Origin of the sequence: Mucilaginibacter frigoritolerans (genome assembly GCF_007830615.1) — a bacterium.
GTDB lineage: Bacteria > Bacteroidota > Bacteroidia > Sphingobacteriales > Sphingobacteriaceae > Mucilaginibacter > Mucilaginibacter frigoritolerans.
The window spans coordinates 1-57,671 of sequence record NZ_VLLI01000020.1 but is presented as its reverse complement, the minus strand read 5'-3'; the positions used below and the strand labels follow the sequence as shown (position 1 = coordinate 57,671).

General features: G+C 39.0%; 58 protein-coding genes and 2 tRNA genes (1 of these 60 running past the window's edge). 24 read left to right on the top strand and 36 right to left on the bottom strand.

The window, feature by feature from the left end:
- Both JN11_RS23470 and rfaE1 read right to left on the bottom strand, forming a co-directional pair.
- The coding region annotated (locus JN11_RS23470; protein ID WP_211360895.1) for a polysaccharide biosynthesis/export family protein crosses the window boundary (this coding region is incomplete at its 3' end): on the bottom strand, nt 1–505 show 505 of its 806 nt. Its footprint begins 301 nt before the window's first position.
- 364 nt (nt 506–869) lie between these two features.
- Nucleotides 870–1,880 carry a D-glycero-beta-D-manno-heptose-7-phosphate kinase gene (gene rfaE1, locus JN11_RS23465; protein WP_262713307.1) on the bottom strand — a complete coding sequence of 337 codons (1,011 nt, stop codon included), beginning with the start codon at nt 1,878–1,880 and terminating at the stop codon, nt 870–872.
- Nucleotides 1,881–2,339: 459 nt separating this feature from the next.
- Between rfaE1 and JN11_RS23460 the strand changes: the two genes are divergently transcribed.
- Nucleotides 2,340–2,966 carry an HAD family hydrolase gene (locus JN11_RS23460; RefSeq protein WP_144916652.1) on the top strand — a complete coding sequence of 209 codons (627 nt, stop codon included), beginning with the start codon at nt 2,340–2,342 and terminating at the stop codon, nt 2,964–2,966.
- A gap of 16 nt (nt 2,967–2,982) precedes the next feature.
- On the opposite strand, the gene JN11_RS23455 is transcribed toward JN11_RS23460, so the two are convergent.
- Entirely contained in the window at nt 2,983–4,167 is a 1,185-nt protein-coding gene (locus JN11_RS23455; RefSeq protein WP_144916650.1) for a proline dehydrogenase family protein, read from the bottom strand.
- A gap of 139 nt (nt 4,168–4,306) precedes the next feature.
- Between JN11_RS23455 and JN11_RS23450 the strand changes: the two genes are divergently transcribed.
- Genes JN11_RS23450 through JN11_RS23440 form a run of 3 tightly spaced genes read left to right on the top strand, consistent with a single transcriptional unit; the run spans nt 4,307 to nt 6,472 of the window.
- On the top strand, nt 4,307–4,513 hold the full coding sequence (locus JN11_RS23450) for an RNA-binding S4 domain-containing protein (protein WP_144916648.1): 207 nt from the start codon (nt 4,307–4,309) through the stop codon (nt 4,511–4,513).
- Nucleotides 4,514–4,515: 2 nt separating this feature from the next.
- Nucleotides 4,516–5,574 carry a 3-dehydroquinate synthase gene (aroB, locus tag JN11_RS23445; RefSeq protein WP_144916647.1) on the top strand — a complete coding sequence of 353 codons (1,059 nt, stop codon included), beginning with the start codon at nt 4,516–4,518 and terminating at the stop codon, nt 5,572–5,574.
- 1 nt (nt 5,575) lies between these two features.
- On the top strand, nt 5,576–6,472 hold the full coding sequence (locus JN11_RS23440) for a sterol desaturase family protein (RefSeq protein ID WP_144916645.1): 897 nt from the start codon (nt 5,576–5,578) through the stop codon (nt 6,470–6,472).
- A 20-nt stretch (nt 6,473–6,492) separates the two neighbouring features.
- Here JN11_RS23440 and JN11_RS23435 read toward each other — a convergent pair whose 3' ends face one another.
- Entirely contained in the window at nt 6,493–6,936 is a 444-nt protein-coding gene (locus JN11_RS23435; RefSeq protein WP_144916644.1) for a DUF2147 domain-containing protein, read from the bottom strand.
- A 126-nt stretch (nt 6,937–7,062) separates the two neighbouring features.
- Here JN11_RS23435 and JN11_RS23430 point away from each other — a divergent pair, with 126 nt between their 5' ends.
- Together JN11_RS23430 and JN11_RS23425 are read left to right on the top strand one after the other, a co-directional pair.
- Nucleotides 7,063–7,575 (top strand): EXPERA domain-containing protein, encoded by a 513-nt coding sequence (locus tag JN11_RS23430; RefSeq protein ID WP_144916642.1) that lies wholly within the window; start codon nt 7,063–7,065, stop codon nt 7,573–7,575.
- Nucleotides 7,576–7,577: 2 nt separating this feature from the next.
- Nucleotides 7,578–8,381: an SDR family NAD(P)-dependent oxidoreductase gene (locus JN11_RS23425; RefSeq protein ID WP_144916641.1), complete on the top strand. Its 804-nt coding sequence runs from the start codon at nt 7,578–7,580 to the stop codon at nt 8,379–8,381.
- 8 nt (nt 8,382–8,389) lie between these two features.
- Here JN11_RS23425 and JN11_RS23420 read toward each other — a convergent pair whose 3' ends face one another.
- The gene (locus JN11_RS23420) at nt 8,390–9,409 is read right to left on the bottom strand and encodes an ABC transporter permease (RefSeq protein ID WP_246139086.1); all 1,020 of its coding nucleotides are present in this window, start codon (nt 9,407–9,409) and stop codon (nt 8,390–8,392) included.
- On the opposite strand from JN11_RS23420, the gene JN11_RS24900 reads away from it, so the two are divergent.
- Nucleotides 9,360–9,491, top strand: coding sequence for a hypothetical protein (locus JN11_RS24900; protein ID WP_262713308.1), 132 nt, complete (start codon nt 9,360–9,362; stop codon nt 9,489–9,491). The genes JN11_RS23420 and JN11_RS24900 overlap by 50 nt on opposite strands.
- Nucleotides 9,492–9,571: 80 nt before the next feature.
- On the opposite strand, the gene JN11_RS23415 is transcribed toward JN11_RS24900, so the two are convergent.
- The 10 genes from JN11_RS23415 to JN11_RS23370 form a co-directional block, all read right to left on the bottom strand.
- Entirely contained in the window at nt 9,572–10,906 is a 1,335-nt protein-coding gene (locus JN11_RS23415; protein WP_144916637.1) for a dihydroorotase, read from the bottom strand.
- A gap of 201 nt (nt 10,907–11,107) precedes the next feature.
- Nucleotides 11,108–12,811 carry a beta-N-acetylhexosaminidase gene (locus JN11_RS23410; RefSeq protein WP_144916636.1) on the bottom strand — a complete coding sequence of 568 codons (1,704 nt, stop codon included), beginning with the start codon at nt 12,809–12,811 and terminating at the stop codon, nt 11,108–11,110.
- A gap of 236 nt (nt 12,812–13,047) precedes the next feature.
- On the bottom strand, nt 13,048–14,670 hold the full coding sequence (locus JN11_RS23405) for an ArnT family glycosyltransferase (protein ID WP_144916634.1): 1,623 nt from the start codon (nt 14,668–14,670) through the stop codon (nt 13,048–13,050).
- 223 nt (nt 14,671–14,893) lie between these two features.
- On the bottom strand, nt 14,894–15,946 hold the full coding sequence (locus JN11_RS23400) for an acyltransferase (RefSeq protein WP_144916633.1): 1,053 nt from the start codon (nt 15,944–15,946) through the stop codon (nt 14,894–14,896).
- Between the two features lie 42 nt (nt 15,947–15,988).
- A complete protein-coding gene (locus JN11_RS23395) occupies nt 15,989–16,525 on the bottom strand; it encodes a dual specificity protein phosphatase family protein (RefSeq protein WP_144916631.1) in 537 nt (178 codons plus the stop codon).
- A 39-nt stretch (nt 16,526–16,564) separates the two neighbouring features.
- Nucleotides 16,565–17,347, bottom strand: coding sequence for a polysaccharide deacetylase family protein (locus JN11_RS23390; RefSeq protein ID WP_144916630.1), 783 nt, complete (start codon nt 17,345–17,347; stop codon nt 16,565–16,567).
- Nucleotides 17,348–17,468: 121 nt separating this feature from the next.
- The gene (locus JN11_RS23385; RefSeq protein WP_144916628.1) at nt 17,469–18,353 is read right to left on the bottom strand and encodes a helix-turn-helix domain-containing protein; all 885 of its coding nucleotides are present in this window, start codon (nt 18,351–18,353) and stop codon (nt 17,469–17,471) included.
- Between the two features lie 84 nt (nt 18,354–18,437).
- Nucleotides 18,438–18,854: a nuclear transport factor 2 family protein gene (locus JN11_RS23380; RefSeq protein ID WP_144916627.1), complete on the bottom strand. Its 417-nt coding sequence runs from the start codon at nt 18,852–18,854 to the stop codon at nt 18,438–18,440.
- A 111-nt stretch (nt 18,855–18,965) separates the two neighbouring features.
- The gene (locus JN11_RS23375) at nt 18,966–19,514 is read right to left on the bottom strand and encodes a carboxymuconolactone decarboxylase family protein (protein WP_144916625.1); all 549 of its coding nucleotides are present in this window, start codon (nt 19,512–19,514) and stop codon (nt 18,966–18,968) included.
- Between the two features lie 113 nt (nt 19,515–19,627).
- Nucleotides 19,628–20,680, bottom strand: coding sequence for a winged helix DNA-binding domain-containing protein (locus tag JN11_RS23370; RefSeq protein ID WP_144916623.1), 1,053 nt, complete (start codon nt 20,678–20,680; stop codon nt 19,628–19,630).
- 128 nt (nt 20,681–20,808) lie between these two features.
- Between JN11_RS23370 and JN11_RS23365 the strand changes: the two genes are divergently transcribed.
- Together JN11_RS23365 and JN11_RS23360 are read left to right on the top strand one after the other, a co-directional pair.
- Entirely contained in the window at nt 20,809–20,994 is a 186-nt protein-coding gene (locus JN11_RS23365; RefSeq protein WP_144916622.1) for a hypothetical protein, read from the top strand.
- A gap of 155 nt (nt 20,995–21,149) precedes the next feature.
- Entirely contained in the window at nt 21,150–22,019 is an 870-nt protein-coding gene (locus tag JN11_RS23360) for a creatininase family protein (RefSeq protein ID WP_211360894.1), read from the top strand.
- A 64-nt stretch (nt 22,020–22,083) separates the two neighbouring features.
- Here JN11_RS23360 and JN11_RS23355 read toward each other — a convergent pair whose 3' ends face one another.
- Nucleotides 22,084–22,644: a hypothetical protein gene (locus JN11_RS23355; RefSeq protein ID WP_144916618.1), complete on the bottom strand. Its 561-nt coding sequence runs from the start codon at nt 22,642–22,644 to the stop codon at nt 22,084–22,086.
- A 119-nt stretch (nt 22,645–22,763) separates the two neighbouring features.
- A complete protein-coding gene (locus JN11_RS23350) occupies nt 22,764–23,429 on the bottom strand; it encodes a DUF4412 domain-containing protein (RefSeq protein ID WP_144916616.1) in 666 nt (221 codons plus the stop codon).
- Between the two features lie 150 nt (nt 23,430–23,579).
- Between JN11_RS23350 and JN11_RS23345 the strand changes: the two genes are divergently transcribed.
- Entirely contained in the window at nt 23,580–24,899 is a 1,320-nt protein-coding gene (locus tag JN11_RS23345; RefSeq protein WP_246139085.1) for a DUF3472 domain-containing protein, read from the top strand.
- Between the two features lie 36 nt (nt 24,900–24,935).
- On the opposite strand, the gene JN11_RS23340 is transcribed toward JN11_RS23345, so the two are convergent.
- Both JN11_RS23340 and JN11_RS23335 read right to left on the bottom strand, forming a co-directional pair.
- Nucleotides 24,936–27,932: a glycoside hydrolase domain-containing protein gene (locus JN11_RS23340; RefSeq protein WP_144916615.1), complete on the bottom strand. Its 2,997-nt coding sequence runs from the start codon at nt 27,930–27,932 to the stop codon at nt 24,936–24,938.
- A 117-nt stretch (nt 27,933–28,049) separates the two neighbouring features.
- Entirely contained in the window at nt 28,050–28,994 is a 945-nt protein-coding gene (locus JN11_RS23335) for a Smr/MutS family protein (RefSeq protein ID WP_144916613.1), read from the bottom strand.
- A 369-nt stretch (nt 28,995–29,363) separates the two neighbouring features.
- Between JN11_RS23335 and JN11_RS23330 the strand changes: the two genes are divergently transcribed.
- Nucleotides 29,364–31,241 carry a M1 family metallopeptidase gene (locus JN11_RS23330; protein ID WP_144916612.1) on the top strand — a complete coding sequence of 626 codons (1,878 nt, stop codon included), beginning with the start codon at nt 29,364–29,366 and terminating at the stop codon, nt 31,239–31,241.
- Nucleotides 31,242–31,314: 73 nt separating this feature from the next.
- Here JN11_RS23330 and JN11_RS23325 read toward each other — a convergent pair whose 3' ends face one another.
- Together JN11_RS23325 and JN11_RS23320 are read right to left on the bottom strand one after the other, a co-directional pair.
- Entirely contained in the window at nt 31,315–31,701 is a 387-nt protein-coding gene (locus tag JN11_RS23325) for a YtxH domain-containing protein (RefSeq protein ID WP_144916610.1), read from the bottom strand.
- Nucleotides 31,702–31,835: 134 nt separating this feature from the next.
- Entirely contained in the window at nt 31,836–32,030 is a 195-nt protein-coding gene (locus tag JN11_RS23320; protein ID WP_144916608.1) for a cold-shock protein, read from the bottom strand.
- Between the two features lie 122 nt (nt 32,031–32,152).
- Here JN11_RS23320 and JN11_RS23315 point away from each other — a divergent pair, with 122 nt between their 5' ends.
- Nucleotides 32,153–32,518 (top strand): hypothetical protein, encoded by a 366-nt coding sequence (locus JN11_RS23315; RefSeq protein ID WP_144916607.1) that lies wholly within the window; start codon nt 32,153–32,155, stop codon nt 32,516–32,518.
- 355 nt (nt 32,519–32,873) lie between these two features.
- Nucleotides 32,874–33,527 carry an HAD family hydrolase gene (locus JN11_RS23310; protein ID WP_144916605.1) on the top strand — a complete coding sequence of 218 codons (654 nt, stop codon included), beginning with the start codon at nt 32,874–32,876 and terminating at the stop codon, nt 33,525–33,527.
- Between the two features lie 2 nt (nt 33,528–33,529).
- Here the strand turns inward: JN11_RS23310 and JN11_RS23305 are convergent, their stop codons facing one another.
- Nucleotides 33,530–34,246, bottom strand: a complete 717-nt coding sequence (locus JN11_RS23305; protein WP_144916603.1) for an SDR family NAD(P)-dependent oxidoreductase — start codon at nt 34,244–34,246, stop codon at nt 33,530–33,532.
- A gap of 93 nt (nt 34,247–34,339) precedes the next feature.
- Between JN11_RS23305 and JN11_RS23300 the strand changes: the two genes are divergently transcribed.
- On the top strand, nt 34,340–35,107 hold the full coding sequence (locus tag JN11_RS23300) for a hypothetical protein (protein WP_144916601.1): 768 nt from the start codon (nt 34,340–34,342) through the stop codon (nt 35,105–35,107).
- Between the two features lies 1 nt (nt 35,108).
- Here JN11_RS23300 and lysA read toward each other — a convergent pair whose 3' ends face one another.
- The 3 genes from lysA to JN11_RS23285 form a co-directional block, all read right to left on the bottom strand.
- The gene (gene lysA, locus JN11_RS23295; RefSeq protein WP_144916600.1) at nt 35,109–36,263 is read right to left on the bottom strand and encodes a diaminopimelate decarboxylase; all 1,155 of its coding nucleotides are present in this window, start codon (nt 36,261–36,263) and stop codon (nt 35,109–35,111) included.
- A 162-nt stretch (nt 36,264–36,425) separates the two neighbouring features.
- The gene (locus JN11_RS23290) at nt 36,426–37,736 is read right to left on the bottom strand and encodes an aspartate kinase (RefSeq protein WP_144916598.1); all 1,311 of its coding nucleotides are present in this window, start codon (nt 37,734–37,736) and stop codon (nt 36,426–36,428) included.
- Between the two features lie 133 nt (nt 37,737–37,869).
- Nucleotides 37,870–38,244, bottom strand: a complete 375-nt coding sequence (locus tag JN11_RS23285) for a LiaF domain-containing protein (RefSeq protein ID WP_144916597.1) — start codon at nt 38,242–38,244, stop codon at nt 37,870–37,872.
- Between the two features lie 292 nt (nt 38,245–38,536).
- On the opposite strand from JN11_RS23285, the gene JN11_RS23280 reads away from it, so the two are divergent.
- The 5 genes from JN11_RS23280 to JN11_RS23260 all read left to right on the top strand — a co-directional run bounded on the left by JN11_RS23280 (nt 38,537) and on the right by JN11_RS23260 (nt 42,294).
- Nucleotides 38,537–39,916, top strand: a complete 1,380-nt coding sequence (locus tag JN11_RS23280) for an MFS transporter (protein WP_144916595.1) — start codon at nt 38,537–38,539, stop codon at nt 39,914–39,916.
- Between the two features lie 39 nt (nt 39,917–39,955).
- Nucleotides 39,956–40,690: a hypothetical protein gene (locus tag JN11_RS23275; RefSeq protein ID WP_144916594.1), complete on the top strand. Its 735-nt coding sequence runs from the start codon at nt 39,956–39,958 to the stop codon at nt 40,688–40,690.
- Between the two features lie 111 nt (nt 40,691–40,801).
- Nucleotides 40,802–41,344 carry an RNA polymerase sigma factor gene (locus JN11_RS23270; RefSeq protein ID WP_144916592.1) on the top strand — a complete coding sequence of 181 codons (543 nt, stop codon included), beginning with the start codon at nt 40,802–40,804 and terminating at the stop codon, nt 41,342–41,344.
- On the top strand, nt 41,325–41,597 hold the full coding sequence (locus JN11_RS23265) for a hypothetical protein (protein WP_144916590.1): 273 nt from the start codon (nt 41,325–41,327) through the stop codon (nt 41,595–41,597). The genes JN11_RS23270 and JN11_RS23265 overlap by 20 nt, the downstream gene beginning before the upstream one ends.
- Before the next feature lie 13 nt (nt 41,598–41,610).
- Nucleotides 41,611–42,294 carry an ATP-dependent Clp protease proteolytic subunit gene (locus tag JN11_RS23260; RefSeq protein ID WP_144916589.1) on the top strand — a complete coding sequence of 228 codons (684 nt, stop codon included), beginning with the start codon at nt 41,611–41,613 and terminating at the stop codon, nt 42,292–42,294.
- 106 nt (nt 42,295–42,400) lie between these two features.
- Here the strand turns inward: JN11_RS23260 and JN11_RS23255 are convergent, their stop codons facing one another.
- The 7 genes from JN11_RS23255 to JN11_RS23230 form a co-directional block, all read right to left on the bottom strand.
- Nucleotides 42,401–42,892 (bottom strand): isoprenylcysteine carboxyl methyltransferase family protein, encoded by a 492-nt coding sequence (locus JN11_RS23255; RefSeq protein WP_144916587.1) that lies wholly within the window; start codon nt 42,890–42,892, stop codon nt 42,401–42,403.
- 22 nt (nt 42,893–42,914) lie between these two features.
- Complete coding sequence (locus JN11_RS23250) at nt 42,915–43,970, bottom strand: type III polyketide synthase (RefSeq protein ID WP_144916585.1); 1,056 nt, start codon at nt 43,968–43,970, stop codon at nt 42,915–42,917.
- Between the two features lie 248 nt (nt 43,971–44,218).
- Complete coding sequence (locus tag JN11_RS23245) at nt 44,219–47,251, bottom strand: glycosyltransferase family 117 protein (protein ID WP_144916584.1); 3,033 nt, start codon at nt 47,249–47,251, stop codon at nt 44,219–44,221.
- 277 nt (nt 47,252–47,528) lie between these two features.
- The gene (locus tag JN11_RS24570; protein WP_170227839.1) at nt 47,529–47,705 is read right to left on the bottom strand and encodes a hypothetical protein; all 177 of its coding nucleotides are present in this window, start codon (nt 47,703–47,705) and stop codon (nt 47,529–47,531) included.
- Nucleotides 47,706–47,987: 282 nt separating this feature from the next.
- Nucleotides 47,988–48,857: a hypothetical protein gene (locus JN11_RS23240; protein ID WP_144916582.1), complete on the bottom strand. Its 870-nt coding sequence runs from the start codon at nt 48,855–48,857 to the stop codon at nt 47,988–47,990.
- Between the two features lie 61 nt (nt 48,858–48,918).
- Nucleotides 48,919–50,382: a cysteine--tRNA ligase gene (cysS, locus tag JN11_RS23235; RefSeq protein ID WP_144916580.1), complete on the bottom strand. Its 1,464-nt coding sequence runs from the start codon at nt 50,380–50,382 to the stop codon at nt 48,919–48,921.
- 155 nt (nt 50,383–50,537) lie between these two features.
- Nucleotides 50,538–51,500 carry an isopenicillin N synthase family dioxygenase gene (locus JN11_RS23230; protein WP_144916578.1) on the bottom strand — a complete coding sequence of 321 codons (963 nt, stop codon included), beginning with the start codon at nt 51,498–51,500 and terminating at the stop codon, nt 50,538–50,540.
- A gap of 210 nt (nt 51,501–51,710) precedes the next feature.
- Here JN11_RS23230 and JN11_RS23225 point away from each other — a divergent pair, with 210 nt between their 5' ends.
- From JN11_RS23225 to JN11_RS23210, 4 genes are all read left to right on the top strand, one after another.
- Nucleotides 51,711–53,480: a DUF6600 domain-containing protein gene (locus tag JN11_RS23225; RefSeq protein WP_144916577.1), complete on the top strand. Its 1,770-nt coding sequence runs from the start codon at nt 51,711–51,713 to the stop codon at nt 53,478–53,480.
- A gap of 97 nt (nt 53,481–53,577) precedes the next feature.
- Nucleotides 53,578–54,051 carry a thioredoxin family protein gene (locus JN11_RS23220; RefSeq protein WP_246139084.1) on the top strand — a complete coding sequence of 158 codons (474 nt, stop codon included), beginning with the start codon at nt 53,578–53,580 and terminating at the stop codon, nt 54,049–54,051.
- Between the two features lie 387 nt (nt 54,052–54,438).
- Nucleotides 54,439–54,750, top strand: a complete 312-nt coding sequence (locus tag JN11_RS23215) for a hypothetical protein (protein WP_144916574.1) — start codon at nt 54,439–54,441, stop codon at nt 54,748–54,750.
- A gap of 180 nt (nt 54,751–54,930) precedes the next feature.
- Nucleotides 54,931–55,005 (top strand) — tRNA-Val (locus tag JN11_RS23210).
- A gap of 209 nt (nt 55,006–55,214) precedes the next feature.
- Here the strand turns inward: JN11_RS23210 and JN11_RS23205 are convergent.
- The 3 genes from JN11_RS23205 to JN11_RS23195 form a co-directional block, all read right to left on the bottom strand.
- Complete coding sequence (locus JN11_RS23205) at nt 55,215–55,754, bottom strand: Cif family virulence factor (RefSeq protein ID WP_144916572.1); 540 nt, start codon at nt 55,752–55,754, stop codon at nt 55,215–55,217.
- 77 nt (nt 55,755–55,831) lie between these two features.
- Nucleotides 55,832–56,233, bottom strand: a complete 402-nt coding sequence (locus JN11_RS23200; RefSeq protein ID WP_144916571.1) for a tautomerase family protein — start codon at nt 56,231–56,233, stop codon at nt 55,832–55,834.
- 51 nt (nt 56,234–56,284) lie between these two features.
- A complete protein-coding gene (locus tag JN11_RS23195) occupies nt 56,285–56,860 on the bottom strand; it encodes a Crp/Fnr family transcriptional regulator (RefSeq protein WP_144916569.1) in 576 nt (191 codons plus the stop codon).
- A 195-nt stretch (nt 56,861–57,055) separates the two neighbouring features.
- Between JN11_RS23195 and JN11_RS23190 the strand changes: the two genes are divergently transcribed.
- A tRNA-Val gene (locus tag JN11_RS23190) sits at nt 57,056–57,130 on the top strand.
- 293 nt (nt 57,131–57,423) lie between these two features.
- Here JN11_RS23190 and JN11_RS23185 read toward each other — a convergent pair.
- Nucleotides 57,424–57,671 (bottom strand): transposase (locus tag JN11_RS23185; protein ID WP_144915227.1); only part of this gene is annotated, 248 nt, incomplete at its 5' end.

Here is a 57,671-nt window from a genome sequence, read left to right as displayed (position 1 = left end):
GACCCAAAATATAGTTGATCGGCGTGGCTATTTTCAGGTTCGGTTCAAACTTCAGGTTCTTGTTGCTGAACAGATCCGCTCCAAAGATCTTTGGCTTATTTGATTTATAACGCTCTGGGTTCTCTTTACTTACCGAATCACTGTCTGCTACATAGTTTAAGCGGCGTGACGTTCGGAAACTGGTATCTACTCCCGTTGAGCCGCTCGTCGTACCATCTTTGCTTCTCACATCTGCAATCCGCTTCTGCAATAACTGTATCTGGTCATCCGGCAATCCCCGGTTGGCTGCCTGTTGCAATAACTGGTTATCGCTGATGCCTGAACTCGATGCCTGCTGTAGCATCTGACGGATCTGAGCATCCGTCAAATCATTCACATTTACATTCGATAAATTCTGTGGGATACTCTGTAAACCGGCACTACCCGTTTGAGCATGTACCGTAATACTCCCTAAGGTAAGAATTGTTAATAACGTTAGGTAGAGTAATTGTTTTATTTGCTTCATAGATATTTTTAATTCATCATTGAATATTATTAACTCCTATACTATATACAGAGTTAAGTTAACATTCATTTCATTTTAGTTCTATTAATATTGCATCCCCATTTATCAATCAAATTTTTCAAACTTAAAAAGTAGTTTTTAATAACCCCATAACGCAGAAAGCTATGTTATGGAAAAAATGACACTAATATTAGTGTTCAAAGTTAATAAATTCAACGAATGCTAACGGTTCAATAAGGTTCTTTGTATTTGCAAATCACTAATGCATTGATATAGAAGATATCCAAACTGCTTTAGATTATTGTATGCCATCTAAATGATCCAATTATTAATATACTTAAAACCAAAAAAGGTAATATTTTTTTCACAGTGAGTTATGTAATAGCTTATTTGAATTATTGTTCTCTATATCTTCTATAATTTGTTCAATTGTTGTGGTTGCACTTCCAACATGTCTTATTACAATAGCGGCTGCATGGTTGGCCAACTCGCAAGATTCTTCAACTGAAAAACCTGATGCAATGAAATAGGTAATAGTTGCTATTACGGTATCACCTGCACCTGTTACGTCAAAAACCTCGGTAGCTTTTACAGGAAGTAATTTATTTGCCTGCTGACTGATAATGGCCAGACCTTCTTCTGATAAGGTAACAACAAGATAATCGGTGTTTGTTTGTGAAAATATTATCTGGGCGGCACTTTGTATATCTGCAAAGTTTTTTATCCTTTCTGTTTTAGCTGCTTCTGCCAGTTCCTTACGATTGGGTTTGATGAGATAAGCACCCTTGTATTTTCCATAGTCTAAGCCCTTTGGATCGATGATCACCTTTTTATGGCAGCGAACAGCTAAACTTATAACACGTTGGGTAAAGCCGGGGGTAAATAGCCCTTTATTATAATCCGACAAAATAATGATATCAGCACTTTCAATATGAGCTACCAGTTTATCAGCCAATTCATTCTCCAACTCAATTGAAATTGGTTCTGATATTTCTCGGTCTATCCTTACTAATTGATGGCTTCCCACTAAAACCCTGCTTTTAACAGTGGTGGGCCTGCTGCTATCTTTAATAATAACGCTGGTTTCAACACCTTCACTTTCCAATATTTCAATTAATTGATTTCCTGATGCATCATTCCCAATTACTCCGGCAACCGCAACTTTGGCACCAAGGCTAACAAGGTTCTGAACAACATTACCAGCACCTCCCAGTGTAGTTGATTCGTTTTTAACATTTACAATAGGAACAGGAGCTTCAGGAGATAACCTGCTTGCACTTCCCCATATATAATGATCAATCATCAAATCTCCAATTACGAGAATAAAAGGTTTCTTTTTTGCTAACTGTTGGGATCGAATTTTATCTATCAACATATTTTGTTTGCTCACTTATTAGATAGTTACAAATTCGGTAATTAATGTAACTCTCAAATGCCGCTAAATTAATCCTTTTTAGTTATAAAACGCTAGGCTTTTAGTTTCAGCACCGTCAAAACTACTATGTGTTAACGAGTATAAATATAATTTAAGCTTTCTTATTGACCCTTTATTTGAAATACTGAGCGCAATTTTAAATACAATTATTTTTTTATTCTTTCCTTAAGATCTTTCACAACAATAATAACTGCTATCTAAATTATAGCTAAAATTAATTTACTAAGGATATGAGACAATTTACAGGCGTAGATGTTTGCGCCAATTATAATTTTAATTAAGATTTCTTATTTGCATTTTCGCACTAATCATATATTCAACTAAATAAATTGGCGCATTTGAGTTAAAACATTCTGACGTATTTATTCAGATACACCTTAATTAAAATAGCTTTACCTTATGGAAAACATTAAAAACATCATATTTGACTACGGAAACGTTATTTTCCAACTCGATTTTGTAAAAAGCCAGCAAGCCTGGAAAGAATTGGGCATTGACAATGCCAGTGAGTTTTATTCACATAAAATACAAGATCCTATATTTACAGCATTCGAAAGAGGGGATATAACGGCTGAAGAATTTAGGAAAGGCATTAGAACAATAACCAATAAAAAAGATTTGACCAATCAACAAATCGATCATGCATGGAACAGTCTCCTACTTGGCATACCTGCCGGCAACCATGATTTATTAATTAGTCTAAAAACCCAATACCGCACCTTTTTACTAAGTAATATTAATGAAATCCATTACGATTACATTATCAATTACCTTAAAACAGATTTTGGCTTTGAGGGGAATAACCATCTTTTTGAAAAGGTATATTACTCCCACTTAATGGGTAAGCGGAAACCCGAAACTAAAATCTTCGAGCAGGTTTTAAATGAAAACCAGCTTAATCCGGCTGAAACCTTATTTATTGATGATAGCCCGCAACATATTGCAGGAGCTCAAAAACTTGGCATACAAACCTACTTAATGACCGCTCCGGATAGCATCCAAAAATTATTCAACTTCAATAGTTAAATACAGAACGTACTTATTATTTAATCAACCTTCTTCTTTTTACTTCTTTAACTATCAGGCTTAATTCTCGACTCATTTGACCGGCTATAGCAGTATTTTCCTGTGCTCTACGGAATAAATAAGGTAATACTGCTTTTATAGGGCCATAAGGCACGTATTTGGCAACATTATATTGGGCATTGGCCAGGTTAAAGCTCAAATTATCACTCATGCCCAATAATTGAGAAAAATATACATGAGGGTTTTTATGATCAATTTCTTTTTTATTCAATAAATCGGCAAGCAGGCGGCAGCTTTCTTCATTATGTGTACCGGCCACAAATGCTATTTGAGCAATATAATCAGTACAATAATTAAGTGCAGCATCATAATCCTTATCTGCCGATTGCTTATCCGGCTGAATTGGAGATGGATATCCCATTTCTTCTGCCCTTTTACGCTCTTTCTCCATATAAGCACCGCGAACTAATTTTGCGCCTAAAATAAATCCCTCATCGGCAGCAACCTTATGATCTGCTTTTAGAGATTGCAGTTTATCATGACGGTATAATTGATAGGTATTATAAACTATTGCCTTTTCTTTATTAAAGCGGCGCATCATATCTAAGGCCAACAGATCAATAGTATCCTGTATCCAGGTTTCTTCGGCGTCAATCATTACCGGTACTCCTGTTGAAAATGCCTTGTTGCAAATTTCAAATACCCTTTTCTGTACTTTTCCCCATTCCAACTGTTCGGCATCAGTTAAAGCAGTGCCTGCATCCAACTTCTCCAACAATGAAAACCTGCCCACACCAGTTACCTTAAATACGGTGATAGGTATGGCTTTATCTTTTGCTGCACGCCTTATAGTGCGTATAATTTCTTCGCAGGTATTATCAAAAACCTGCTCATCATCCTCCCCTTCTATCGAATAATCCAATATAGTACCCACATTGCCTTCATGTAGGCTTTTTATAGTTTTCTCGCATTCGCGGATGGTTTCGCCTCCGCAAAAATGTTTGAATATAGTTGCTTTAATAAGCCCTTTAATTGGCAGACCTATTTTTATAGCGAAATTGGTTATAGGAGGACCTATCTTAACAAGGAAATTCACATTAATTACCCTGAATAGCCAATAAGCACGTTTAAGATCAAGATTGGAAGAGTGCCTGAAGGCGATCTCTGTATTTTCAAAAGATAAGTTATTATTCTGGTTCATATTTCATCGTTCATCGCCCATCGCTCTCGCAACTGATTTATCAAAAGCGCGGAGCATAAACGTATAATGAGGGTGCAAAATTATAAAATGCAAAGCAACATATCTCATTATTCCGTGAATAGTTTATTTTTGCATTCCAATGATAGAATTTAAAGTTACCAGTGATTATATTCCGATGATACAATTGTTAAAGGCAGCTAACCTGGTGCAAACCGGTGGCGAAGCGCAAATTGTTGTAACAGAGGGAGAAGTGAAATATAATGGCCAAGTTGATTACCGCAAACGACTTAAAGTTCAAAAAGGCGACGTTGTGGAATTCAGGGGTGAAACTATCAGGATTATCTGATTATGGAAACTATTCAAAGCGACAATTACCCGATATTTTTTGAAAACAGTATTCAGGAACTGCTGAAATTTGTAAAAGATGGGAACTATTCCAGGATTTTTATTTTAACAGATGAGAATACTGCTGAACATTGCCTTCACTTAGTAAAACCCCATTTTGAGGGGATGGACAACTTCGATCTTCTTGAAATACCCGCTGGTGAGGAAAATAAGAATATTGATTTTTGCATTGGCGTATGGAAACTCCTGATAGATTTTGAAGCCGACCGTAAAAGCTTACTCATTAACCTGGGTGGAGGTGTTATTACCGATATGGGGGGCTTTGCAGCATCGACCTATAAACGAGGAATTGATTTTGTACATGTGCCTACCACCTTGCTTTCACAAGTTGATGCATCAGTAGGTGGAAAAACAGGCATTGATCTGGATAGTGTAAAAAACATTGTAGGTACCTTTACACAACCAAAAGCTGTTTTTATTGCTGTTGATTTTTTAAAGACACTTTCGAAAAGGGAAATCCTTTCGGGCACTGCCGAAATGCTGAAACATGGCTTAATTATAGATGCCGCTTATTGGAATGCGCTCAAAAACAGCGACCTTAGTATTCCAGACGCTCAATTGATTTACCGGTCTGTTGAGATTAAAAATGAAGTTGTAATTGAAGATCCTACTGAGAAAGGTGTCCGCAAATCATTGAATTTTGGTCACACCATTGGCCATGCGGTGGAAACCAACTCGCTGATGAAGGATAAGAAACCACTAACACATGGAGAAGCCATTGCCATCGGTATGATCTGTGAATCTTATCTATCTAACAAATCAGCAGGTCTTAGCAATAACGAGCTGGATGAAATTGTAAAAGTATTTGGCAATTTATATCCAAAGTACACTTTAAAAAAGGAAGACTATCCGGAACTTTTAGCTATTATGCTGAAGGATAAAAAGAATATCAATGGCAAAATCAACTGTACATTATTGACTTCAATAGGACAATACAAGCTTGATAATTTTTTTACAAACAACGAACTTTGTGAAAGTTTAGACTATTACGCCTCTTTATAATATGCCCCATTTAGATCACAGACAACAAACAGCAGTAATATTAATCACTTTACTTATAGTGCTCACTGTTTGTGAAATGTGGTTTAGCTATCGCGAAAATCGTAAATATTATGAAAAGCGCGATACACTGACCAATATTTACCTAACCTCGCTTGCTTTTATACTCAACTTAGTGGTTAATAGCAGTACATTCTTTATACTTAGTTTCACCTACCAATACAGGTTGTTCACCATAAATAATGCGATAGCTTATTGGTTTATTTTGGTTGTGACACAGGACTTTTTATACTGGGCACTACATTATACAGGTCATTACTGCCGTTTATTCTGGGCCATACACGTAACCCACCATTCATCAGAACATTTTAATTTCACTACCGGCTTTCGTTCAACCGTGTTTGAACCTTTGTACAGGGTATTCTTTTATTTACCCCTCGCCTTAATGGGCTTTAATGCAGTTGATATTTTATACGCTTACTTAATTACGCAGCTGTACGGTAACATGGTACATACCCAATATAAAATACCATTACCAAAATGGTACGGATGGATTTTTGTGACACCTGCACATCACCGCGTACATCATGCATCAAATATCCCTTATCTGGATAAAAACATGGGGATGGTTTTGATCATTTGGGACAGAATATTCGGTACTTTCAGGGATGAGGACTTACCCGAACCAGTGAAATTTGGTTTAACCAAACAGCCAGATAATGTGGGACCAGTAAATATTCTTTTCCATGAGTGGAAAGCTTTATTGCACGATGTAAAGAAAGCCCCAACCTTTAAAAATAAGATTCAATATTTCTTGAATCCTCCAGGATGGAGTCATGATGGCAGTACACAAACTGCCCGGGTGCTACAAAAGGAATACAAAGAAAATAAAGCTGCCTGATAAAGTTAAGTTAAAAGCGTTTATTCAACCAATGTCCATTTAATGGTTTTTCCAAACATGAGGACACCTTTAAATGCGCGCATGTATAATATGCCATCTTTTATCTCCAGATTAACATCATAGCTATTACCATTGGCATAATCATAAATTTTCCCGTCTATCCATTTACCATCTTTAAAAACTAATCCCGAAACAAGGGTATAATCCTTGAGTAGTCGTGTGCGTAATGCCGGGTCAGGATTATTTACATCTTTTTTATAGGTTTTGCCGTCAGCCTCCAACAGATCCTTACCATATAACATTTTGCCATAATAGCCGCTCTCATTTTTCAATATCTGCATCTTCCCATCTTTCTCCTGCGTTTGCCAGATATGCATTATGGAATCAGCTTTCCCGTCTTTAGCTGTTTGAGCTACAGCACTTGTTACTGCTAATATCGCCACAAAAAAAAGGATCTTTTTCATGATTCAAGTCCCCAATATTGAATAACCATTGCAAACACAATATAAAGATTTATAACGAATTACATAAATCTTGTAACGGGTATGAATTTAATTTTTTGCTATCTTCAATTTTATTAAATATTAATTATGCAGCCTCTTCCATTATCCAAACGACCGATAGATATTGCTCTGATTGTATTTTTTTGTATCAACCTGTTTTTCATTACCTACATAGTTGATGTGGAACAATTGGTAATTGCCAATCCCGATCATTTTCAATACCCCATTTGGCCCCCGGCAAAAATGGTTGACCTGGTACATTGGTATGGCCGCAATTTCGACCCGGTTTTAATGGCAAGGCCGGCCTGGTGGCGGGCAACTATATGGATAGATTCTATTTTCTTTGGCCCTTTTTATGCCATTGCTATTTATGCATACGCAAAAGGCAAAAACTGGATCCGTTTTGTCAGTATTGTTTGGGCATCTGTAATGCTTACCAATGTAACCATTATTCTGTTTGAAGAAGTAATTGGCGAACATGTTTCACCACAATTGCCAAGGGTATTTTTATCAAACGCAGCCTGGGTTATTTTTCCGCTTATAGTAATGTACAGGATGTGGCGCTCTGTTTATCCGTTTTCAGCAAATCAGCCAAAATAAAAATGACGTTCAAAGAAAAATACGGTAATACAGCACTGATAGCAGGAGCATCTGAAGGAATGGGTGCGGCCTATGCCTATGCACTTGCAGCGCGTGGCCTTGATCTGCTACTCATTGCCCGCCGTAAAGAACAACTGGAAGCAACCGCCCAACAAATCATAGAACAATATCAGGTAAAAGTATTGACTATAATTTGTGATCTGGCCGAGCCTAATGCAACGCAAAAAATTATACAAAATATAGGCGAAACAGAGATAGACTTTTTAGTATATAATGCAGCCTTGTCCTACATAGGCCCTTATATCGCAACCGATATATCAACCCATAGAAATATTGCATCAATAAATATGCTGACACAGCTTTCACTGGTACACTACTTCGGTGGCAAAATGGTAGAAAGGCGAAAAGGCGGGGTAGTAATCATGTCATCTATAGCAGGTTTCCAGGGATCGGGATTTTTATCAACCTACGCTGCTACCAAAGCATTTAACAGGGTATTGGCAGAAGGCCTGTGGTATGAATGGCGGCAACATGGAGTGGATGTTATTGCCTGCTGTGCCGGGGCAACGGCTACGCCAAATTACATCAACACCAAACCCCGTAAGGCTAGCCCATTAGAACCAAAACCCCAATTACCAGAGCAAGTAATTGAAGAATGCTTAAAGAGAATTGGCTCTACGCCATCCTTCATAAGCGGTACCGGCAATAAGTTCGTTTGCTTTTTAATGCAGCATATTTTCACTAAAAAACAAGCCATTAAAATGATGGGGGATGGCATGAAAAAGATGTACGATATAAAAGAATAAGAGCAGTATTATTCCCACTTGAATGACTTTACAGATATTGAACCAATAACAAACGTCCAAACAATTAAACCGCCAATAGTTAAGGGTAATTGAACCAAATGGGTGCCTTCAAAAGCAATTTTGCGAAGCCCATCCACAAATAACGTAAGCGGTAATATATCACAGAACTGCTGCAGCCAGTGCGGATAGTTTTCTATCGGGAAAAACAAACCACACAGCAAAATCTGTGGTAAAACAATGGTATTGGCTATTGGGGCTATAGAATTTTCATTCTGTACCACACCACTGATGATGAATCCTATCCCCATAAATATAAATAGGCCGAAAAGAGAAAAGAAAAGCATTTCTACCAATGTTGCAAAGCCGTTTACCAGGGTAAAGTCAAAAACGAAAAAGCCTAGCATCACCATAATAATAAAACTGACGACGTGAAAAAATAAATGGCTAAGCATTTCGCCGGCTATAATGGTACGTCGTTTTACGGGAGCAACCCTTAGGCGTTTAAGTACCAAATTTTTACGCAGGCTAAACAACAGAAACGAAGATCCATACACACCAGCCATAAGCAGTGAAAAACCTAACTGACCCGGTAAAATAAAATCAATTGATTTATAAACCCTTCCTTTTGTTTTAATTACCTCAACAGATGCTACCGAAAGATTGGACGGAAAAGCTTTTTGATTGAGATCGCCTATAGCAGCATTAATTTCAGTTTCCAGCATGCCCACGCTTTCGCCAGAAGCTCCTGCTGCCTGCAAGTGAACGGTATAATGCCGTATTAACTCTGGTTTTTCATCAGCGGTGATATTCAGCAGTGCAGTGATCCTTCCTTTATCTAAATCTTCTTTCAACTGAGCGGTTGAAAGCCCCGTAACAACACTTATATTGGAAATTGCCTTTATAGCCTTCAGTACAACGTTGGAAGTATCGCTACCCTCAACTAAGGCAAGCTTCATCACCAACGGCTTGCCAGGATTAATGGATCCAAAAACTGTGATGAAAATAATGGGAAACAACAGTGAAAACACTATCGAAGTCGGGCTCCTGAACATTGCCAGCAAGCTATACCTGGATAAAGTAAAAGCAGCTCTGACCTGGTTAAGCGATTGACTCATAGCAACAAAGAAAGAGCTTTTTAAAATGGAATGCAATACATTAATTGCAGGTTTTCATTTTTGAAAGATTGCAATTTACCTATTAAAGGACAACCTTCTTCCGGTATTACCTTCAATTAAGTTTCCATTGTTCCAGGCAATGCGACCGGATACAATGGTATAAGCAATTTTTGACTGGAAAGTAGTTCCTTCAAACGGACTCCACTTGCATTTATATAAAATATTTTCCGTACTCACTTTCCATGGCGATTTTAGATCAACTAAAACCAAATCGGCCCAGTAGCCTTCGCGAATAAAACCCCGTTTTTCAATCTGGAAACAGGTTGCCACATTATGCGCCATTTTTTCTGCAATCTGTTCCAGGCTAATTTTACTCTGATGATGCAGTTCCAGCATAGCAGGCAAAGCATGCTGCACCAACGGGCCACCCGAAGGCGCTTTTAAATAGGATTGTGACTTTTCTTCCAGCGTATGTGGCGCATGATCGGTAGCAATAACATCAATACGGCCATCCAATACTGCTTTGAGTATGCCATCCCTATCGTGTTCTGTTTTTACAGCAGGGTTCCACTTAATCAGGTTCCCCTTGGTTTCGTAATCCTTATCTGTAAACCAAAGGTGATGCACGCAGGCTTCGGCAGTGATTTTTTTATCTTTCAGGGCGATGGTATTATCAAATAAATGGGTTTCTTTTTCAGTAGAGATATGCAAAATATGTAAGCGCGTACCATGCTTTTTGGCCAGCTCAACCGCCATAGATGATGACAGGTAGCAAGCTTCTTCGCTCCTGATTATTGGATGCATAGTTACGGGGATATCTTCTCCGTACAATTGTTTGTAATGCTCCAGGTTGTTTTTAATTGTAGCCTCATCCTCACAATGCGTAGCTACCAGCATAGGTGAATGTGCAAAAATATTTTCAAGGGTATTAGGATTGTCTACTAGCATATTTCCGGTTGATGATCCCATAAAAACCTTTATGCCACAAACATTTTTAATATCAGTTTTCAATACCTCATCCAGATTATCATTAGAGGCACCCATAAAAAATGAATAATTCGCCAATGATGTTTGCGCGGCAATCTGGTATTTATCTTCCAGCAATTGTTGGGTAAGCGTGTTGGGTACAGTGTTCGGCATCTCCATAAAAGAAGTAATACCACCGGCCACAGCCGCCCTTGATTCTGTATAAATATTAGCTTTGTGCGTTAATCCAGGTTCGCGAAAGTGTACCTGATCATCAATACAGCCCGGGAAAAGGTATAAACCTTCGGCATTGATCTCTTGATCCGCCTGCACATTAATATGCTGGTCAATCAGCTCAATAATGCCATTTTTCACTAAAACATCAGCAATAAATTGCTTATGTTCATTTACAACTGTAGCAGATTTGATCAGGATAGTACTCATGCTGCAAAGATAGTTTTTATAGAGCAAAAGATGGAAAAGCGCCGCCTTTTCCATAGCGGTAAATTTACAATATAACAAACATTAGGTCATCCGAACTTGTTTCGGCACCTCACAGGACAAACAACTTGCTTAGTGTAGACCTGCCTGGTGAATACCTAGCAATTGGGGTGCTGAAATAAATTCAGCATGACAGCTTTTTTATTATTGACCTTCCCCCCTATGCCTCCTCTTACCCTTTGAATGATGATGTTCTTTCCTACTACCTTCAGAAGAATGATGATGCCCACCATGCTCATGATGGTGCCTCTCCCTTATACGCGGCACAATAATTCGCAGAGCAAAGTCAATAGCTTCGGGATGAAATGATGGGTTGAAAGGATTATAATAATAGATTCCGGCTTTATCGTACAACAGGAAATGTGTTTTTAATCTTTCATTAAAAGATGCTTCGTTTTTTGATACTGAATCTGTCCAGGCTGCTTCTGCTAATGCTGCTATCCGGGGATATATCATAAAGTCCAACCGTTTATCGGAGCCTAAGGTTTCTGTCCATAAATTGGCTTGCATGCCTAATATTTGGTTTGATTTTAGTACTTCAGCAGGCATTTGCTTATCAGGGAAATTATAAACTTCGCTTTCACTATTAAAGCTTCCATTCCATTTACGGCCAGACAAGTGATCCTTATCCTGCACAAAATCAAAATACAAAGGCAAACGGGGGCAAAGCACCACTTGATATTTTTTCTGAAGAGCCAGTTGCAGGCTTGCTGGTATATTTTGCCGCCACCAAAAAACAATAGTTTTACCAGGAGGTAAATCAGTTTCGGTCGCTTCATCCCAGCATAATACTTTATCGTCTAATTTCATAACCGTGTCGGCCAGCCTTTTAAAAAAATAATGCTCCAGGTCGGCTAGTGAGGTAAAGTTATTTTTGGTTAGCATTTCGGTAATAGCTGGTCTGCCTGCCCACGCCTGCATACCGTAAGCTACCTCATCACCACCCAAATGGATCATATTTCCTGGGAACAGGGTATTTATTTCTTTCAATACGTCTGCCAAAAAAGGATATACATTTTCATTCGCCGGATCGAAGGTAAAGTTGGGATATTTTGGTGTAACGCCACCGCTAAACTCCGGATAAGCCTTGTTAGCCGCAGTAGCATGCCCGGGCATATCCACTTCAGGGATCACCGTTATAAATCTTTCACGGGCATAAGCCACAATCTCTTTAATATCTTCCTGCGTATAATACTTAGCTTCAGCAAGCGAATCTGTATGGTTGCCTACCGCTCCTACTGAAGTTAGTTTAGGGTATTTTTTTATTTCAATACGCCAACCGCTTGCATCCGTTAAATGCCAATGCAATTTGTTCAGCTTGTAAAAAGCCATCCAATCAAGCAATTGTTTAACTTTCTCTTTTCCAAAAAAATGGCGTGCTTCATCCAGCATAAATCCACGCCACTGGTATCTTGGCGCATCAGCTATTTCGCAGCCTTGTAGTATCAGGTCATTACCAGGCGGCTGCTGTCTTATTAGTTGCAGCAGGGAAACAATACCATAAAATATGCCCTCATTATCAGTCGCTTTAATGGTGATGTGTTGTGGTTCTATTTTTAAGCTATAAGCGCCAGCAATACTATCGCCCTTAACCATCTGCAAATCAATTAAAGCTTTTACCTCGTTGGGATCAACGGCAACCAAAAGGCCGTCTGCTTTCTGCAATTCTGTTTGCAGGTAATGGGCTTGTGGCAGTAACTGGTCGCTGTTCATACCGATAATGGTATTACCGTTAAGATGAAAAGCACCTTCAACAAGCTTAAATGAATTAGGAAGTGGTATAATATCGATGGATTGCGCCGAAAGTATGCGGGGGAGACAAAGCGACAGCAGCAGTACGAATTTCATCGAACTACGAGAATTCCTGGCGAAAAGCTGTTTAATAATTCCGTTTCTAATAAAACTGAACCAGAGAAAGCGTTCTGCTAAACTTGTGTACTTAGTATCCAATTAATTAGGGAATTCGTTTAAACTTCAATCTCCGAAAAATAGCAAAAAATTATGGAATTAGCACTAATTCACAAAAATCAGTGCTAATTCCATAGGTATAATTCTTTTAAATTGAAAATTTCAGTACATCAATATCACTTCCCAAATGGAGGTAAGCCAATCAATTGCTTGTACACTGGTAAATCCATACGTGGCTGTGCAGGCACATGGAAATTGGTACAATAGTAAACCTGTAAAGTGTACTCCACGCCATTACGGATGATAGGAATATCAGATACCTGTTTTACACTATCAAAAAATGGCTTAACATCAGCATCAACATAAGCCTGGTGCTTATCGCCAATAATGATAGCATCTTTACCGATCAGCTTTTTAGGATCAACCAAAAACGCCAGGTTACGCGGATCAGCGTTAAATACTACAATATCTTTTTTACCTTTTAATGCCCAGTCCAGCTTACCGGTAAGCCACCAGCGGGTACTGCCTGTAAAAATATGCGGATCATTCAGCCAGCCTTCTTTTTCAAAACGGGTTTGGATATCTGTATAATCAACGCCCTGAATGGTAGGGTCTAAATTATCGCCATGGAAATAATGCACAACCCATTTAGGTCCGTAAACTGTCCAGAAACCGGTAACCATGTGCAAGGTTAACACGCTTATAGTTAAAAGCGTAAATATGATTGAAAAATTAAGCCAGCGGCGAGTAAGTCTTTTCGTTTTTTCACCACCGTTCAAACTTCTGTCAACTGCAAAACCTAAGGCTATAAATAACATCATGTAGCCAGGAGCCTGCCAGTGAAAATGATATTGCAGATCGGCCCATAAGGTAACCACCGTAAAGAAAACAATAGGTAATATAGACATCCAGAATATAAAGCTGTAAGCCAGTAATTGCTTACGCATTCTGTACGAAATAAAAAGCTGCCTAATAGTTGGCACCCATATCCAAGGTAATAAATAAGCTGCCTGGCCGCCAATACTGCGCAAAAACCAGTCAAAATGTAAATGAAATTTTTCTCCTACTCCAGCCCTTGATCCCTGGAAAACAAATGACACCCAGTTATTATTATAATTCCACCATAAAATAGGCAATGCCATAATAATGGTGATCAAAACAGCAATGTACGGGCCCGGATGGCGCAACCAATGGCGCTGATTTTTATTGGTAGCGATAAACATAAACACACCGGCAAATAAAAACAGCACATGATATTTACTTAAGGTAGCCAAACCCATACTTACACCAACTGCCAGCCAAAGTAACCATGTGCGGCGACTGTTACGCGTTTTTTCGGAATGTTCGGCACCGGGGCCAACCATCAGTTCAACAATAAAATAAGTAGCTACCAACCAGAAAAACATCAGCGGGGCATCTGGTTGATACCAGCAAGCGACGGCAACAGTAAATACTGCGCTCAGGTTCATAATCACTGCGGCCCAGAAACCGGCTTTGGCGTTAAATAATTGCCTGGTAACAATAAATAACAGCCAACTGGTGCCCGAAAACAATAATACCGAAGGGAAACGGATACCAAAATTGGTAAGACCGAAAATTTTAATGCTGATAGCCCCAAGCCAGAAAAACAAAGGCGGCTGATCAAAATAACTCAGATCAAGGTGAAGTGCGCCCCTGAAATAATAAGATTCGCCATTACCCAAACCAGTATAGGCAGCAATAAAACAGCGAATTATAAAAGTTATAAAAATAATTACAGCTAAGTACGAGGCTGCATTCTTTTCGGTCAGTTTCTTCATCGGGGTAAAATAAGCACAGTTTGCAAGGGAGCAAATCTCTAAAAAAAATACGGAATATCAGCTTTTTTTATGGTTAAGCCCCTCCTAAACGGCGAAGCCCTCATGAATGCCATAAAAAATAAAACACAATATGAATAATCCTCCCCGGTTGGGAGGACTTGAAAAAATAATCGCGGGTGAAGCTGAAGTCTCCCCAACCGGGGGAGATTTAGAGGGGGCTAATCTATCCCGAAATCCATTTCCCTAAAAATGGCAACTTGTTAATTAGCCAGATAAGCAGCAAGGATAGCAGGAAACAAATTAATGCAGTTAAAGGAATGCTGACCAGAGGCGTACAAAGCTTAAAACTTATCCCAAAAGGATCATCCAGAAAGTATAAAACCAGTGCATGTCCCAAATAAATGCCATAATTATATTTTCCGGCAAAATCACGCATACGAATAATTAGTGGCGATACTTTTGGAACAGATAACTTAACAACTATAAATATACTGGCCGAAAGCATTAATACTGCGGGGTTTACCGGTTCGTAAAACATGGTGCCCGGATATTTGGGATACTGAATAATCAGAAACGAGCCAACAGTAATAAGTACTACGCTAAAAATAAAAAGCAGCGTCATCCATAAACGCAGATGCTTTACATTAAAATCCTTAAAAGCTAAATAGTGCCCCAGAACCAGGTAACCTGCATAACCCGCAAAATAATGCATATCAACAGCAGGATTAAAACGGTTGAGATAGGGCTGGGTAATGGCCATCACCCCAAACCATACAATTAAAAAATACAGGATCTCTTTTTCGGAAGCATTGCGCACAAACTTGCCAATAACAGGGATAAAGAAATACAGGCCAATAAGCATATACACATACCACAAATGGTAAGAGCTGCCATTTTTAAGCAGATGCAATACCTGTTTAACATCCAGCCAGATATTAGGGCCAAAAGTAATTTCTTCAATATACCAGGAATACCAAATGTAAACCAAACTCCAGAACAGAAATGGGATCACTACCCTGGTTAATCGTTTTTTCAGAAAATCGCCAATTTCATATTCCCGATGCAGTAATAATGCGCCAGTAATCATCACAAAAACAGGTACTGCAAAACGTACCAGCGCATTTAAAAAATCTGCGGCCCACCAATCTGCTGCGGGCACTTTGCCATAGTCCATCAATAAGGGTGATGTACTATGCAAAATAATAACCGCATATAAAGCAATGATCCTTAGGTTACTGATCCAGTCAATATTGGTTTGAGATTTGGCAGCAGGCATAAATAATGATAAAGATTTTCAAAAATAGGATTTATTGTTTTGCTATTGCTTCAAATTAGCATAGTAAACTTCCAGCTCTTTTAGTCTTTTAATCTGTCCTGGCCGCGGATTAATAAATATCCTAACCTGCCTTATCATATTATAAGCTCCTTCATAGGTCATTCCTAATTTTATTAAATATGCCATAGCCATGGTTGGGCCACGTCCCAGTCCTTGCCTGCAATGCACATACACAATGCCTCCCTTTTTTATTTCGGCATCAATAAAATCTGCACCTTGCGTAAGTATCTCAATTGGAGGTGGGGTATTATCAACAGTAGGCAGATGCAGGTATTTTATGCCTTCATGAACAGCTGCAGAATAAGTATTATGCATACGCATATTCACTATAGCCGTTACACCTAATACTTTGAGTTTTTTTAAACCGACTAAATTGTATTGACTACCCAGAAACAAGTGGGCGGAGATCTGGCTTCGCTTTAAGCGGGGTAAACCTGTAATTACACGGTGAATGTTATCGTAGATATAATCTAAAACCAAACCGGCTCCTATAATTGTGCTCTTTATTTTTCTAAACATATTACAATAAACGGCAGAATTAGATCAAAGAAAGAGATTTTAATCTGATTTATTTGCCTCCGTAATATAATCCATCGCCTTCATAAAAGTAGTTATCCAGATATCTTTTTTATTTTTTTTCAGATAGGCCAGTAATTCCCTGTGTGCTGCGGCAGATGTTGTAATGTAATCACCGCCTACACCGTGAAACATAATAACCCCCATGCCACCCCGGGCTTCCACTTTTTGTACAAAGGCTATTAATTCGGCACCTGTATTATTGCCATTTAAACCGTAGGATGGTACGCGCAAGGGATCCAACTTTTTGAAATTAGTTACCACTGCTTCCGTATCGCCACCTATACGCGCATATTTAATATATCCTGATTTTCGGAGCGAATCAACATAGTCTTTTCCACCTACACTGGTTTCGGTACAGGGATAAGCATAAGTACGACTCGTTTTGCCATCAATAGCATACAATAAGCTATTCATGGATCCTATTTCACGTACAATAGAAAAAACAGTATAAGTTTCTGATGCTACCGGGTTATCATTTACGCTTGAACAAGGATGATAAAGGGTGTGATTTGCTAGCTCGTATCCTTTTTTGCCAACTGCACGCCATTTAGGAATAGTTTGACTGTTAATATCGCCAATAAGAAAAAAGGTAGCTGTTAAATGGGCCGAGTCCAGTTGCGGAATGGCTATGTTTAGCTGCGAGTTAAGCCCATCGTCATAAGTTAAAACAATGGTTGCTTTTTTATGGTCTGGCCACTTTATTTTTTGCTGCGCATTTGCTGCAAAATTCAATAATAAAAAAAGCAAGGTTAGCCTTCTCATCAAATACCGGGTGTAGCATTAAAAAGCAAGAATAATAAAAAAAGATGTTACAATACTAATTGATGAAGCTAATTATTAAATTATGATATTACAACTTGAATCGGTAAAACTTAAGGCCTAATTAAACCGCTTCTTCTGCTTTTCCAAAGCCAATAGTATCCCGGTACAATTGTGGTGATATCGACGCATTGGTTTTAAAGAAACGGCTAAAATAGTATTCATCATCATAACCTAGCTCAAAGGCTATTTCTTTTACTGGTTTATTGGTTAAATACAACTCGCGCTTGGCTTCAATCACAATCCGCTCGGCAATTAAATCAGTAAGGGTTTTATTAAAATAGCTTTTGGTTAGCTTACCCAGTGCCTTTGCCGAAATATTGAGCATATCTGCATATTCGCTTGCTGAATGTTTTTGTTTAAAATGCTCTTCAATGGCATCTTTTAAATTTTGTAAAATGAAAGGTTCTTTTTCATTTACCCTGGGGCATTCAGGGTGCTGATCTGCTTTTAAACGCGCCGCATTTATTAAAAATATCTTCAGGTACGATACCAATAATTCATACTGCGCCAGGGCCGGATTTTGCATTTCGGTCTTTAACTGTTCCATCAGCATAGTAAAGGTTACAGCCGAATTTCCATCCACGTTGATGATGGGTGGTTCGTAAATATTATTGAACAAAATACCGTTGCAGGCAACTTCTTTATGATGCTTATAAATACAAAAAAAGTCAGGGTGAAAATTCAGCGCCATGCCCCGCATCCCGTCATCAGCACTAAACATAAATGGTTGGTATAGAGAAAAGGTAAACATGGTATTAGCACCAAATTCATGTTCCGAAAACTCTGTTTTTAATTTTCCATTACCCTCTGTCACCCAAATTAAAGTATAATAATTATGCCGTCGTATATGATCAAAACAACTATCATCATCAAACAAAAACAGCTTAAAAGCCAGGTTCCCATTTTGAGGATTTATTAAAGTGAATGCTGTTTGCGTATTTAGCATTATTGCAATTGGTGGTTATCTACAGGACTTAAAGTTAACTTTTTAAAGCCCACTCCTCCCTTAGAGGGTTGGGCGAGGTCTCCATTAAAACAATTTACGGTCGCTTTCTGCAATGGGCATATCATTTATGCTGGCAAATCTTTTTTGCATATAGCCATTTTCATCAAACTCCCACAACTCATTGCCGTAACTACGGAACCATTGCCCTGTATGGTCATGCCATTCATATTCAAACCTTACGGCCATCCTGTTTTCGCGAAAACCCCAGAGTTCTTTTTTCAATTTATAATCCAGCTCTTTTTCCCATTTGCGGGTCAAAAACTGTTTAACTTCTTCACGGCCGTTAATAAAATCGGTCCGGTTGCGCCATTCGGTGTCAATGGTATAGGCTAAACAAACCTTTTCGGGGTCGCGGGTATTCCAGGCATCTTCAGCAGCCTGTACTTTTTGCTGGGCTGTTTCTATGTTAAAAGGAGGCAGCGGGTATCTTTTATTTTCCATAACGCAATGGTTTATATTGATGTTAAAATTAGTCATTACAGTAAAAGCCAAAGCATCTTCTTTAACTTTTACTGTTTAATGAGATTTTGTACCTATTGATTTTGAAAACAATTAAACTGCTGCCCCAGCATGAACTTCAGGAAAGTCAACAACCGTTTTGGATATATTATTGAAATAATTGGTTAAAATATTCAGCGCAACGTGACCAATAATTTCGCCTATTTCACCATCTGATAGCCCCGCAACTTTAACAGCGTTAACGTCAGCATCATTCACTAATCCTTTTTTGTTTACCACAATGTTTGCAAATTTAAGCGCTGCATCAGTTTTTGCATCGGCAGCATTAGCATTGCGGGCATTTTGCAAAGTATTGGCATCAATGTGTACCAATTTTTCTCCTATGAATGAGTGAGCTGATAAACAGTAATCGCACACGTTAGTTTCTGAAACAGCAAGGGCCAATAATTCGCCTGTTTTTGCACCAAGGGTTCCGTGAGCCAATGCCCCGCTAAAATTCATATAACCTTCTAATAAAGCCGGCGAATTGCCCATGGTACGCATCATGTTGGGCACCATGCCTAATTTACCTTGTATAGCGTTAAATAGTTCTTTGGTTTTACCTGTAGTTTCTTCAGGGTTTAATGCTTTTAATCGTGTCATTTTATTAAGTTTTTGTACGTCTGCATTGACAATACAAATGTGCATTACTCTTAAAACGCCTGAAATGGAATAACTACTCCTGTTGATGGACAATTTTCCCTTAAGTATTTAGCTCAACCCTTCATAAATTTCAGATACCTGATCGCCGCAGCATCAACGGCAGCCGTTTGAGTCTTATTAAGTTTCCCAAAAAGATTTACGGTGATATCAACCCCTGTTTTATTAATGGTTCGTTTCCAGGTACCCACTATCTGGTTATTTACAACAATTGAGGGATCAAAAATAACATACCGGGCCTGGGTCAAATATTCGTGCTTCACCGCAGCGGTACGATCTTTATAAGAAACGGCAAACTCATCAAATGCTGGCAGCAGGTGGGCTGCCTGCACTTTAATATTATTATCCGGCAATTCAGATCCCATCCAATAGTCCACGCCTTCCATTTTCAGGTTTAGCAAATCAGCTTTAACAAGCTCAAGCCCTGTTTTGGCATCCGCTGTAGTTAAGCCGCTCCACCATGTAAAATCCTGCAAAGTGGCGGGAGATCTGCTGGTAAAATAGCGCCCAGCTAATTCAGCTAAAGCCTCCTCCTTTGCTTTGGGTGACGCAAGAGGAACCCTGTCATCAAATAATGCATAGGTAAATTGTTTACCTTGCCTGCCACCGCTGCAAATTACCTTTTCAAGCTCCGCCCACATCAGTAGGTGAACAAATCTTAAGTCGTCAGTAGCAATACCCGCCTGTTGCAAGACTGTCATTATTTCGGCTCTGTTAAGTTGCTTATTACCTTCAAGAGCCCGGGCAAGCACATCATTACACTTTTTCAATACAGCTGCATCAAGTTCAAGCTTTTTATACCATGGCGCAGCGGCGGCCTTAATGCGTGCTGCAGTAAGGTCAAGCATCCATCGCAAATCATAAGGCGACACAAAATGCCAGGTAGGGCGCAATACATGTGTACGGATTATACTGCCATCGGCCAGCGCTTTGTCAACAGCTGCATCTTTCCCATTTTTCAGGCGAAGACCTACCGCCCATTTGGCCCCAGCATAATCCTGCGCTTGTATAGCACCCATATATTTTACAATATCTGCAGGCTGTTTAAATACAGCATTTACAATATATTGGTTATAGATGCGCTGTTGTGCAATATCCTGATACGTCATTAGTGGAATATCATTTTAATTTCAGTAACAAATTAACAACTTGTATTGACAACCGCATGTCAACAGCTATTTTAATCGCCCCGGTAAATATTAAATATATAACTTTGATAAGTAACCAATTATAAATTATGGCACAAAAAGTAATTACTGTAAACATTAATGTTTACGAGCAATCCGTAACCAACCGTCACTCGGCTTATGAAGTAACGTATGTAAATAAATACCTTGATGAAGGCTGGGTTATCAAGGACATCATCCACAGCCCTACCGCTGCTGCAAACTGGACCAATATCACTTTTGTGCTGGAGAAATAGTGCCCCTTTTAAAACCCGGAATACTTCTTATTTATTGGACTGATGAGATTGTAACAATCGTATAATCAAACCAATCCTGTAAATATGAGTTCCGCATAATTTTGTATCTTCAATTTAATAAACCATCCTTAATAAACCTTTATTAAATCTGAATTATGAAACCATATTTATTACTATTGGTGGCTCTTCTTTTGTCGGGCTTTTCTTTTGCACAGGAAATACCTGCCCGCTGGGACGAACTGGTAGCCAGCGATTTTCCAAAGGCATTAGAAAAATCATCAAAAACATGTATCCTGCCAATTGGCATCCTGGAGAAACATGGCCCGCATTCACCTATCGGCACCGATTTGATCCACGTACGGGAATGGGCCTCAAGGGCTGTAAAATCAGAATATGCTGTTGTTTTTCCAGATTATTTTTACGGGCAAATTAATGAGGCCCGCCAGCAACCCGGAACCTTTGCCCTGCCAAGCAAAGTTATTTATGAACTGCTTGAAGCTACCTGTGATGAAATTGCCCGCAATGGCTTTGATAAAATTGTAATATTGAATGGTCATGGAGGCAATCCTGAATTTCTGGAATTCTTTATGCAATCCCTGTTAAACAAACGGCATAATTATGCAGTTTACCTGTATCGTCCTGAAAATGATCCGGATTATGCAGCAGAATATAAAAAGCTTCATAAATCTCCTATTAATGGCGATCTGCATGCCGGAGAGTCAGAAACTGCCACCTTGCTATATTATCGTCCCGACTTAATGCGGATGGATCGTGCTACCAATGAAAGCGGAGCTGACCAAAAGCGATCGGATTTGCCGGGATTATATACTCCCATCTGGTGGTATTCATCATTCCCAAATCATTATGCAGGTGAAGGAGATAAAGCGACATCTGAGTTTGGTAAGTTTATTACTGATCATGAAATTGCTTCGTTTATCAAAGCACTTAAAGAAGTAAAAGCGGATAACAAAACCATACCACTCCAAAATGAGTTTTATGATCGTGTAGATAAATTAAACAAGTAGGCTAATATTTAACGTTGTATATGTTCCAGTGTGTAAGCTGGCAAGCGAAAAGCAAATCAGTGTTTTAAGATTTTGAACGGATAAACGTAAAGTGTTTCGTATCATCATGACTTGCGTCACTGATGTCTTTCTTCAAGTTGTTTTTATCAGCAATTAAATTGTTTTCGGTAACCTTTACAGCAGTACTATCACCGGCTTTCAATGCTTTTTGTTTTGCCAGCTTATCAGCTTTTATTATTTTAACATCGGCTATAATCATTTTTTTATCAGCCTTTTTTATTTCCTTATGTGCCAGCATAAGCGGATGGCGTACACCTTCGCTTTTTAACTGCACTGCAATTGCTTTTATATACTTTTTATCTGCATCGGCTATGGCATAATCGGCTTTTGAAATTTTAAATTCACCCTTTATCATTGCCTGTTTAGCAATCGCTTTTTCACTATTATAATTGCGTATGCAATTATCCAGTTCTTTCATTTGTGCATTTTCACCGGGAGTGATTTTTGCTTTATTGCTTTGTGCAACAGACGGCTCTGTTTGAGCAAGATTTACTGTCGGGGTTGTTTGAGCAAATGTTGCAGCGGCAAAAAATATTGCGGAGGCCATTAGTACTACTTTTTTCATAATGTAGTTTTTATAATTGTTCCAATTTTGTTACATATGACGGTGTTGATAATAAATGGTTTAATTACACTCATGAAAAAATATTCATGCATATCACTGAAAATCAGTGATAATTTTCACTATAAAACGGCCTTTAAATCAGCATAAGACATCGGTTCATAATCTTTAGTGGCAGTAAAAAAACCCGGAGGAACCGATGTCTCTGTTAATTCTTTTAACTCGGCATTTATCTTCAGGCCATGATTAAAAGTTACAAACTTAACAGGGACGCCGCCAAAACCACTCACAGGCTTGCTCACAGAATTAGGCGTAATATCGATATCATTGGTGAGCCATATTTCATAAACAGCGCCGCTCTTTTTATCGGTGACCGTTGTTTTAAAACAATTATATCCGTTAACAACTTGTTTCTCTGTCCCCTTAACTGCCGTTAACTCCGGGTTGGATGCTCTTTCTTCGGCCACTTCGGCTGCCGTTAATAACACAAAGATCTTTTTTTCGATAGATGGAAAATCAATGATCATACTGTGGTAATTATCTTTAAAAACAGACACGCCTTTTATAGTTGTACCATTCTGAATAACGATTGCTGCGGTGGAGTCACCCCTGAAGAAGCACATAATTTCTGATGGAAGTCCAGCTGCCAGGTCTTTTTTATCAGCGGGTAAATCATACGATGCGGAGTAAGTTACAATACCTTCTTTAATCTGGCGTTGCGCATTTACAGTATTAAAGATCAAGGTAAGTAGTAACAATAACAGGATGGGCTTAAGCATAGTTTTCATAACGGGAATTCGAAAACTAAAATAGTATATTTTAAATTAAGCACACTTTAACCTTTCATCAACAAATTGAATTATGTTGAATTTGAATTTATTATTACAAAAGGAGATAGTTTGCGGGTTTTAAACCTATTTTTTCAATTAATTTGCTTTATGAAAATCCATAAAGTATTAACCCGTTCATTTCTATTTTGCTGCTTAAGCTTTGCGATGAACAGTTTTGTCAGCGCACATGCTGTGATTGCAAATACAGACAGCTTGGTAAACATCCCCATCGGTGGTAACTCATGGCGGACTGACCATGACACCACAGGCGGTAACATCACCAAAGATGGGATTGTTAACTGGACAAATTCTACAGCAGAATTTACTACCTACGTACGTCTTGCAAAAAAGGGAACATTAAAAATATGGCTCAACAGCAAAGTTGCCAATGGTAAAAGCATATTCAGTATCTCTGCGCTTAATTTAACCAAAAAGGTTGCTGTTACCGGTGACGCTTTTGTTGATCATTATGTGGGTGAATGGACCATTACCGATACTGGATACATCGCCATAAAAATAAAAGGACTTAGCAAAACAGGTAGTTATTATGCTGATATAAATAGTTTAAAAATATCGGGAACAGCAGTTGATGCCAAAACAGCATATGTAAAAAACAACGATGGCGATTTCTTTTACTGGGGACGCCGTGGCCCTTCGGTGCATTTAAGCTATCTGGTTCCTGAAAAAATGAACGTGGAATGGTTTTATAATGAGGTAACCGTACCAACAGGTAATGATGTGCTTCACTCTTATTTTATGGCCGATGGTTTCGGCGAAGGTTATTTCGGAATACAGGTAAACTCGCCAACTGAACGGCACATCTTGTTTTCTGTATGGAGTTCATTTAAAACGGATAACCCCGCTGCAATTCCGGATAGCCAGAAGATTGTTATGTTGAAAAAAGGCACCAATGTACACACGGGTGAGTTTGGCAACGAAGGCTCCGGTGGGCAAAGCTATTTATTGTATAACTGGAAAGCGGGCAATACCTATAAATTCCTGATGAGGGCTCAGCCTAATGGTAACAATCATACTGTTTATACCGCCTGGTTTTTTGCACCCGAATTAAATAAATGGCAGTTGATAGCGAGTTTTAGTCGCCCGCAAACTAATACTTGGTTAAAGCACCTGCATTCGTTTTTAGAGAACTTTGAACCCGAGCAGGGAACAATAACCCGCAAAGTATTATTTACCAACCAGTGGGTGGCGGATGAAAGCAGAAAATGGATCGAATTAAATAAAGCCCGTTTTACCATTGACAATACCGGGGCGAAGGGCTACAGAATGGATTATAGCGGCGGAACTGATGGCCCGGCCTTTTACCTTAAAAACTGTGGTTTTTTTAATCAATATACTATTCGTAATACCTTATTTGAACGGCCCGTATCCGGTAAAATGCCTGATATAGATTTTGATGAGCTACCGTAAAAAAGCAAAGACGCCGAGTTTGGCGCCTTTGCTTTTTTATTTCTCTCTGATAATAATTAACCAGCCCTTCCCTTTTTGCACCGGGATGTCCTGCCCATTGTTAAAACTTGCGGCAGGTTGAAAATTCTTTATTGCCGGAGCAGTGATTATAGCTTTTGACGGGGCAATACCAAGGGCTTTCCAATCAATCAGCAGTTTTATATTTACGTCATCGTTTGCCCAACTGGCAACAGATACCAGGGCGGCTTTATCTTTTTTATAGATAGTTGCCAATACCTCGGGGGTATTCGTTTTTACCGGATTATTCTCCACCCAATAACCAATCATTTTAGTGCCTTTCATACCGAAGTCATCCCAAACTTTCCATATTGGGCGCGGGTCGGCATTATCGCTCCATGGCATCCGGTTTGTCATACCGTAAATCATCCCACGGTATGGATTGCCGCCGCCCTGCAACATCTCCCCCATCAAACCAAATGGAATCCCTGAAACTTCGGTAAGGAAAAAGTCAGGCGAATTTTTCTCATAATCGAAATATTCGCCAAACCATAGCCTGTTTAAATAAGGAAAATGCTCCATGTATAAGTTGCCGCTATTATTAAAGCCATCGCTTTTATTGTATTGATTAGCCGAATGCAGATCGATAATACCAGGATGACCATCTTGTGTTAACACCCGTTTAATCCGTTTCATGGTGGTACGATCAAAGGCCACATCATCCAGGTAAATGCCATCAATGCAAACATTTTGTACCAACCAGTTCATCCCTTCCACATAGTAATTGTGCCACCTGCTCATCCCACTGTTTATTAAGGCTGCATCCCTTACTTCGGGCACATACCAAGCCGCAATATAGTCGTCGCCAACATGTTCCTGCAACCACGAATAGCCACCACCTTTCCCGGTCGAATAAATCTCGTGACCAAGACTACGCATGGCAAAAGTTTCATAGGCACTATTAGAAAGTTCCCTAACGGTATTATATATTTTTACTTTAAGACCTTTTTTATGCGCCTCATCAATATAAGCCTTCATGGCATCATGAGCAATAAAAGGATAATTGATATAGGGGTTAATCGGTGTTCCGTGGTGAATATTAATCACCGTAGCGCCAGTGGCTTTTATAGTATCAATATTATCATACTTATGATAAAAGCGTGTTGCCCATTGAAAATCAGTATTTATGGGGTGAAACGGAGTAATCAGCATGGTAAAATTATAATACAGCACATCGCCTTTTTTCATGCTCCGGCTACCGCTATAATTATTAACCAATACAGTGCTACCATTTTCTGTTATGTTGATACCGCCTTTATTATCATTACCCCAGGAGCTTGGCAGCAATAAAGGTTTTTGCAGATAGAAATTAGTATTCAGCGGACGTACATAGTTTTCATCACGCAAGGAATATTGCAGGCCGGCATTTACATCGCCTAACCAGGCACCATCCTGGCTCTTGTGGGCAACGTCCCATTTCCATTCGTAATGATCGGGCCGTTTTTCACCTTTAAGGTTAAGGCCCATCATATATTTGGCAGCATCTTTATTGAATGGGATTTCCATGCGGATATCATTTAGATTTACATCCTGCAAAGCTGTTACCTTCACGGTGTATGATGAAAACCCATCAAACTCCAGCGATCCGGACACATCCATTTGTAAATCGGCAGTAGTATTTATAGCTGTCCATTTAACAGTGCCCGGTTGTGTTTCGGTAAACGTTATCCCTTTGGACTGCCACTGCTCAACACCGCTCCCATTTTCTACCTTTAGTTCGATAGGACTACTGATCACCTGTTTGGCCTCGGTAGCAAATGAAGTCATCTCGGGTGTAAAATAGGTTTCAATATTTTTAGGGAACCCTGTTTTATCCAGAATAACCTTACGGCCCAGCAAAGCAATACTGTTATCCTTCACTAACAATGGGATATAAGGCTTAATTACCTCATTTTTTTGGGCGATGGTAGAGTTTAACCAGGTTAAGCGGGTTTGTTCCCGGGGTTCATTTACACCACCTTTTACTGCAATGGCATTACTTACAGTTAATCTTACACCGATCTTTGTGTTTTCAGCATTTTTCGCTGATATCGTTACAGATCCTTCATAAGTTCCGGCTATGGTGGTTGATGGTATATTCACCAGGCACCACATGGCCTGTACATCTCCCTTCGCAACATCAACTGAATGATTAAAATCATCGCCCCTAAAATCAACACCATTGGTATTTAGGCACGACATTACTTTTGCTGCTATCACCTTACCACTTTTATTTTTTAAAGCCGAAAAAGTGATTTTAACATCCTTAAGATCTTTTGTGACCGGAAATATTCCTAATTGGTAGGCAAAGTTTTCGCCTTTGACTGTTTTATCCGCAAAAACATTTCTCATGCCTCTGATGATCCAACGTTGCGGTAAATCGTGCTTCATGCGAATAGAGTGCAGACGGTCTTCTGGAAAAACTAAATAACTTCTACCTGCATTCTGGTGTATTAAATTGTCTATTTCTGCTTTGGTGGCAATTACCTCCATCGGGTAAAAGCTATTAATGGCGTTGATTGATTCTATACAATCAACCTTCGCATTTTCAACATTAATTGTGTTGTTAATAGATTGGAGCCAGTCATCACTGGCAGTTTGCTCTGGTTTTAAATATTTCGCATTGGGGTAATTTGATTTTCTATCTACTTTATAAGGCAAATAGTAAACAAAGTATTTTTGATCGCCAGAAACAGGTTCAAAATAAAGCGTGCAGCTTTCACGGCTGATGGAAGTTACCGATACATTGCTGATCCTTTTATTGGTTGCAGAGTCCACCACAAACAGGTCCTTATTTTCTGGATGCTGGTCATTTCTTCTCCATTCAATAAGTGCCCTTGCTATTTTAATATCCGAATGGTTAATGCTGATAACCACCCGATGATTACCTAATGAATCGGGATCCCAGTTATTGTTTTTTGAAATGTATTTAATTTCTTGTGCAACAGCAACATTGCAGCATACGATAAGTAATAACCAAAATAGGATTTGTTTCATTTTTACGATTTAAAATGATGCTCAAAGAGCACAGACCAGCAGATATTAAAAAGGCTAATTTATAAATCCTTTTTAACATGTCTACAGGAATAAACTAAACCTATAACAAAAAGTTTATCACTTTAAAACCACCCTGGTAGCACCATAACCAAACTTCTCTTTCCGGGCATCCATAAAGGTTTCTACTTTTTGATGTTTACCCAAAAGTTTATGAATCTCATGCCTCAATGTACCATTCCCGGCACCATGTATAAATATAATTTCGGGCAATTGATGCACTATAGCAGCATCTAAAGCTTTATGAAAATGTGCCAGTTGAATATTAAGCATTTCTGAGCTATCCAAAAACTGGTAATCATCGCGCAGTTTTTCAATGTGCAGATCAACCTCGCTGGTCGGCTTTTCAACAACTATTTTTTCTTCGGGACTTTTAAAGAAGCTTTCTTTTAACTTTTGTGCGTCAATTATCACTTCAGGTTCATCCAACTGAATTAACCAGCCTTGTTGATTAAGCAATGGTATTTGCTTTTTGGTACCCGAAAAATCCTTCGCCTTAAATTTCTCATTTACTACCAGCGGAGCAGGTGGCTGGGTATTATGAGTGGTGTGGTATATTACCTGGAATATAAATTTAGGCCATAACTGTAAATCAGCCAATTGTGCAGAATAAATCTTTTCGGTTGATTGAGGTTTAACTACACCACCAAATTCTCCTTTAAAGCTATTTTGCTTATCAGTAGTTAATGAAGCCAACAATTGAAATGAAGTTTCATTTATGATATAAAAATGCACTACTGAATTAGCTTTTGCATCATTTGCCACACCAATATAAACACCTTTGGTTTTAAATTCGCCAGTAGCTATTATGGCTTCTTCCACTTTTGATTTGGAGGCACCAGCCGGTTCATAACCATGTACCGTGGTAACCTTACTGGCCAAAACCGGGATCTCGAAATCATCTTCGCCGGTAACACCAATCATATTATCGTCAATAATACGGGTTACAAAACCTTCCATTTTCTCGTCAACAAAACGCACAAAATCACCTAATTTATATTTCATAATATGGATTACACTGATTATTTATGATTACACTGATTAAGAAGGGATTTCACCAATTAGGCTATGATTTCACTGAGCCTAATTATATTGATTAACGTCTAATTTATCAAAATCGATGTAATCAAAACAAATCGGTGTATCACTCCAAAAACAAAAAAGCCATCCGCCCAAAGGCTGATGGCTCAAATTAGTTATTTAATACCCCTATTAAAATAACTGCTGCAAAGTAAAAAAATATTTACCGCACTACAAATAGTAAATCATTTTTTTTTGCAAAATTGTTGCAATTAGAATATTCCGCTACTTTTTTTAGCCAGCACACTTAATTTATATAAATTGCATCTTAATTTATATAAAATTTTCTCTCTAATGTATAAATCAATTATTCTGACTGCGTTTTCCAGTCTGGTGTTATGGCAGGTACAGGCTCAGGAGCTTTATATGCCGCGCGACATTAAACACGCTTATCTTAAAGAAACCCGTTCTCTGGATGGCCGTCCCGGTAAAAACTATTGGGAAAACCATGGGCACTACAACATTTCCATCACCACCCTGCCGCCAGATCGTACCGTAAAAGGTGTTGAGCAGATCACTTATTACAACAACAGCCCGGATACTTTAAAAAGGCTGAACATGAAATTGATATTAAATATTCATCGTCCTGGTGCAGCAAGGTTTAGTCCGGCTGGTGATGACTATTTAACCCATGGTGTACAGATAGACAATTTCACTATAAATGGAGCAAAAAAAGATTGGAGCAATAGCCATGCATCTTCAACCAATCAATCTGTGAGCCTGGCCCAGCCGCTGCTTCCTCACGATTCTGTAAAAATGGACATTACCTGGCATTTTGAAGTATCAAAACAAAGCGGCCGCGAAGGAATGATTGATTCAACCACTTATTACCTGGCTTATTTTTATCCGCGGGTATCTGTTTATGATGATTACAACGGATGGGATACTTTGCCCTTTTTAGATGCGCAGGAGTTTTATAACGACTTTAATGATTATACCTTAAATGTAACGGTACCCAAAAACTATCTTGTTTGGGCCACCGGCACCCTGCAAAACCCAAAACAGGTTTTACAACCTGAGTATGCTAAACGATTGGAAAAATCATTTACCAGCGACTCTACCATACACGTTGCTACCGCCGAAGATTTGGCAAAGAAAAACATCACAGCCCAAAACGATCAAAACACCTGGACATGGACCGCCAGTAATATAAGTGACATGGCCGTTGGTATAAGCGATCATTACGATTGGGATGCGGCCAGTGCCATTGTTGATGATGCTACCCACCGCAGGGCAAGCATGCAGTCGGCATTTTTGGATAACTCTGCCGATTTTCACCATGCCGTTCAGGCGGGCCGCCATTCATTAAGCTGGCTGTCGCACAATTGGCCCGGTGTACCTTATCCATTCCCTAAAATGACTTCATTCCAGGGATTTGCTGATATGGAATACCCAATGATGGTTAATGACAGCCATACTGACGATATTGCTTTTTCACAATTTGTACAGGAACATGAAATTGCGCATACCTATTTCCCTTTTTATATGGGCATTAATGAAAGCCGTTATGCCTTTATGGATGAGGGCTGGGCAACCACCTTTGAATTACTGATAGGAGAATCGGAAGTAGGCAAAGAGAAAGCCGAGAAACTGTATAAAGGCTTCCGTGTTAACGGCTGGATCAATAACCGCGCTACAGCAGAAGATCTGCCGATCATCACTCCGTCAAGCGAGTTAAGAGGCGGCTATGGCAATAACTCTTATGGCAAACCATCATTAAGTTATTTTGCATTAAAGGATATGTTGGGCGATGACCTTTTTAAAAAAGCATTGCATTTTTATATGGAACAGTGGAACGGCAAGCACCCTATCCCATGGGATTATTTTAATGCTATGAACACCGGATCGGGCAAAAACCTTAACTGGTTCTTCCAAAACTGGTTCTTTACTAATGACTATATTGATCTTGATCTGCAAAAAGTAGATAAAGCTGATAATGGCTATACTTTTTCAATAAAAAATATAGGAGGCTATGCAGTACCGTTTGATATTATTGTTACCTATAGTGACGGCACTACGGCAACTTTTCACCAAACACCAATTGTTTGGGAACAAAATCAAAAACAAATCAGCGTAACAGTTAAAACTGATAAAACCATACAATCAGCCTTGATTGATGGCGGTATATTTATGGATGCCGATGTAAGCAACAATAACTGGACGGCAAAATAATTAAAAGATAAAACATCTTTAAAACAATAAAACCCAGCTAAAAGCCGGGTTTTATTGTTTCTATAAAGTGATATTATGAATTTTGTATCGAGTGATTTAAATCATTCGATCCGGATTTAACTTTTGCTTTGGCTTCATCAATTTTACTTTGTGCCTGACCCTTTAAATCATTTACTTTTGATTGCGCTGCATCAATAGCTTCGTCTTTATAATCAGACACATCGCTCAACACACTGCTCAGTTTTGATTTGGCCTTGTCATAAACGGTATTGCCATATTCTTTTATACCGCTGGTTGTTGATTGTGCTTTATTTTTAGCCGAATCAACCAAATCACCAATATAGTCTGCAATGCCTTCTCTTAAAGTTTCGCCTTTTTCGGGAGCCAGCAATAATCCAATTGCCGCGCCTGCTGCCGCACCTATCAAAAGTGCTGCAATAACTCTTGTCTGATCTTTCATTTTTATTATACTTTTAATAGATGTTTACTTGTTTAATAACATGAGTGACACAATAACAATGCCAAGCAAGGTGCAAAAAAAAAGCATCCACTTTTTTAGTGGATGCCGCATACGTTTAATGATTTATATTATAATTAAATAACTTTTACATTTACCGCGTTTAAGCCTTTTCTTCCGTTTTCAACTTCAAACTCCACTTTATCATTCTCACGGATTTCATCGATTAGGCCTGTTGAATGAACAAATACGTCCTGGCCACCACTGTTTGGTGTAATAAAACCAAAACCTTTTGTTTCATTGAAAAATTTAACTGTTCCTTCTTTTTGCATTATTTTATTTATTAAAGGCGGCAAGGTAGGCATAATAATTTGTATAGAGCGAACATTTAATAATTTAATTACAAGTAAATAACTATCATTACCTAAGTTTGATAACTTAATTTATTATATAAATGAAACATTTCAGTATAATTATCTGCCTGTTTGTCAGCCTTTTTGCAACCACGGCTTTCTGCCAAACCGGTATACCTGCAAAGGATGCAGCAAAACACTTAAATGAAAAAGTGATGGTTTGTGATGTAATATATGGCGGTAAATTTTTAAGTGGTGCCGACATTACCCTTATTGATGTTGGAGGCAGCCATCCCGACGAATTACTTACCCTGGTAATTAAAGGTGATGACCGTAAAAAATTCACAGTCGCGCCGGAAGATGCATTTAAAGGAAAAAAAGTATGCATTACCGGACAAATTGTAGACTATAAAGGTAAACCGGAAATTATAATAACCGATCCGGAACAGATAAAGGAACAGCAATAAAGATTATTTTTTTGAATTTCGGGAGATTGACCAGTATTTTCAACCTGCTCCCGGACTTCATAACATCAATGTATAAAGCATAAAAAAGCCCTTTAGCAGTGGCTAAACGGGCTTTGCTAAACAGCATTAAATCTCACCAATCCATCCCCATCACAAGCCCGTTAATCCTTTAGCCACATTTTCAATATTTTGCAGGTAGATGCAGGGTAAAAAAAACGATTACTGTTACAAGCCGGATATGATTAATTTACGGCAAACAACACATTACAGTTTTATTACCAAAAAGAATTTTTTAAACTTTACTTTTGCCGCAAATTGCCTTTTATTATAACAGGACGCACTTTTTAATAATTGAATGAAAGCCTTTATTTTTGATCTTAACGGTACCATGATTAATGATATGACCTATCATACCAAAGCATGGCAAAACCTTTTAAATAATGAGTTAGGCGGTAGCTTTAGCTGGGATGAAGTAAAACCGCAGATGTATGGTAAAAATCCGGAAGTGTTGGTAAGGATGTTCGGTCCTGACCGTTTCACGCTGGAGGAAATGAATCAATTATCCTTAGAGAAAGAAAAGAAATACCAGCAGGAGTTTTTACCCCATCTGGAGCTTTTACCTGGTCTGCATGACTTTCTGGAAAATGCGTATCAACAAGGTATCCCGATGGCAATTGGTTCAGCAGCTATCCCTTTTAATATTGATTTTGTGCTGGATAATCTTAACATCAGGCATTATTTTACTGCTATTGTAAGTGCAGATGATGTTGTTTTAAGCAAGCCCCATCCCGAAACATTTTTAAAAGCGGCACAGTTATTAAATGCTGATCCGGCAAATTGTATTGTTTTTGAAGATGTACCCAAAGGTGCCGAAGCGGCTTCAAACGCAGGGATGAAAGCGGTGGTGATAACTACTACTCATGAACCCGCAGAATTTGCTTACCTGCAAAATGTGATCCATTTCACCAACAATTATGGCGATGATTTTATAAAGGGATTGCTTGGCTAAACCTACATCCGTTTATATAAAAACCTTGGCAAAAAGCGGAGGATAAAAGCCACCAGCCGCCAGCGTTTGGTAATATAAACTACCCCTTTTTTATTTTGGATGGCATCAAAAATCTGTTTTGATGCTTTTTCAACCGTTGCCATCCAAAACATATTTTCGCCTGCAGCCATGGCGGTATCTACAAATCCGGGTCTTATATCGGTAATGTAAATGGGGTATTTCAACTTTTTCGCTTTTTGGGATAAACCTTCAAGGTAATTAATCTGATAAGCCTTCGATGCAAAATAAGCTGGTGCCTGCCTGCTGCCGCGAGTACCGGCTATAGATGTTATGGCCGCAAAATGGCCGAATGCCTGACGCTGAAAAAAATTAAAGCCCCAATCGGCAACAGCCGTAAAGCCGGCAACGTTAACTTCATTCGTATATCTTTCTATATCAGGCTTCAACGTGGGGTTAATTTTTCCGGTACCTGAACTCATAAACAGCAAATCAAGTCCACCTAATTGATCGGCGAGCTCTTTCAATTTAAAAGGTACTTGTTGAATATTAGTTACATCAAATGCTGAAGCAATAAAACAACCGGGTTTCAAAGCTTTTAGTTCTTCTAATAATTCTGCTCTCCTGCCGGTAATGCCAACCTGGTAATTGTTTTCTTCCAAAATAATGGCCAATTGCCTGCCAATACCGGATGTAGCACCAACTATTATCGCTTTTTTCATGGTATTAATAATTAAGGCTAAAGTAAGACCGTTATTAGTATCAATTGTTACTCAAATATTTATCTATATTGTATTGCCAATATAAATCAACTTATGAATATAAAATTTACCTGTTTAACTTTATTTATAGCTGTATTATTTGCGTCTTGCTCCCATTTATACGAGCCGGCATTATACCACCAGGATATAGCCTATCAACCCAAACCTGCTTCTTTTGATACTACAAAAGCAGCCAATTATGTTTCAGGTGGTTTATACGCCAATAGTAATACACATTACAATGATTTTTTAGTAAGCGGGCAATTTAACCTGAGCCGGGGTTATGTTTTTAATAATTTCAACCTGGCTTATGGTGCTTTCGGGGTTTTTGGCGACTATCAAAGCGATCAGTCAAATCATAATGCGCCAAATTATTTTAGCGACAAATTTTTCGGAGCAGTAGGCGGCCGATTTTCAGCCAATGCCTTTGTTACATCAGGCCGGACCGATTTCAGATTCATAGGTGTGGAAATGGCTTATAGCCATGAATTTGGCTCGTACGCTGATTACCGGCAATACTTAAATACCAAACCAGGTTATTTTGTTGATCCAAGAACTAACCTGTTCACCATCGGTTTAACCTCAGAAGTATATTTTCACAACATAAATGATGTTGGTTTTCAGCATGGCATACGCCTGTTTCTGGGTACAACAGTGGGATACAATGAATTAAACACCACTTACTTTACGAACCAAACATCTACAGAAAAAATGTTCAACAGCATTTTCCCTAAAGTGAGTTACTTTATTAAGGTAAAAGATTTTTTCGGCACGGTTGAAGCTGGCGAAAACTTTTTTATCCGGTTTGGTTATAAGTTTTAACCTATTCCGAATAAACGCTTCCTACTATGTCTCTTAAGTTATATCCAGAAGCCATTACCTCGCCATAGGCACCTGCGGTGCGGATGGCGAACAAATCGCCGCGGTGTGATTGCGGAAGCTCCACATCTTTTTGGAAGCAATCTGTGCTTTCGCATATCGGGCCAACAACATCGTAGTGAACAGTTTCTTCACTTTCTGTCTGGCTTAAATTCTCTATTAAATGATATGCCTGGTACAACATAGGGCGAATCAGTTCGGTCATACCGGCATCCAGCACCAGGAAGTTTTTCTTCAACCCATTTTTAACATATAACACCCTTGATATTAAAGAAGCACTTTGCGCAACCAGTGCACGGCCCAGCTCAAAGTGTACCTCCTGACCCGGCTTTACATTTAAAAACTGGCTGAATACTTTAAAGTAACTTTCAAAATCGCTGATGCCATTGGTATCAGGGTTATAATAATCAACACCCAGGCCACCACCTGTATTTAAAACTTTTATTTCAAAACCATGGTCATTAAACCAATCCTGCATTTCATTAATACGGGTACAAAGGTTTTTGTAAACCTCCATATCTGTAATTTGCGAACCGATATGAAAATGGATGCCTAAAAATTTAAGGTTCGGGCATTCTTTTAAAGCCTTAATTACATCAGGCAACTGCCAGGTGTTAATGCCGAATTTATTTTCATCCAGGCCGGTAGTTATAAAATGGTGTGTATGTGCGTCAACATTGGGATTAATGCGGATAGCAACACTGGCTGTTTTATATTTGGCTTTCGCCAGATCATTGATAATATATAATTCCTGTACCGATTCAACATTAAAGCAAAAAATGTCGGCATCTAAAGCCAGGTTTATTTCCCTGTCAGATTTTCCTACACCGGCAAATACCACTTTATCTTTTCCAAAACCATGTTCAATAGCAGCTTTAACCTCATTACCACTTACACAATCGGCGCCAAAGCCGTAAGACTGAATAATATCCAACACCTTTGGATTAAAATTAGCCTTCATGGCATAATGCACGTGAAAACCATATTTGGATGCCGCGGTGCGGCAAGCCTCTAAAGTTTTACGCAAAGCATCAAGGTCATAATAATAAAAAGGCGTGTCTAATTGCTGAAAACGGTTTATGGTGTTTGTGTTGAACATTTGTCTAATTTATTTTTTATTTAGTGTCCTGAGAGCCCCCTCTAAATCTCCCCCGGTAGGGGAGACTTTTGACTTCGCCCGCGTTCATTTTTTAAGTCCTCCCTACCGGTGAGGATTTAGGTGGGGCTTCTTTTTAATTTTTCTATTTATTAATTCTGAAATCTAAAACAGTCTATTATGTAAGCTTCTTAAAATTTCTGTTTTATCAGTTGTTTGAACCAGTAAGGACATATTATGATCGCTGCCTCCATAGGAAATCATCCTGATCGGAATATGCTTTACTGCTTCGAGCACCCGGGCTGCGTATCCGTGTTTTTCGGCACCAAAATCACCTACCACACAAATAATGGTTTGATTTTGATCAATCTCTACCGAACCCAGGCGATTTAGTTCTTCGACTATTTCCTTCAGGTAAGTAGTATCATCAATAGTTAAAGACACGGCCACTTCTGAAGTAGTGATCATATCGATAGATGTTTTGTATCGTTCAAAAACCTCAAACACCCGGCGCAAAAAGCCATGAGCCAGCAGCATCCTGCTTGATTGTATTTTGATAGCTGTAATACCATCTTTAGCCGCGATAGATTTTATCTGGTCTTTCTCACTTGTATTAGTAATCAATGTACCCTTAGCTTTTGGATCCATCGTATTCAGCAAACGAACAGGAATCTTATATTTCCGGGCAGGGAACACACTTTGGGGATGCAGTATCTTGGCCCCAAAATAAGCCAGCTCGGCAGCTTCATCAAATGAAAGACGGGCAATTGGCTGTGTACCTTTCACAATCCTCGGATCGTTATTGTGCATTCCGTCAATATCGGTCCAGATCTGTACTTCTTCACTGCGGATACCGGCCCCAATCAACGAAGCAGTATAGTCACTACCTCCCCGGCGCAGGTTGTCAATTTCACCAAAGCTATTGCGGCAAATGTATCCCTGGGTAATAAATAAGTTATTGTGCGGATCTTTATCAAGCAGTGGTGTAATGTGATTGGTAATATAATCTACTATCGGCTCATTATCCTCATCAATCTTCATAAAATCAAGCGCGGCTAATAAAACCGAGGGTATACCTATTTCTTTAAGATAAACATGGTATAAAGTGGTAGATAAGAGCTCGCCCTGTGCTAAAATCACCTTTTCCTCAATTGAAGTAAAAAGATCATTGGCAAAGCCACTTAATAAGTTGAAGTGATAGTCGATAACTTCTTTACCCTGTTCCAAATATGCTGGTTTGGCAAAAAGTTCCTTTATAAAAAGTTGGTACTTGTCTTTTAAAGCTGCTATTAAAACAGCCGCCTTTTTTTTATCGCCCGATAGATAAGCCTGCCCTATCTCTACCAAACTATTTGTTGTACCTGATACTGCTGATAATACCACAATCTGCCTTTCAGCAGCGTCAATAATATCCAGCAGTTTCTTCATCCGCTCAGGGCTGCCCACCGATGTACCACCAAATTTTAAAACTTTCATCCCCTTATTTTTTAACATCAAAAACCGGCACACTTAACGCCATTTTTGAGGGGCTAAAAATAGGATTTTAAACGGCTTATAGCCAATATATGAGCAAATAAAATTGGGTAAAGTAAATATAAGCAGCCGTTTATCAGGCGCAGTTTAAAATACTAACCGCCCCAAATGCCGAATAACCTTTAAGTATTAAAACTTTCTCTTTGTTATCAGCCATAAGGGTATCAGTTCTTTTATCAGTTACTTCGGCAAAAATTGCGGCATGATGCGTAATAATAAACCAATCTGCAGGCACTTTAATAATTGTTTCGCCAAAAGTTTGTGAAATATCAATCGTTACCGATCCATGTATATCTGCCTGGCTAAAATCAAGCTCTGTGCGGCCAAAAACGTTGGTAACAAACCCACCCCTAAAGTTTTTTGAATAGATAAATTTCTTCATTTCCCCGAAAACCATAGTTGAGCTAACATAATCATCAGGATTGACAGTTTGTTGGAAAGCGTTATTCATAAACCGGGTTTTTAATTTTTATATAAAATTAGTAATCGCTAGTGTTAATGAATAACAGAATATGGCGACCTATCAAAATACGTCGGTAAACAGCTGTATTTTGACGGTAAACTATTTGGAATAACCACAAACACCGAACTTTCATAAGGAAATTTTACATTAAAAAAGAAGGAGAAGGACAAACCATTTCCCCAATTTTAATAGCTTTGAAGATGAATAAACAAATAATGCGTTACCTGTTTTTTCGAGCTTCCACTACCGGGTTTGGGGTACAACAAACGCAGATGATCAGATGAAAAACTCAGTTAATGAATTATCATCCGGCAAACCACTGTCCTTTGGTTTTGTGGTGGGTGTTACCAGCCTTGGCTTTGTAGTATCGCAGCTGGATGTATCTATCGTTAATATCGCCTTACCGCAAATCTCCAAATCATTTTCTACCGGCATCAGCTCCTTGCAATGGATAGTGGATGCCTACACCATTGCATTTGCAGCTCTGATGCTTTCTGCCGGTGGAATGAGCGACTTGCTGGGATCAAAACGCATCTTCCAAATTGGCTTAATTATATTCGGTATTGCATCCATGTGCTGCGGCATATCATGGAACCCGATCAGTTTAATATTATTCAGAGTTTTGCAGGGAATTGGTTCAGCTGTTATGATCCCCAGCTCTTTATCCATCCTGAATCAGAACTACGCCCATAATAACGGATTACGGGCACGTGCGGTGGGCTTCTGGACCGCCGCCGGAGGGGTTTCTATAGCTGCCGGACCAATTTTGGGTGGCCTGCTCATACACTTGAGTACCTGGCGGATGATCTTTTTTGTAAACGTGCCGCTTTGCCTGTTAGGCATAATATTAAGTACCAAATTAAAAGGGAGCAAACGTCAGCTCGGCCGTGGCTTTGATATTCCCGGGCAATTGATATGGATGCTGGCGCTTGTAGCCCTTATCGGTGCTATTATTGAGTGGCACGACTATGGCATAAAACATCCCTTAATATATGGCAGTTTGATATTCAGCGTAATCATGCTGCTATGGTTTATCCATGTTGAAAAAAAGGCAAAGTCTCCTATTTTGCCCTTGAGTCTTTTCAAGTCGTCAAACTTCAATGTGCTGGTTTTAATGGGTACCATTTTGAACAATACCTATTATGGTACGGTGTTTATATTGAGCTTATACCTGCAAAATGTGCTGCATTACTCGGTTATAAATGCCGGGCTTGCCTTTTTACCACTCACCGCAGGCTTTATTATATCAAACTTATTAAGCGGCAAACTGATCGGCAAATACGGAATCCGTTTTCCAATTCTCACAGGTTTAACTATTGTGACTATTGGTTTTACAGGTTTATTCATAGCCGGGGCCAATACGCCTTACTGGCTATTATTTATTCCGTTTCTAGCTATCCCAATGGGTATTGGGCTTGCCGTACCAGCCATGACCACAGGTGTACTATCAAGCGTAGATAAAACGCTTTCGGGTACGGCATCGGCAGTATTAAATACCAGCAGACAAGCTTCGGGCGCCATGGGCGTTGCCATTTTTGGAGCGATGGCCAATGGCGGTGCAACAGCAATTATACATGCTATAACCATGAGCGCTATTATCTCCCCATTAGCTATCATATGCTGCGGCATATTGATCTTTAAATATTTAAAGGCAAATTAAATTCAAATATTAACTTTATAACTTCAACATAAAAATAATATGGAAGTGCACCATCACCCAGAATTGCCACACGGCAAAAAGAAACATTTCAAAGAATATGTATTAGAGTTTTTAATGATATTTCTGGCAGTCACCATGGGTTTTATTGCCGAAAATATCCGCGAACATATATCTGACCATTCAAAAGAAAAAGAATATATAACCGGTATGATTAAAGACCTTGCCATTGATACCACAAATTTAAAGACCATTATTAATTACAATAAGAAACAGAAGAGAGGAATTGACAGTCTTCGTACTATTCCTAAAGAAAAATTGACAGATATAAAAGTTCAGGATTCATTGTATCTGTATACGCACAAGTATCTATTTGAATTTCATCCTTTTAAAAACGACGATGCAACGTTGATCCAACTACGTAACGCCGGTGGTTACAGGTTAATACGCAATCAAAATGTACTCGATAGTATTGCCGGCTACGAATCACGAATTAACATCTCTGGTATTCAATTGAATTATTTATATGCATCGCTAACCAAATCAATCGATGCAGCAAGTGCTGTTTTTGATTTAAATGAGTATAGCAAATTCAAATCAAATCCGCTAACAACTCCTGTATTGATAACTACCGATAAGGAAAAGATTAATGCTTTTTATAATCAAAGCTGGTTGATGTCAATAGCAGTAAAAAACTATGGTGAAATGCTTGAAGATCAGCTTGAATATACATCACATCTCATTAAGAATATTAAAGCTCAATATGATATTGAATAAACCCGTTTAATTTTTTTTGCTGATGGATCATCATCAGTTTAAAAAATTAAAAACAATTTTCCGGGTGATAGTTTGTTAATTATTTGCACTTGTTATTAAAAAGCGGATTTTATGGCACAGCAAAACAATTTTGGCAGCACACCCGCACAAAGGGAACAGCTTTTTATAAGCATGTATAAAAAAGCTTTCCCTAAAGTGGCAAAATATGTAAGTAAAATGGGAGGCTCCTTTGATGAAGCAAAAGACATTTTTCAGGATGCATTAGTCATTTACTACGAAAAACTAGCTATTGGCACCATTACCATTCAAAGTAATGAGCAGGCTTATCTGTTGGGTATAGCCAAACATCTTTGGGTAAGAAAATTCAATGAAAATATTTTGCATACAGATTTAGATGCTGGCTTCGATGCCGTTGAAATTATCGACCATCAACCATCTTCTGCAAAACTGATGTATTACCTGGAAACGGCCGGTCACCGATGCATGGAAATACTGAAAGCCTTTTATTATGATAATCTGCCAGTGAATATCATTGCAGAACTGTTTGGCTACTCGGGCATCCGCTCTGCAACGGTGCAGAAATACAAATGCATGGAAAAAGTAAGAGAAACCATTAAAGAAAAATCATTGGCTTATGAGGACTTCATTGAATGAGATCAAACTGATCGATGAGCATCTTTTTGGCACATCAAATACTGGCGATGCACTATTGTTTGATGCCATGCTAATATTGGACAATACTTTATCTGAAAAGGTAGAATGGCAAAAAAACACCCATACCTTGATTCAACAATATGGCCGTAAAAAGCTGAAGGCCGAGATTGATGAAGTGCACCAAAAGTTATTTAATGAGCCACCGCACCGGCATTTCGCACAAAAAATACGCAACCTGTTTCTGAACAGATAAACCCTTAAACATTATGAATATTAATGCAAATGAATTTCGCAGCTATGCTGTGAACCACCTCCGTATGCCCGGAACTTTTGTTGACCAGTTTGTTTCTCAAACAAATAACAACATCAGCATGGGGATTACCCCGTATATTATGGAAGAGCGCCAGATGAACATTTCGCAAATGGATGTTTTTTCAAGGTTGATGATGGACCGTATCATTTTCCTCGGTACGGCTATTGACGATCACGTGGCTAATATTATCCAGGCGCAATTGCTATTCCTGCAATCCACCGATCCTAAAAAGGATATCCAAATCTATATCAACTCACCGGGCGGCTCGGTTTATGCAGGTTTTGGTATTTACGATACCATGCAACTGATCTCGCCTGATGTGGCGACCATTTGCACCGGCATGGCAGCTTCCTTTGCTTCTATTATCCTATGTGCCGGAGCGCCAGGCAAACGGGCCGCCTTGAATCATTCAAGAGTGATGCTACATCAGCCGTTGGGCGGCGTTCAGGGACAAGCTTCAGACATTGAAATTACCGCCAGGGAGATCCTCAAAATAAAAAAAGAGCTTTACGAAATTTACGTAAAACACTGCCACCAGGAATACCAACGGGTACATGACGTATGCGACCGCGACTTTTGGATGATTGCACATGAGGCCAAAGACTTCGGTATTGTGGATGAGATATTAGGTAAATAGTTGATGGTTCATGGTTGATGGTTCATGGCAGAAGTTTTACTTGTTAACTACGACCTTAAGCATTTATAACAGTCAACCCCATGAACTATGAACCATCAACTATGAACTACATTTTCCATACCTTATTTTCTACCTTAATCCTTACTGTAAGCATAGCAGCATTAAGAACAGTAAAAAGGATAGCCGTATAATACAAATGAAAAACCAGGGGGATAATAGCGATTTCGCAAACCACCTCCATATAATTGGGGTGTTTTAAAAACTTGTATGGACCCTTTTTTACTGGATACACACCTGGTATCCGGTAAATTTTGGTATTCCAATATTTACCCAGTGAGGATAAGGCCCAGAATTTAAACGACAATACCAACAGAAACAGCACCAAAAACACCCAGCTAATAGGTGGCTGCTGCCGTAAAATGTATTCAACTATAATAGAGATAATAAACAAAGTGTGCAGTGTTATCATAAACGGATAATGCTCTTGCCCGTATTGAACAGCGCCTTGTGAAAGCAGCCATTTTTCGTTCCGGCGTGCAATGAATAATTCTGAAAGGCGCTGCAGGATAAAGAATATAATAAAGATGATGAAGTACATGCTTTTAGTTAGATTTCGTCTTTTAACCTTTAATTTCTAATAAAACCATTTCGCTCGAAAATCCGGGCCCCATTGCCAGCATCAGTCCATATCCGGGTTCGAAGCCTTCGGTCATAAATTTTTCTAAGACGTACAGTACAGTTGCGCTTGACATATTGCCGTAACCATTCATTACCTCGCGGGTGTTTTTCATAAAGTCGCCATCAACGGCCAGTGCGCTGCTATAGGCGTCCAGTACTTTTTTACCTCCGGGATGGAAAATGAAGTTTTTGATGTCGTTAAGCTGAAGATTATGTTTTTGCAGAAACACATCAATATCATTACCGATATGTTCATTGATAAATGTGGGGATATCTTTTGAAAAAAGCACCTTAAAACCGGTATCCTGAAAATCCCAGCCCATAACATCCAGTGAATCATAATACAGCTTACTGCTTGAGGCAACATAACCCACTCCCGTATTATTTTGATGATTGTCGCCCTTTACTATAGTAGCCGCAATACCATCTGAAAATAAACTCGATCCTATAAAATTACTTTTGCTGTAATCACTTTTTATCAGGGTTAATGAGCAAAGCTCAACAGCTACCAGCAATACTACTGCATCCGGATTAGCTTTAGCCACCGTATTGGCTTTGGCCATACCTGATACTCCTCCCCCACAACCCAGGCCCCATATTGGTATCCGGTTAATGTGCGGATTTAGTCGCATTTTATTTATGATCAGCGCATCCATACTGGGTGTAGCCAGGCCGGTGGTTGATACAAACAAAATATCGGTTATATCTTCTTTGTTAACGCCTGCTTTTTTCACACAAGCCTCAATAGCCTCAACAGAATATTGCAGCGTATTGGCGATGTATTCGTTATTCCGTTCTTCAAAAGTATTGGGTTGGGTATAGTAACTAAGTGGTTTGCAAAAGTTACGGGTAATGATCTCTGTATTATCGAAAGCAAAAATTAAACGTTTAGCCTCGGGAAAATTCACCGAAAACATATCCTGGGCTTGTTTCTTTACTTCTTGCTGACTAGTTTTATGAGGGAGGTCTATTTTTGATACTGCTGCTATAAATGGCATATGTGTTTATTTGTAGTACTTACGTAGCCATTCATGCGCCAGTTGCCTACTATCAAAAAATAATGAGCCGGACACCAAAGTGGATCTGTTAAATATAACATAAAGAATTTAAACTTGTTTTTAATTAACCTTTAGCTGTGCCAGGTTCACGTGGCGCAGCTAAAAAACTATACAAACAAAAGTGGGCAATGCTTTACCATTACCCACCGTAACAAAATAAAGGAAAAGTATCTTCTAATCTTTAATCATTATCTCATCAGGCCTGCAAACTTACCCTCATAATTATTTAATTGAGCCAGCAATTGTTTGCTTAGGTCCGGCTGCTGGTTATTTTTGGCAGTATCGGCCATACTGTTTAATAGCTGCATGCCCAGTTGTACTGTGCGGGTATCAACAGCCTCTTTATTGCTCTGTAGTTGGTTATAATTATAATCCAGTTGATCGGTTATAAAATTATCAACGCTTTTAAAATACTTAGTGCCCAACTCTTTGTCATTTAGCTTATAGGCCGATTGTGCCAAAAAGAATTTCTGAGCAGCGGTATCAATATCCGGATTAATATCAGGCATTTGCTCATCAAACTTATGGATAGCTTTCAAAGCCAAATCACGGTGACCTTCCTGCATCAGGCCCTGTGTAAGATCACTAAAGGTGATTTCCATGTTCAGGTAAAACTGTGTGGTTGCTATATTATCTAAAAAACGGGCAGTTTTATAATTACCGAACTTAAACTTGTTCACTACGTTATTATACATAACCAATGCATTGGTTTTGGTTATCCGGTTATTATCGGCAGCGGTATCCTGTTTAAATGGTATCAGGTGATAAACAAAACCTTCTTTATACAAATACGGCTGCAATCCCATCATGCTTGAAGGGCTCATACTCGAAGTAAAGCAAATCGGCCTCTTCCAATCGTTATGCGCTACAATATCCAGCATAGCCAAATTATCCTTGGTTACATAGTTTGATGGATATTTCCATTCCATAGTATCAGCAAGCCTGTTTTTCTGATCGGGGGTAATTACCCCGTTTTTCAGCACATCACTTGCGTTAACGGTTAATTTTAAGTTTTTAGTCGGCAAAAAGTTCAGCTTATCGCCATTCTGATACTCCACCTTGGTACGTGCATCATCCGAAGTCAGGAAATCAAACACATCCTTTACCTCTACTGATCCGGGGATTTTCTCATCATTAAAATACAACACATCACGTACACCTTCTTTATATTTATCATAAGGCATGGTAATTGGCAATGGTGCCGAAGCATTCATTTTCCCCTGCATCTGATGAATATACCAGTCACCGCTAAACAAACTCAAACAAACTATACGCACATCTGGTCTTACCCCTTCCACTTCCTGGTCATACCATAACGAGTAGGTATCATTATCGCCATAGGTAAATAAAATGGCATTTTCAGGGCAGGATATGAGGTAATTGTAAGCCATATCATGAGGTATAAGCTTCGTCGACCTGTCGTGTCCCCGCCATTCTTTGCAGGCCAGCAAAACCGGAACGGCTATCATACATAAGGCGAACGAGCCGATAGCAGCAACGCGGGCATTCAGTTTTATACGGGCAAGCTCTGCAAGCGCCAATACACCAAGGCCCATCCAAATGGCAAAAGCATAAAAGGAGCCCACATAAGAGTAATCGCGCTCCCGCGGCTGAACAGCGTTTTGGTTAACATATAAAACAATGGCTATCCCGGTAAAAAAGAAAAGCAAGGCAATAATCAGTGCATCTTTTTTTCTGCGTTTAAAATGATAAAAAGCACCAAGCAAACCCAGAGCAAATGGCAAGGTATACAATGGCGCATAATTGGTTCCGTTCACTACCGATTTAGGCAGATGTTTACCACCATCAAAAATACCACTCGTCCAGTTGCCATTAATATCTGTGGTACTTTGCTGACCGTCTATTTCATTATAGCGGCCCACAAAATTCCATAAAAAGTAACGCACATACATTTGGTACATCTGCCAGCTAAACAACCATTTTAGGTTATCCGAAAAGGTGGGTGCCTGCCCATCGGCCATTTGCAACCATCCTTTATAAAACTGAACATTTTGTGCATAGTAAGGGTCTGATTCTGTGCTCCACATCCGTGGCAAAAAAGTATTGTGATCATAAACATAATCAACCTTTTTACCGGCGTTTTCATAACGGGTTTCGCCTTTACGGTAAATAATGCCTCCCTCCTTTTCATCCGTAATTTTAGCATCAAAATACGGCCCGCTTAAAAGTGGCGTTTCCCCATACTGTATACGGTTAAGATATCCATATAACGTAAAAGCATTATCGGGATGTGAGTTATTCAGATCAGTATTAGCGGAGGCCCTAATTGGGATATAAACAAAGGAACTGTAGCCAAAGTAAATAAAGGTAACGCATACCAGCGCCAGGTTTAAAATCGGCTTTTTATGGCGGATACTGTACCATATTCCACCTGCCAGCAACGCCACCAGTAAAAGTAAAAAGGCTATTGCACCGCTACCAAAACCCATACCCAGTGAGTTTACAAAGAAGAAATCAAACCAGGCAGCAAAGTAAACGGTATAACCCCTTATGCCAAACTGTACCAGGCCCAATATTACTATACTGATTAAAAAAGCTACTATACCGCCTTTAAGGCCCGCTTTATTATTTCTGCGGAAATAATAAACCATGGCAACAGCAGGAATAGTAAGTAAATTAAGCAAGTGGATACCTATGGAAAGGCCAATGATATAAGCTATTAAAACAATCCATTTATCGGCACCGGCATCATCGGCCTGTGCTTCCCATTTCAGTATTGCCCAGAAAACAATGGCGGTACACAATGACGATAAGGCAAATACGATGGTCTCCACAGCTGAAAACCAAAATGTATCGGTAAAGGTGAAGGCCAGCGCACCTACCAGCCCTGCACCAATAACCAACATCAGCTGATTTTTATCAGCAAACTCGTTTGCACCTTTTAATACCAGTTTTTTGGCCAGCGCGGTAATTGTCCAATACAGGAACATAATAGTTGCCCCACTGGCAATGGCCGACATCATATTGGTAAAATAAGCCACTTTGGTATGATCGCCTAGTGATAACAGGGAAAATACCTTACCCAACATGGCAAAGAGCGGATAACCTGGCTGATGCGATACCTGCAAGCGATAAGCACAGGAGATGAATTCGCCGCAATCCCAAAAACTTACCGAAGGCTCTAAAGTTAAAATGTATGTTATAGTTGCAATAGCAAAGCAAAACCAGCCTGCTGCATTGTTTATTTTTTTGTAATTCATGGTGTTTTGTAAAGTTTATTCATGTGTGAAGGTTGATTGATATTAATATCTGTACAACCAATTTCCATGTAATTTTTTACATCACATCAGCATTTAACACCTGTTAACAAATTTTAACTAAAAAAGGGAAGAATTTAACAATTGGGGGGAGGGAAGTAGGTTTGTGATTAGAGATAAGTGGTTAGGCGGCGAAGGTATAAGATGGTGGTGTTGGGAGGAAGGTGGTAATGGTGATTAGGGATCAGCTATATTTTAATCCCTAATCACCAGGTTTTAACTAAACCAGTTCTTTTTTTACGAACTCTGCTATTTTCTCGTCAATAATATTAATTGACTGTTGAAGATGACTGATATACATATCAGTTCTTTCATCGTGTGTCTTAATGCGCATTAAATTTTTAAGTGTTTCTGTAAGCTTGTCTTTGGTTCTCATAAACTTATTCAGATCGGCCATAACTATTTATTGTTTTTCTTGATGTTCTTTTACGGGCAACAGTTATCAGGGTTTCCCGGAAAATGTGGATAGTTATTAACTTATCAACATTCTATTAATTTAAGAAACTAAATCCGTTGCCTCACCTTTTACTATCCGCCAACGCGCCCTTTAAACAGGCATTTTTCCAACTACTACATTTATAGACTGTTGAAAGATTATCACCTCCGGATAAACCTCTCAAAACAAAAAATCCGTGCCGATCAACAGACCTGCACGGATTTTTTTTTATTTCTATATGGATTACTCGTTTTCAACAGAGGAGAATACTTCCAGTAAAATATTCCATTTATGGGTTGCATCTATTTCCCAAATACGTACATAATTGTAGTCACTCACAATGTCACCTTTCTTGATACGGGCCTTACCGTAAGTATAAGCCAGATCATTACTTGTTGAACGGCCTGCATCAGTAGTAGTGGCAGTAATGCTTATTGCTTCGTTATCAATAAACTTCATTATTTTATCCTGACCAACAACAGGCTCAAAACCAGGGAAGTAATACCGTCCTTCGCCACTTAAAAATTCTTTATAAGCAGCCAGTGTTGATAGCGTTAGGGAGTGATTAAATAAATTATCAGTAGCCATAATTATTTTTTTACCACCAAACGGATCTTTGCTTAAAGCAACTCTTTGCTTAAGATCTGAGTTTTTAAAATCAATCGGGGCTTCCTGTTCAGCTTCAGGATGTTGTATGCCTAAGTTTATCAATAATTTAAACTTACCATCATTATCTGCACGCCATACAGAAACATAATCACCAAAAACTTTATCAGAATCGTCATTGCCATTCTGATAAATATAAGGCCCGGCGGTAAAACCTAAATCGCCATTAACAGAAATACGTGCAAAATTGGGTTTGGTTGATAGTGTACCTGCCTGTTTATCAATACTGTTATAAAATTCGGTTATATTAACCACATTGGGTTTAAATATAATGCCTCCCGGATCGGCAACGGTCAGAAAGCCGCCTTTTATACCTTTACGTTCTACAAGCTTATTAAAATTCTTTTCAGCATCAACAACTGTGTTTACATCACCAGTTGGGGCTTGAGCCTGAGCTATTTTATTTATACCTGTTAATACAATTGCTAACAAAAGTAATTTTTTCATTATTTTATGAAGATGCATATCAATTTATTAATATTCAGTTATTTAAATGCCTATAAGGCTATTAAATTTTGCTCCAGTTAGTACCTTCCTTGCTATCATTAAGCTGGAAGCCAATTTGTTGTAAGCCATTTCTTATTTTGTCTGAAGTAGCGTAATCGTGATTTATTTTTGCTTCATTCCTTAACGTAACAATCAGGTTTAATATTTTAGGTAAATCCTCATTTCCTGATTGTTCATTTTTTAAACCTAAAACATCAGTAATAAAGGTATTCATCATAAATTTCAACAACTCCAGGTTCTCCGCGTTAATTTTCAGCTTACCATCATAAACCGAATTCACAATGCGAGAAGCTTCAAAAAGTTCGGCTATTAAAACCGGACTATTAAAGTCATCGTTCATTGCAGCGTAGGCGCGGTCAAGCAATGGCTGTATGTCAACACCGTTTTCTGCAGATGGTTTTAAATTATCAATCAAAGCGAACGAATTCATCAGGCGTTTAAAACCTTTTTCGGAAGCTTCCATCGCATCGTTCCCAAAATCCAGTGTGCTGCGGTAATTAGCCTGTAGCATAAAAAAGCGCACTGTCATTGGGCTATAGCCTTTATTCAGAATGGAATGATCACCAGTAAAAAGTTCATGTGGCAAAAAACTATTTCCTAACGATTTCGACATTTTTTGACCATTAACCGTTAACATATTGGTGTGTACCCAGTACGTTGCCGGATTTTTTCCGCATGAAGCTACGTTTTGCGCTATCTCGTTAGTATGATGTGTTGGCACAAGGTCAATACCTCCCCCATGGATATCAAATTGTTCGCCCAGGTATTTATTACTCATGGCCGAACATTCCAAATGCCATCCCGGAAAACCAACACCCCAGGGTGAAGGCCACTTCATTATATGTTCGGGCTTGGCTTTTATCCATAAGGCAAAATCAAGCTTGCCGTGTTTTTCTTCCTGCCCACCCAGTGTGCGCGTATTGTTGAGCAAATCTTCCAGGTTACGGCCATTTAAAATACCATAATCCTGTGTTTTGTTATATTTCTCTACATCAAAATATACAGAGCCATCAACCTCATAAGCATAGCCCTTCGCTAAAATGGCTTTTACCAGTTCAATTTGCTCAATAATATGCCCTGTGGCGGTTGGTTCAATACTTGGCGGCAGGATATTAAATATCTGCATCACATCATGAAAACCTACAGTGTACTTCTGTACAATTTCCATTGGCTCAAGTTGTGCTACCCTTGCCTTTTTTGATATTTTGTCTTCTCCCTCGTCGCCGGCATCACCTTCCAGGTGGCCTGCATCGGTAATATTGCGCACATAACGCACCTTATAACCCAAATGGGTAAGGTATCTGAATATTAAATCAAAAGATATATAAGTACGGCAATTACCCAGGTGAACATCACTGTAAACCGTAGGTCCGCAAACGTACATACCCACATGTGGCGGGTTTAGCGGTTCAAATTTTTCTTTTTTGCGTGTTAAAGTATTGTAAACAAATAAATTTTGTTCCATGTGCGCAAACTTACATTTTTAAGGCGAAAGGTGAAAGCAGAGGTAAACAGTGAAAAGTAAAAGTTTTGGTTTCAGGAAGCTTTTTACCTTTGCTCTTTTGCTTAATCTGGGTAGTCTTTTACTTTCTTTATAAAGCTTTCACCCTACATAATCAATTATTTCTTTAATCCTATTTCTCTTAACCTTTCGTCAAGGTATTCTCCGGCAGTAACATCGGTGTATTGTTTGGGATGATTTTCATCAATACACGATGGTAAACAGGTTAGGTCCATATCTGATTTAGGATGCAAAAAGAATGGCACAGAATAACGTGAATATTTCATCAGTTCGCGCGGGGGATTAACCACCCTGTGAGTTGTTGATTTAAGTTTATTGTTGGTTAAGCGTTGCAGCATATCACCAACGTTAACCACCAGGTCCTCACCATAAGCTTTTACAGGAAACCATTCATTTTCACGGGTTAAAAGCTCCAGTCCGTCGGCGCTGGCCCCAATTAAAAGGGTAATGAGATTTATATCTTCATGTGCACCAGCACGTACAGCATCTTCAGGCAGCAATTCAGGATTTTCTATCGGGAAATAATGCAGCGTGCGTAAAATAGAGTTGCCGTTATGAACCTTATCATCGAAGTAGTTCTCAGGCAGGTTTAAATAAACCGCTATGGCGCGCAGCAAATGCTGACCGGCCCACTCCAGCTTTTTATAAACTTCTAAAGTGGTTGAATTAAATGAAGGCAGTTCATCAACCAGCAAATTATCCGGATATTGATCTTTAACCAGATCGCCGTCAGTTACTGTTTGACCTATCTGCCAAAACTCCTTTAAATCAGGAGCTTTAAATCCTTTGGCAGTCTCTTTTCCTTTGCTGGTATAGCCCCGCTGTCCGGCAAGTTCAGGCTTTTCATATTTTAGTTTAAGTTCATCAGGCAATGCAAAAAGCGCTTTAACATCTTCATAAAGTTTGTCAATTAACTTTTTATCCAAACCATGATTGGTTATCGTTACAAAACCGGTTTCATTAAATGCTTTTCCAATATCATCCGAAAATTGCTTTCGCTGCTCCTCATCTCCATTTACATAAAAATTCAGGTCAAGCCTTGGGATATTAACAGTGCTCATAATTGTTCTTAAGAATTTTTGTAAAACTATTTAATTTAAAAATAGTAGTGTAACAATTGAGTAAAAAAATATAATCGGATGTTAAATGTATTTATTATCAATAATATTAAACCATATTAAATTGAAACAATCCATACATGTAAATGGTTGTTATTTAACATCTAAAAATAAAGAATAATTGTTACAGGCTGTAAACACAGTATATCTCAAATGAAAACGATAAAGAGAATAATAGGATCAGGCTTTTTAGCTCTCCTATTGATATTGGCCCTTTCACCACAAACTAAAGCACAGGGCGATTATATATCCGATCAGGATTTTTATGACAATTTACAACCCTATGGCACCTGGGTAAGTGATCCGCAATATGGAAATGTATGGATCCCGGATGTTGACGGTGATTTCAGGCCATATGCCACACGCGGACACTGGGTGGTAACCGACTATGGAAACACTTGGGTATCTGATTATCCATGGGGTTGGGCCACCTTTCACTACGGCCGCTGGCGCTATGATGATTATTACGGTTGGGAATGGATACCTGGACATGAATGGGCACCGGCATGGGTTAGCTGGAGACATGGAGGTGGATATTATGGCTGGGCACCCTTATTACCAGGCATAACTATAGCCATTTCAATTGGCGGTGGTTACCGGGTACCCGATAATTATTGGGTTTGCGCACCACAGGCTTACATAAACCGCCCCAATATTTATAATTATTATGTACCGCCATCAAGATCGGTAACTATAATTCGCAACACCACTATAATTAATAATACCTACGTACAAAATAATGTTACTTACGTTACCGGCCCGCGTCCGCAGGAAATAAGGCAGTATACCCGCCAAAATGTTACGGTTTATAATATAACCAACTCTAACAGGCCGGGTAATGTTACTATAAACAACAAAACCGTAAATATTTACAGACCAGCGGTTAATAAGGCCCCCAATGCGCGCCCTGCAAGGGTTGTTGATGCTAATGCTTATAAGCAACAACACCCTAATCAGCCAATAGCATATCAAGCAAAAGGCGGTGCACCAACTTTTAACCGTACAAATGCTACAAGGCTGGCCAGTGCAGCAAAAGCGCCCACACCCGATAATAAAATTGTACGTGTAAACCCGGTAAACAACAGGCCAAATAATACCAAACCCAATAATCAGCCTGCACAACCGGCTGCAAGACCCGGACAACCGAATACTGCTGTACGACAACCACAACCAGGCAACCCGGCGCAACAACAAAAAGATGCCCGCGCACAACAACAGCAGCAACGTATGCAGCAGCTAAAAACGCCACAGCCTCAGCAGCAACAAAAAGCGGTACAGCAGCAAGAACAACAGGTGCAGCAAAAGGCTACTCAACAGCGCCAGCAACAGCAAGCTACCCAACAACAGGTTCAGCAAAAAGCGGCGCAACAACAGACTCAACAGCGCCAACAACAGCAAGCTACCCAACAACAGGTTCAGCAAAAAGCGGCGCAACAACAGGCCCAACAACGTCAACAGCAGCAAGCTACCCAACAACAGGTTCAGCAAAAAGCGGCGCAACAACAGACTCAACAGCGCCAACAACAGCAAGCTACCCAACAACAGGTTCAGCAAAAAGCGGCGCAACAACAGACTCAACAGCGCCAACAACAGCAAGCTACCCAACAACAGGTTCAGCAAAAAGCGGCGCAACAACAGGCCCAACAACGCCAACAGCAGCAAGCCGCTCAGCAACAAGCTCAGCAGAGAGCTGCACAACAACAGGCTCAACAACGCCAACAACAGGCCGCACAACAACAAGCTCAGCAGAGAGCTGCACAGCAACAGGCACAACAGCGTCAGCAGCAACAGCAGGCTCAGCAGAAAGCCGCCCAGCAACAGGCTCAACAACGTCAGCAACAGCAAGCTGCGCAACAACGCGCAGCGCAACAAAAACAACAGCAGGAGCGGCAAAAACCTCAGCCACAAAATCAACCCAGATAATAAAGAGGTTTAGGTATATGCCGATAACCAAATTAAATAGCATCCGTATACTGTAATACAGTTTACGGATGCTATTTTTATGCTTTATTAATTTAACATGACAACAAAATTTAATTCAGGATTTTACAGATACTTTATACAGTTTGCATTTGTTGGCACACTGCTTTTCGCAGGCAACAAGTCTGGCGTTGTTCCAACAATGCCGGCAAAAAACGCTTCTCATATTATTTTTATTGAAGATCAATTTGATGAAGCACTTAAGCAAGGCCGCCTGCAAAAAAAATATATTTTTGTTGATGCCTATGCCAGCTGGTGCGGCCCCTGCAAAATGTTAAAGAAAAGAACTTTTACTGATGATAAAGCTGCTGCCTTTTTCAATGCCAATTTTATTAATGTATCTATTGATATGGAAAAAGGACAAGGCCCTGCCCTTGCACAACAATGGCAGTTACAGGCTTACCCAACACTTATTATATTTAACCCACAGGGGAAACCAGTTTTAGGCACAGTTGGCTATGTAAATGCTGACGATTTGATCCGCTTTGGCAAACAGGGCTTAACTAAGCAATAACCAAAAACCGTTTAGGATAAACTTGCGTATTTTAATATAAAAAAAGCTCATAAATGAAAAAAGGCCGAAATACTCTCGCAGTATAATCGGCCCTACATCTACCTATGAAAAACAACCCTTTGAGAAGGGCATTAATATTAACTCAAAAGCAATGCCAAGCCTAGCAAAGGCTAATTAAGCACAATATTTCTTAAATTTAACCACAAGTTAGTCTCATTTGTGGAATTATTTTCCAATTATTGGGCAAAGTTTACACACTGCGATGAAAAATATCGGAAAAAATTTCATCTACCGAAAATATACTTTGCTTTAACTAAAACCACAAGCCAATAATTCCGTAAAACAACATTGTACGAAACCATCATCCTTTAATATTGTTATACTTTTATGGATTACAATGTATATTTATTAGCAACCGATCCAAAAAATCCTTGCAGAGACGTTATTCATTCAAGAGACACCGGCTTAAAAATAAGGGTTTTTTGCCTCGATAAGGAGCCATTTGATCCTGATGGTAATGAGATTCAGCTTTATGGCTATGCAAACGGAAAACTATTTGCCTTCGAAACCATTAACATAGCTCCCGATGATGCACTGGATGTGGTGGGCGCAATACAATGGTATGCCGAGTATGTTGACTACCCAGAGATGGAAATACTCCCAGATGACCCCCGCGGCGATAAAAATATTGCGATATAAGCCTCCCAAAAACACAAATAAATAATACTATTTCACTACAAAGCTTCATAAGCCTTAACACAACCATTATAATTAACTGACTATAAGATAGTTAAAGAAGTGTTAAAAATAAATTAAAAAAAAGTAAAATTCATTTTGAAGATTTGCCAGGAGATTCTATATTTGCAGTCCCAAAACGAAGGGAGTTTAGCTCAGCTGGTTCAGAGCATCTGCCTTACAAGCAGAGGGTCACTGGTTCGAACCCAGTAACTCCCACTTAAAAAGAAAAGCCTTACAGAGATGTAAGGCTTTTCTTTTTAACTCCACTTTGTCCCGCGAAAACATGAAACACAAAGGGACATCCCGATACAACAAAAACAAGCAATCATTGTAAATCAAAAAGTTAACACCACCGTGTGGGCCAAGCTGGGACAAACGGGCCAAAACTTTTCGCAGAAAACGCTACAATTGCAAGTCAGGATAAACTATTGCACGGCCCCGGGCAAAGAACTTTTTTGCCTTTCTTTAAGGGGTGGCTGTTCAAAGTACCCAGTGAGATCTAACGAAAAAATAACACTGGTAATCTTCCACTTTCCATCTCTTTTAATTAACAACAAATATTTGCCGCCCCAATTAGTCATTTTGTTATCGGCCCAAAAACTATAATCCATAGTTACTGATGCAACGGTTCCATCTTCAACAATTTGAATATTATCAAACTTATCTTCGGTTGATTTATAACGGAACAGCGACCTGAAAAAGCCCTTGTAGCTTCCTGAAAAATAGTTACTCCCCGCACCCTTTCTTGCTACTTCCCGGGCTTGGGATCTATCCTTTAGCGCAGCACACCACGTAACAGGGCCGTCATTGAACAAGTCGTAAAATGTGGTTGAATCCTTTTCAATTACGCTTTTTGCGTATTTATTTATCAGGATGCTTATTTCTTTTTTATTGTTTGTTGTTTGCGCGTATAACTGCTTTACGGTTATCAGAAGCGCAATTGGTAATAGTTTTATCGTTTTCATTTTGTGATTAGTGATGATAAGGTATTGACATAAACCAATTTGGGTATGCAGACTATAAATAGCCAGCAATACTCCTTTTACTTCTTTTGGTTATTAATGTATTTATACTCTATGGTTAACCCTTCGTACCCGTAAGCATCTGCTTTCATTTCATTAATAGCGGTATAACTTACAGGGTGGATGATTCCAAGATGAGAGCTTAGTGAGTTATGAATAGCTGCAATGTAGCTTGCTTTATCACTTTTAAGGTTAGTGGAATCCGAAATCTTTATGTCAAGATGGAAACTGTTTGTTTTTAGTTCGGCTAATGATGCGGAATTAACAAACCACAGTTCATCCGGCACAAAGGATACCGTTACCACAGTTACTTCAGGCTTTTTATTTAACACATCTTTGGTAATACTACTGATTTCTTTTGCAAGCTCTTTTGCTAAAGCGGAATTTTCCTTTCCGCTTACTTTTAAATTGATTATTGGCATACTTCAATATTTTGTAATGAATGAAGTACGAAGTTCAGCTTAATGATCTTTTTATTTATTGATGTATGTTAAGAGTTTAATCCGGCTGAGTGACTCAGGCTTGATACCTAAATAAGAAGCAATATGATATTGGGAAACACGCTGCTCTATTCCCGGATAAAGGGTATACAACCTTTCCAATCTTTCTGATGCCGAGTATTTTAAAAAAGACGTTTCCCGTTTACATTTCCTGATAAAGTAAGTATCAGAAATATATTTACTAAGCTTAAGAAAAGCGCTGTCCTGCTCAATTAATCTATTAAGTTTTTCGTGACTGATATAATGGATAGTACTGTCCGTCAATGCCTCTATATTACAATTGGTTGGCATCCGCGTTAAAAAACTGGTATAGGCGCTTACAAAATCATTGTCGAAATAAAAATCATTATTAAACTCTTCATCATTATTCCTAACGTATGATCTTAAGGTTCCCGATGATAAAAATCCAATAAAATCACAAACAGAACCTTCGTTAATCAAATGCTCCTTTTTTTCTACCTTTTTGGCTTTTAGCTGAGCATAAAACATTTCAAAATGATGTACATTCAATCCTAACTTTTTGGTGAATAAAGCAATCAATGGTTCCATTGTTACGGCTAATTGATGAATTAATACAAATGTAGGTTTATTTCACTATCGCCGCTTAATGAGTGTTTAGCTTAACATTCAGATTACCAACCCTTTTTTATTTATGTTTATTCATCCACAAATTTCAATCAACATAAATAAAATTCTTTTTTGAAGATTTGCCCGGAGATTCTATATTTGCAATCCCAAAACGAAGGGAGCTTAGCTCAGCTGGTTCAGAGCATCTGCCTTACAAGCAGAGGGTCACTGGTTCGAACCCAGTAGCTCCCACATTAAAAAGCCTTCAGATTAATTTCTGAGGGCTTTTTCTTTTTAATAATATTTGACACCCCGCCCATCCAGGCGTGCCGCCTGGATGCATAACAATTTAAGCGTTCCGCTCAAACTAATTTTTAAAAGACCTTCCTAATTCACTCTGCCATGTTTCACCTGACCACAACCCGGTCCAGGTATTTAAGCGGAACGCTTAAATAGTATATGGCCAGGCGAAACGTGGCTGTTGCACAACGAAGCGTTTAGGAATTACAATTCCAGTCTGACGATTTATGTTAACCTTAGATTCATTAAAGTGAGAAAACAAATCGTGGCGATAACAGACTTAATAACGCATCCCAAAAGCATTTTCCGCCGTATTTTATTAGTTTCTTGAGATTATATGCGATCCCAGCCATTATCATACATTTATTGGCCAGTTTTATCCCAATGGTGTTGACTTTCCGCATGCCCAGGTATTCAATAAGGTTTCCAATGATGGGTTCCACGGTGCTTTTTCTTATAATCATCATCTGTTTGCCATATGCTTCATTCATCC

Bases quoted from the DNA above. Each gene is read 5' to 3' on its own strand.
- JN11_RS23375 (WP_144916625.1), bottom strand. From the start codon at position 19,514: ATGACACGATTAAAAGCATTAAACCCTGAAGAAACTACAGGTAAAACC.
- JN11_RS23355 (WP_144916618.1), bottom strand. From the start codon at position 22,644: ATGAAAAAAGTAGTACTAATGGCCTCCGCAATATTTTTTGCCGCTGCA.
- rfaE1 (WP_262713307.1), bottom strand. From the start codon at position 1,880: ATGTTGATAGATAAAATTCGATCCCAACAGTTAGCAAAAAAGAAACCT.
- JN11_RS23395 (WP_144916631.1), bottom strand. From the start codon at position 16,525: ATGTTTAGAAAAATAAAGAGCACAATTATAGGAGCCGGTTTGGTTTTA.
- JN11_RS23320 (WP_144916608.1), bottom strand. From the start codon at position 32,030: ATGCAAAAAGAAGGAACAGTTAAATTTTTCAATGAAACAAAAGGTTTT.
- JN11_RS23225 (WP_144916577.1), top strand. From the start codon at position 51,711: ATGAAAACGATAAAGAGAATAATAGGATCAGGCTTTTTAGCTCTCCTA.
- JN11_RS23315 (WP_144916607.1), top strand. From the start codon at position 32,153: ATGAAACATTTCAGTATAATTATCTGCCTGTTTGTCAGCCTTTTTGCA.
- JN11_RS23255 (WP_144916587.1), bottom strand. From the start codon at position 42,892: ATGTACTTCATCATCTTTATTATATTCTTTATCCTGCAGCGCCTTTCA.
- JN11_RS23250 (WP_144916585.1), bottom strand. From the start codon at position 43,970: ATGCCATTTATAGCAGCAGTATCAAAAATAGACCTCCCTCATAAAACT.
- JN11_RS23455 (WP_144916650.1), bottom strand. From the start codon at position 4,167: ATGAACCAGAATAATAACTTATCTTTTGAAAATACAGAGATCGCCTTC.
- JN11_RS23385 (WP_144916628.1), bottom strand. From the start codon at position 18,353: ATGCTAAATACGCAAACAGCATTCACTTTAATAAATCCTCAAAATGGG.
- JN11_RS23405 (WP_144916634.1), bottom strand. From the start codon at position 14,670: ATGAAGAAACTGACCGAAAAGAATGCAGCCTCGTACTTAGCTGTAATT.
- JN11_RS23205 (WP_144916572.1), bottom strand. From the start codon at position 55,754: ATGAAAACGATAAAACTATTACCAATTGCGCTTCTGATAACCGTAAAG.
- JN11_RS23400 (WP_144916633.1), bottom strand. From the start codon at position 15,946: ATGCCTGCTGCCAAATCTCAAACCAATATTGACTGGATCAGTAACCTA.
- JN11_RS23435 (WP_144916644.1), bottom strand. From the start codon at position 6,936: ATGAAAAAGATCCTTTTTTTTGTGGCGATATTAGCAGTAACAAGTGCT.
- JN11_RS23230 (WP_144916578.1), bottom strand. From the start codon at position 51,500: ATGAGCACTGTTAATATCCCAAGGCTTGACCTGAATTTTTATGTAAAT.
- JN11_RS23460 (WP_144916652.1), top strand. From the start codon at position 2,340: ATGGAAAACATTAAAAACATCATATTTGACTACGGAAACGTTATTTTC.
- JN11_RS24900 (WP_262713308.1), top strand. From the start codon at position 9,360: ATGGATCCAAAAACTGTGATGAAAATAATGGGAAACAACAGTGAAAAC.
- JN11_RS23330 (WP_144916612.1), top strand. From the start codon at position 29,364: ATGTATAAATCAATTATTCTGACTGCGTTTTCCAGTCTGGTGTTATGG.
- JN11_RS23325 (WP_144916610.1), bottom strand. From the start codon at position 31,701: ATGAAAGATCAGACAAGAGTTATTGCAGCACTTTTGATAGGTGCGGCA.
- JN11_RS23425 (WP_144916641.1), top strand. From the start codon at position 7,578: ATGACGTTCAAAGAAAAATACGGTAATACAGCACTGATAGCAGGAGCA.
- JN11_RS23245 (WP_144916584.1), bottom strand. From the start codon at position 47,251: ATGAATTACAAAAAAATAAACAATGCAGCAGGCTGGTTTTGCTTTGCT.
- JN11_RS23370 (WP_144916623.1), bottom strand. From the start codon at position 20,680: ATGACGTATCAGGATATTGCACAACAGCGCATCTATAACCAATATATT.
- JN11_RS23440 (WP_144916645.1), top strand. From the start codon at position 5,576: ATGCCCCATTTAGATCACAGACAACAAACAGCAGTAATATTAATCACT.
- JN11_RS23195 (WP_144916569.1), bottom strand. From the start codon at position 56,860: ATGGAACCATTGATTGCTTTATTCACCAAAAAGTTAGGATTGAATGTA.
- JN11_RS23380 (WP_144916627.1), bottom strand. From the start codon at position 18,854: ATGGAAAATAAAAGATACCCGCTGCCTCCTTTTAACATAGAAACAGCC.
- aroB (WP_144916647.1), top strand. From the start codon at position 4,516: ATGGAAACTATTCAAAGCGACAATTACCCGATATTTTTTGAAAACAGT.
- JN11_RS23275 (WP_144916594.1), top strand. From the start codon at position 39,956: ATGGAAGTGCACCATCACCCAGAATTGCCACACGGCAAAAAGAAACAT.
- lysA (WP_144916600.1), bottom strand. From the start codon at position 36,263: ATGTTCAACACAAACACCATAAACCGTTTTCAGCAATTAGACACGCCT.
- JN11_RS24570 (WP_170227839.1), bottom strand. From the start codon at position 47,705: ATGGCCGATCTGAATAAGTTTATGAGAACCAAAGACAAGCTTACAGAA.
- JN11_RS23410 (WP_144916636.1), bottom strand. From the start codon at position 12,811: ATGAAATTCGTACTGCTGCTGTCGCTTTGTCTCCCCCGCATACTTTCG.
- JN11_RS23300 (WP_144916601.1), top strand. From the start codon at position 34,340: ATGAATATAAAATTTACCTGTTTAACTTTATTTATAGCTGTATTATTT.
- JN11_RS23450 (WP_144916648.1), top strand. From the start codon at position 4,307: ATGATAGAATTTAAAGTTACCAGTGATTATATTCCGATGATACAATTG.
- JN11_RS23340 (WP_144916615.1), bottom strand. From the start codon at position 27,932: ATGAAACAAATCCTATTTTGGTTATTACTTATCGTATGCTGCAATGTT.
- JN11_RS23415 (WP_144916637.1), bottom strand. From the start codon at position 10,906: ATGAGTACTATCCTGATCAAATCTGCTACAGTTGTAAATGAACATAAG.
- JN11_RS23430 (WP_144916642.1), top strand. From the start codon at position 7,063: ATGCAGCCTCTTCCATTATCCAAACGACCGATAGATATTGCTCTGATT.
- JN11_RS23280 (WP_144916595.1), top strand. From the start codon at position 38,537: ATGAAAAACTCAGTTAATGAATTATCATCCGGCAAACCACTGTCCTTT.
- JN11_RS23260 (WP_144916589.1), top strand. From the start codon at position 41,611: ATGAATATTAATGCAAATGAATTTCGCAGCTATGCTGTGAACCACCTC.
- JN11_RS23360 (WP_211360894.1), top strand. From the start codon at position 21,150: ATGAAACCATATTTATTACTATTGGTGGCTCTTCTTTTGTCGGGCTTT.
- JN11_RS23240 (WP_144916582.1), bottom strand. From the start codon at position 48,857: ATGAAAAAATTACTTTTGTTAGCAATTGTATTAACAGGTATAAATAAA.
- JN11_RS23215 (WP_144916574.1), top strand. From the start codon at position 54,439: ATGGATTACAATGTATATTTATTAGCAACCGATCCAAAAAATCCTTGC.
- JN11_RS23285 (WP_144916597.1), bottom strand. From the start codon at position 38,244: ATGAATAACGCTTTCCAACAAACTGTCAATCCTGATGATTATGTTAGC.
- cysS (WP_144916580.1), bottom strand. From the start codon at position 50,382: ATGGAACAAAATTTATTTGTTTACAATACTTTAACACGCAAAAAAGAA.
- JN11_RS23345 (WP_246139085.1), top strand. From the start codon at position 23,580: ATGAAAATCCATAAAGTATTAACCCGTTCATTTCTATTTTGCTGCTTA.
- JN11_RS23390 (WP_144916630.1), bottom strand. From the start codon at position 17,347: ATGAGAAGGCTAACCTTGCTTTTTTTATTATTGAATTTTGCAGCAAAT.
- JN11_RS23270 (WP_144916592.1), top strand. From the start codon at position 40,802: ATGGCACAGCAAAACAATTTTGGCAGCACACCCGCACAAAGGGAACAG.
- JN11_RS23265 (WP_144916590.1), top strand. From the start codon at position 41,325: ATGAGGACTTCATTGAATGAGATCAAACTGATCGATGAGCATCTTTTT.
- JN11_RS23200 (WP_144916571.1), bottom strand. From the start codon at position 56,233: ATGCCAATAATCAATTTAAAAGTAAGCGGAAAGGAAAATTCCGCTTTA.
- JN11_RS23305 (WP_144916603.1), bottom strand. From the start codon at position 34,246: ATGAAAAAAGCGATAATAGTTGGTGCTACATCCGGTATTGGCAGGCAA.
- JN11_RS23365 (WP_144916622.1), top strand. From the start codon at position 20,809: ATGGCACAAAAAGTAATTACTGTAAACATTAATGTTTACGAGCAATCC.
- JN11_RS23220 (WP_246139084.1), top strand. From the start codon at position 53,578: ATGACAACAAAATTTAATTCAGGATTTTACAGATACTTTATACAGTTT.
- JN11_RS23310 (WP_144916605.1), top strand. From the start codon at position 32,874: ATGAAAGCCTTTATTTTTGATCTTAACGGTACCATGATTAATGATATG.
- JN11_RS23335 (WP_144916613.1), bottom strand. From the start codon at position 28,994: ATGAAATATAAATTAGGTGATTTTGTGCGTTTTGTTGACGAGAAAATG.
- JN11_RS23290 (WP_144916598.1), bottom strand. From the start codon at position 37,736: ATGAAAGTTTTAAAATTTGGTGGTACATCGGTGGGCAGCCCTGAGCGG.
- JN11_RS23350 (WP_144916616.1), bottom strand. From the start codon at position 23,429: ATGAAAACTATGCTTAAGCCCATCCTGTTATTGTTACTACTTACCTTG.